Annotated in this window: 26 protein-coding genes; 22 read left to right on the forward strand and 4 right to left on the reverse strand. The window is 52.0% G+C overall.

Translation table 11 applies throughout. The features are described from left to right. The first annotated feature begins 102 nt into the window (after positions 1-102). From CDH48_RS08575 to CDH48_RS08590, 4 genes are all read left to right on the forward strand, one after another. Complete coding sequence (locus CDH48_RS08575; RefSeq protein ID WP_100688319.1) at positions 103-2,214, forward strand: AAA family ATPase; 2,112 nt, start codon at positions 103-105, stop codon at positions 2,212-2,214. 18 nt (positions 2,215-2,232) lie between these two features. After that, a complete protein-coding gene (locus CDH48_RS08580; RefSeq protein WP_198515484.1) occupies positions 2,233-3,186 on the forward strand; it encodes an opioid growth factor receptor-related protein in 954 nt (317 codons plus the stop codon). 70 nt (positions 3,187-3,256) lie between these two features. Further along, entirely contained in the window at positions 3,257-3,676 is a 420-nt protein-coding gene (locus CDH48_RS08585; protein ID WP_100688320.1) for a hypothetical protein, read from the forward strand. A 41-nt stretch (positions 3,677-3,717) separates the two neighbouring features. Further along, positions 3,718-4,158 (forward strand): hypothetical protein, encoded by a 441-nt coding sequence (locus CDH48_RS08590; protein WP_100688321.1) that lies wholly within the window; start codon positions 3,718-3,720, stop codon positions 4,156-4,158. A gap of 23 nt (positions 4,159-4,181) precedes the next feature. Here the strand turns inward: CDH48_RS08590 and CDH48_RS08595 are convergent, their stop codons facing one another. Beyond that, positions 4,182-5,108, reverse strand: coding sequence for a 5'-nucleotidase (locus CDH48_RS08595; protein ID WP_100688322.1), 927 nt, complete (start codon positions 5,106-5,108; stop codon positions 4,182-4,184). Between the two features lie 53 nt (positions 5,109-5,161). Then, positions 5,162-5,503: a hypothetical protein gene (locus tag CDH48_RS08600; RefSeq protein WP_100688323.1), complete on the reverse strand. Its 342-nt coding sequence runs from the start codon at positions 5,501-5,503 to the stop codon at positions 5,162-5,164. Between the two features lie 107 nt (positions 5,504-5,610). Between CDH48_RS08600 and CDH48_RS08605 the strand changes: the two genes are divergently transcribed. The 11 genes from CDH48_RS08605 (at position 5,611) to CDH48_RS08655 (ending at position 34,785) form a co-directional block, all read left to right on the forward strand. After that, complete coding sequence (locus tag CDH48_RS08605) at positions 5,611-5,868, forward strand: hypothetical protein (RefSeq protein ID WP_100688324.1); 258 nt, start codon at positions 5,611-5,613, stop codon at positions 5,866-5,868. Then, positions 5,865-6,512, forward strand: a complete 648-nt coding sequence (locus CDH48_RS08610; RefSeq protein WP_100688325.1) for a hypothetical protein — start codon at positions 5,865-5,867, stop codon at positions 6,510-6,512. Before CDH48_RS08605 ends, CDH48_RS08610 begins: the two co-directional genes overlap by 4 nt. Positions 6,513-6,532: 20 nt before the next feature. Continuing rightward, positions 6,533-7,495: a metallophosphoesterase gene (locus CDH48_RS08615; RefSeq protein ID WP_100688326.1), complete on the forward strand. Its 963-nt coding sequence runs from the start codon at positions 6,533-6,535 to the stop codon at positions 7,493-7,495. A gap of 96 nt (positions 7,496-7,591) precedes the next feature. Further along, on the forward strand, positions 7,592-10,843 hold the full coding sequence (gene drmD, locus CDH48_RS08620) for a DISARM system SNF2-like helicase DrmD (RefSeq protein WP_198515485.1): 3,252 nt from the start codon (positions 7,592-7,594) through the stop codon (positions 10,841-10,843). Next, a complete protein-coding gene (locus CDH48_RS08625; RefSeq protein ID WP_188437719.1) occupies positions 10,840-15,885 on the forward strand; it encodes an Eco57I restriction-modification methylase domain-containing protein in 5,046 nt (1,681 codons plus the stop codon). The genes drmD and CDH48_RS08625 overlap by 4 nt, the downstream gene beginning before the upstream one ends. Continuing rightward, positions 15,885-21,830: a DEAD/DEAH box helicase gene (locus CDH48_RS08630; RefSeq protein ID WP_100688327.1), complete on the forward strand. Its 5,946-nt coding sequence runs from the start codon at positions 15,885-15,887 to the stop codon at positions 21,828-21,830. Before CDH48_RS08625 ends, CDH48_RS08630 begins: the two co-directional genes overlap by 1 nt. 99 nt (positions 21,831-21,929) lie before the next feature. Next, complete coding sequence (locus CDH48_RS08635) at positions 21,930-26,990, forward strand: AAA domain-containing protein (RefSeq protein ID WP_100688328.1); 5,061 nt, start codon at positions 21,930-21,932, stop codon at positions 26,988-26,990. After that, on the forward strand, positions 26,991-28,388 hold the full coding sequence (locus tag CDH48_RS08640) for a hypothetical protein (protein WP_100688329.1): 1,398 nt from the start codon (positions 26,991-26,993) through the stop codon (positions 28,386-28,388). It abuts the gene before it with no gap. Continuing rightward, positions 28,385-29,614 (forward strand): DUF6361 family protein, encoded by a 1,230-nt coding sequence (locus CDH48_RS08645; RefSeq protein ID WP_100688330.1) that lies wholly within the window; start codon positions 28,385-28,387, stop codon positions 29,612-29,614. The genes CDH48_RS08640 and CDH48_RS08645 overlap by 4 nt, the downstream gene beginning before the upstream one ends. After that, positions 29,608-31,404 (forward strand): phospholipase D-like domain-containing protein, encoded by a 1,797-nt coding sequence (locus CDH48_RS08650; RefSeq protein ID WP_100688331.1) that lies wholly within the window; start codon positions 29,608-29,610, stop codon positions 31,402-31,404. The genes CDH48_RS08645 and CDH48_RS08650 overlap by 7 nt, the downstream gene beginning before the upstream one ends. Before the next feature lie 15 nt (positions 31,405-31,419). Beyond that, positions 31,420-34,785 (forward strand): DEAD/DEAH box helicase, encoded by a 3,366-nt coding sequence (locus CDH48_RS08655; protein ID WP_100688332.1) that lies wholly within the window; start codon positions 31,420-31,422, stop codon positions 34,783-34,785. 518 nt (positions 34,786-35,303) lie between these two features. Here CDH48_RS08655 and CDH48_RS08660 read toward each other — a convergent pair. Together CDH48_RS08660 and CDH48_RS08665 are read right to left on the reverse strand one after the other, a co-directional pair. After that, positions 35,304-38,228: a plasmid replication protein, CyRepA1 family gene (locus tag CDH48_RS08660; protein ID WP_100688333.1), complete on the reverse strand. Its 2,925-nt coding sequence runs from the start codon at positions 38,226-38,228 to the stop codon at positions 35,304-35,306. A 498-nt stretch (positions 38,229-38,726) separates the two neighbouring features. Then, positions 38,727-39,731, reverse strand: a complete 1,005-nt coding sequence (locus tag CDH48_RS08665; protein ID WP_157807809.1) for an integrase domain-containing protein — start codon at positions 39,729-39,731, stop codon at positions 38,727-38,729. Between the two features lie 218 nt (positions 39,732-39,949). Between CDH48_RS08665 and CDH48_RS08670 the strand changes: the two genes are divergently transcribed. The 7 genes from CDH48_RS08670 (at position 39,950) to CDH48_RS08700 (ending at position 54,223) form a co-directional block, all read left to right on the forward strand. Next, entirely contained in the window at positions 39,950-40,093 is a 144-nt protein-coding gene (locus tag CDH48_RS08670; RefSeq protein WP_157807810.1) for a hypothetical protein, read from the forward strand. 801 nt (positions 40,094-40,894) lie between these two features. Then, complete coding sequence (locus tag CDH48_RS08675; protein WP_100688336.1) at positions 40,895-44,626, forward strand: ATP-binding protein; 3,732 nt, start codon at positions 40,895-40,897, stop codon at positions 44,624-44,626. Beyond that, positions 44,616-45,254 carry a condensin complex protein MksE gene (locus tag CDH48_RS08680; RefSeq protein WP_100688337.1) on the forward strand — a complete coding sequence of 213 codons (639 nt, stop codon included), beginning with the start codon at positions 44,616-44,618 and terminating at the stop codon, positions 45,252-45,254. Before CDH48_RS08675 ends, CDH48_RS08680 begins: the two co-directional genes overlap by 11 nt. Continuing rightward, entirely contained in the window at positions 45,254-46,504 is a 1,251-nt protein-coding gene (locus tag CDH48_RS08685; RefSeq protein ID WP_100688338.1) for a hypothetical protein, read from the forward strand. Before CDH48_RS08680 ends, CDH48_RS08685 begins: the two co-directional genes overlap by 1 nt. After that, on the forward strand, positions 46,491-47,375 hold the full coding sequence (locus CDH48_RS08690; RefSeq protein WP_100688339.1) for a DUF7281 domain-containing protein: 885 nt from the start codon (positions 46,491-46,493) through the stop codon (positions 47,373-47,375). Before CDH48_RS08685 ends, CDH48_RS08690 begins: the two co-directional genes overlap by 14 nt. A gap of 284 nt (positions 47,376-47,659) precedes the next feature. Continuing rightward, positions 47,660-52,999 carry an AAA family ATPase gene (locus CDH48_RS08695; RefSeq protein ID WP_100688340.1) on the forward strand — a complete coding sequence of 1,780 codons (5,340 nt, stop codon included), beginning with the start codon at positions 47,660-47,662 and terminating at the stop codon, positions 52,997-52,999. Between the two features lie 654 nt (positions 53,000-53,653). Further along, positions 53,654-54,223 carry a LysE family translocator gene (locus tag CDH48_RS08700; RefSeq protein ID WP_100688353.1) on the forward strand — a complete coding sequence of 190 codons (570 nt, stop codon included), beginning with the start codon at positions 53,654-53,656 and terminating at the stop codon, positions 54,221-54,223. Positions 54,224-54,324: the final 101 nt, after the last annotated feature.

Genomic DNA, 54,324 nt, shown 5'->3' on the forward strand with positions numbered 1-54,324 from the left:
TGTGTCCCCGGTTCTGCTGCCAGTGCCCAGCAAATCTGATGTGCGACACAACCTGTCGCTCTATGCCGGCAAAATACTCTAAGATTACCCGGAGGCCTGCCAATGCTGTTATGGAAAGAGCTCATCAATGAAGCCCACGAGCAAGACTACCTTTCGTCGTCATCCAAAGACGATCTGAAGCTGCTGCAAATCTATCTCTGCCGGCTGTTCCTTATCACCGGATATAAAAAGGAATTCCGTCTCGTTGGCATGGACGAGCCCGACGCTTTTCTCGGGCTGAAGCTGCCATCTGAAGTTGATGGTGAGATCAGTGCTCCTGTATTCCTTGAGGCAGTGCGCAGACGCGAAAAGCAGCTCACCCGGAGCCTTAGAGGCAAGCCGGAACTCTCTTTTGAACCCCTGCTGGCCAACCTTGCGAGGTTGCTTAAAGCCGATGTGGTTGAAATTAAGCTGCTGATTTTTGCCATTTTGTTGCTGAAGCACCCGAAGGCCAAAGACGTCATGCGGGATCTGGAAATTAATGAATATGGTAATTCGATAAGTGCCCTGGCCAGGGCGATGCGAGAATCCGCACGGACGATTGCAGCAGCGCTGGATCAGGATGCCATGCTGTGTCAGATCCGCCTGTTGGAGGAGCCAAACCAGAACAGCGATATTTGGGACATCGTGGAGGCCGGGCCGCTCCTGAGTCAGCTGGTGGTGGCCACCTCCGAGCAATGCGAGGCGGGTGAGACGGGAGACATCGAACAGATGCTGTTCAAACACATCTGTCCGCCAGGGCCTGCGGCTCTGCATTCCATTGCAGACTTTCGGGGCGTCCCTGATCTTCAGTTGATGCTGGATTACCTGCAGGAGGCTCTGAACAGCAAGTCTCGTGGTAAAAACATTCTGCTCTACGGAAAGCCCGGCACCGGGAAGACCCAGTTGGCCAGGGCTATGGCAGAAAAGCTGGGTGCGCCACTTTATGAAGTGCCCACCAAAGACAGTAACTCGGGCGCTATGACCGGTCGAGTTCGCCTCGATGCTGCGAAAATGGCGCAGATGTTCCTTGAAGATCGTCTCGGTGCCGTTCTGCTGTTTGATGAAATGGAGGATGCCTTCCGAAAATCGGCCGAGCTTGCTAAAGGCTGGTTTAACCAGATGTTGGAGGATAATCGGGCGCCAGTAATCTGGATCAGCAACGACATAAGCGCCGTTGATCCTGCTTTTCTGAGGAGGTTCGGCTTCATCGTCGAGATCGAGGGCACCGGCAGTGACCGCGAAGCCCAAAAGCTTGAGCAGACACTCTCCAGCCTACCGGTTACGCCTGGCTGGGTATCTGAAGCAGCAAGTAAATCTTGGATGACGCCAGCTCTGGCAGCGAATCTGGCCGAGGTAGGTCGGTATCTACCACCACGCCAGATTGTCCGAAACCAACAGCGATTGGAGACCATGGCACGGCAGCGGCTCGGCGTTATGGGAGAGAGAAAGCCCGGGCGTGTGCTGCCAAAACCAAAGAAAAGGGACTTCCCGGAATTCCGTGCGGAGTGGATAAACACCCAACCGACACTCAGGAATGTGGAGCGCTTCGTCCGCGCGGAGGGACTCGCAAGAATCTGCCTATATGGCCCACCTGGTGCTGGTAAAACCGCTTATGCCCAAGTGCTCGCCGAGCGCCTGGGTAAGCCCTTCATGCTGCAGTCTGGCAGTGACTTGCTGGGCATGTATGTGGGACAGACAGAGAAGAACATCGCAGAGATGTTCGACAAAGCAGAGCGCGCCGGTGCAGTGCTGTTGCTGGACGAAGCGGATACATTTCTCTACAGCCGCAACATGGCTCAACGCAGCTGGGAGATCAGCGCCATTAACGAATTCATGGTGCGCTTAGAACGATTCGACGGCGTTTTTCTGGCGACAACGAATCGATTCGATAGCTTTGACAAAGCGATACTGCGCCGGCTTCAGATGAAAGTGGAATTCGGCTATCTCACTGTGGACCAAGTTAAGGCCATTCTGGCGGAATGCGTGTTCGACAAAGCATTGGCGAGTAGCCTCACCCAAAGCCAACTTGATCACCTGAACCATCTAACACCCGGCATCATAAGGGCTGCAGTCGAGAGCCTGGAGCTGAGAGGATTCAGGCCTCGAACAGAGAAATTGTTGTCAGCACTCGCAAAAGAGCAAGAAGCGCAAATCGAAGGTGTGGTCGGGCGTTCTATAGGCTTTATTCAGTAATTGAGGTGAGAGGGCTTTATGGCGAAGCGCATTATGTCCTGGAGGACCGGCTGTGTTTATCCGGTTCCTGACGGCTATGTAGATGATAGCGGACAGCTTGTTCTGAATCGTCAGTCAATCCGTGAACTTTCACCGGAGCTCATGATACTGATGTCTGGTGATGTCGTAGCAACCGCTTTGCCAGAATGTCCGGCCGCTGTTATCTATGGGCATGCTCGCTGGGATAACGTGCGGAAACAACTTGAGGCGTTGCCAAATATGGAGCCCGAAGGCCGATGGATACAGCGGGTTATGCTGGGCAATCTGCATCCTTTGGATGGATCAAATGAATTAAAGCTTTCCCAACCAGTAACCGCCCATCTCTTACCAAAAGGGGCTAGGCCTAATTTTTGTGTGGTCGTCTTCGATTCTAACAGTGCAGAGATATGGTCGTACGACCAGATTGTCGAAATTGTTGGCAAGCCCGAGCCAGAGGAGAGCGCTCTTATCAAGTTCTTCCGCGGTGATGGAACGGACCATGCGGGCAGAACGCTCGAAGATATTCTTGCGCTTGATGATTTCTGGTTGGAGCACACGCACGATTACCTCCAGTGGCTTTTCCCGATCCCCGAGCCCAGCCAGTACAACGCACGAGTACCTGTGCTTACCAGAGAAGATATAGCGTGGTTTCGAACCGATAGACATCTTCGTACCCAACAGATACGAGCGCTGGATCGAATGTTGGCATTCTATGGACTTGAGCGGGGAGATGAGGAGATTGTGGCCTTGCCCGGCCTGAACATGAAAACCCATATCTGGCTGAAACCTGGGGGCCATAACCATTTGCGAATCACTAGAATCATTCGTAGCCTCCAGCATTGCTCCCAGCCAGAGTTGGCACTCAGGCTTCAGTCGGCTGTTATTGCATTAGGCAAAAGCGTGGGTCAGGTCAGAGATCAGAGCATCGGCTACTGGCAGAGAGCGACGGACTAAGAATTCAAGCGGACGCGCGCATTATCGAAAATGACCGGCACGGCTATTGCGTGACGGGAATTTAAGCAGCATGATTGAAAAAAAATACAGTGTCGTTTCCAGTCAGGTGGAATTTCCTGAAGGCGTTGTACTGAAAAATTCAACCGGCCTCCTTTTTGACCGATCAATGCTGGGGGGGCTTTGTCCAGAAGTTGCTCGGGCCGTTTCGGGTGACCTGGTCGCGACAGTTTTTCCTGACAGGCGTTGCGTTAGCTTGTTTAGCGAAAGCCGTTGGAATGAACTTCGTCAAATTCTAAAAAAGGTGCCTCACAATACATTAGAACAAAGAACGTTGAGAAGGCTTGCCTTGGGCTTTGAGACATATATTCCGAGGTCAGAGCCGATGGTCTTGACTGTGACTTTGCAAAGCTATGCTGGCCTTACAGGCAATGATCTTTTAGTTGTCCACAGCTCCGATTGCATGGAGTTCTGGGCGAAAGATAAATTATAGATCGGCATCCTTATTAATACTGTTACGAAATAATATAAAATATGACGTTAACAAAAAAGGTCGAATGGGTTCCTGAGTTTTTTTCTGAAAACGTTGATCGCATTGAAAAAATACTACCTGCTGGGGGCTGCCGTGAGTTATGGCTTCAAGGGGAGATTTTTCTTTTCCTAGGCGGTGATGGCCTTGTTACCAATTCAACCGAGAGAAAATATGACCTATATAAAAAAAATAGCTTTGTAATGGAGGTCAAGTTGCTAGGTGGTAACTACCAAAGAAAGGTACTTAATTCGCTTAGGCAGGATTTCGAGAAAGTATCGCTGCACGAGGGCAATGAGCAAAAGTATATTTTGCTAGTATTAGATAATAGGTTCCCGGAATCCAAGCTATATGATGAACTGTTCAACTATCAGAATAGTTTAGCAAAACAAATTTATTATCGCGATTTTGGTCCTTTTTGCGTATTGCTTTGGAGAGTGATTTAGCCGTCCATATGCGGTGGGACCATTCAAGACGCGTTCGCCACTCCAAACGGAATATGCACCATCGGCACATTCCCGGCATCAGATTGCAGGTGGCTGCGCTGGTCGTCGAAAAACATGTGCGGTTTGAGGATACTTAGAATCCGATCTTTCTTCATGCCGCCCAGGAAAAACACCTCGTTTGCATCCACACCCCAGTGCTCCAGCGTGGTAACGACTCGCTCATGAGCCGGCGCACTGCGGGCGGTCACGATGGCTGTGCGCAGAATGCGCCGGTAGGAAGCATCCGCTTTCTGTGCCTCATCTTCCAACTTCTGCAATAAGGATAGCTTTCGGAACAGATCAGCCAGTGGGCCGGGACTGTGGGGAATGCCTGCTCTAGACGATTCATGTTTGTGGAAAGCCTCCAGCTCTCCGCCTTTATAAACACGCTCTGAGGCGTCATCCGCAATGACGCCGTCGAAATCGAATGCAATTCTCAGCTCCCAGTCGTCATTGTCATCCACCACCTGTGATGGCAGCACGGTACCGGCGGGATATTCGTAGTCGATGGCTTTCAGAACATCCTGCTCGTTGGAAGAGAGGAACAGTGAGGCATTGAAAGCCGGAATATAAGGGTAGGGCGACTTGCCTTCCAGAAACGCCGCCCTGGAAATATCCAATCCATGGTGCTCAATCGACCGAAATACCCGCTTGCCCGTAATGGAGGAGTTGCGTGACAGCAGGACCACTTCCACGGGCGAAGTATCGGGAAAACGCTTGTTGATATTGAGGAACCGACGCACGAACGGAAACGCCACGCCTTTTGCCAAGGGGACGTCTAGATGTTCCTCCTGGTAGTCACGGTAAGCGATCGCGCCTTGTTCCTGGAAAACCTTGTCGGACTCGGAGAGGTCAAACAGGGCGCTTGAAGCAACGGCAATCACCAGCTTGTCTTCGATGGGGTACGGCATTAACGATCCTTTTGAGACAATGACCTCAGATGCGGGCGTAAAGTTGATAGGTATTACTTCAATCGGCGAATAGCCTCGGCATGGGCTACATCCCAACTACTATTGTCGGTTGGCATTCCATTATCACCCAACGGCGACACTCCCAACTCTTTTCGGCGTGCGTTCACCTTCGCTGTGTATTCGTCGCTCATCGGATTGATCCCGCGGCGCCGGTCCTTGGCGTCAGCGATCGAGTCCATCATGAAATCATATTCCTCCGGGAACAACTCAGAGTGGATTTGCTCTGCGAGGGACTTAATTCGCCGCCTCCGTTCAAATTCCTCAAGCTCTTCCGGCGACATACTTTCATAGGCCTCTCGGAGCTTTTTCGCTTCTTCCTTCTTCGCTCTGTTCATAACAATCGCTCTTTATTCGTGTAGATTCAAAGATAATACGACATAGAAGCGACATTCCCTGTCGCGCCGGTCGATGATAATAAATACACAGGGACAGGAGGATCAGCATGAATTCCAGGCACAGCGTACAACAAATCTCCCAGGCTCTATTCGAAACCGACCCCATGAACACCTGCTGCAAAGAGAACGATTGCTTCGATGAATACGACGGTGTTGCCGGAGACATCGTTACGCGGATTGGCGAAGGCGAAAGCCTGAAGCGGGCACTGATGACAGAAATGTCTGAATGGTTTTTCGATGGGGAACACTTTGACCAGAGCCGGCTTCAACCTGTTCTTGAGAGGTTGGGTAAGGAGGAGAAATGATCGACAACTTCAAAACAGATCTGGTGTTGCGTGTCGCGGCCATGCCGAGGGAGGAAATTCTGAAGGCAATGGGCTACAAGAGACCAACTTCCGCCAACCTAGAGCGCTTGCAGTCGGTTCTGGATGATCCGGATTTCGGTCTGAACAATAGCGGTTTCGATTTCAAGTACTCCAGTGAAGGCTTTCTTCGTGCGCTGTGTGTTGTCGTCGGCATGGATATGGCCTCTTCGGAGCAGCGCATTTTCCGGCTCAATAAATGCCTGGAGGAAGAGCGAGAGGCCTTCAAACCCTATATATGGGTGGATACTGGATTCAAGCGTCAAAGCCAGCCAATCTTCGCCCTGGCTGTCTGTGAACATCAGCGGTACCTGGACTTTCCGAAAGGCTTCTGGCGGCTCTCTATCGACCGGCAACTGGGCCGCGCCCAGTGTCGTGTCCGCGAACATGTCTATGAAACCGGTGGGGAGCTTGGAATCTGGGGGCATATCAAGCAGTATTGGTTTTACTACAAAAAGGACGCAGCCTATCTATTGGCCTTGAATGGCGAGGTGATTGGCAAGCACGAAGGGCCTATGCCCAACCAGGCAATTGGAACTAGAGAGTTGAATATTTTTTCTCTGACAACCCGAGAAGCCCAGCAGTAATGCCTAAGGAAGCGGTAACGATGTACGACCTGATTGGTGATATCCACGGCCACGCCACCGAGCTCAAAGCCTTGCTTGCCAAAATGGATTACCAGGAAGTCGATGGTTTATGGCAACACCCCAAGCGCAAAGTGATCTTTCTGGGAGATTTTGTTGACCGCGGTCCTGAGCAGGTCGAAACCGTCACCATTGCGCGGAAGATGGTCGAGAACGGCCAGGCCCTGGCCGTTATGGGTAACCACGAATTCAATGCCGTAGCCTGGGCTACGGAAGACCCGCAGAATCCCGGTGATTACTTGCGTCCACACACGGACAAAAATCGAGGCCAGCACCAGGCTTTCCTGGAACAGGTGGGCGAGGGTGGTGAACAACATCGAAGTATCATCGAGTGGTTCAAAACCTTGCCGGTGTATCTGGATTTGCCGGACTTCCGTGTAGTTCATGCCTGCTGGCATAGGGAACAGCTAGACGCAATTGACAAGTACACCGACTCAGAGAACCGCCTGCTGCCCGAGGCTTGGGAACAGACGAGCCGGAAAGGCTCTGAAGCCTATGATGCTATTGAAACGCTCCTCAAAGGGTTGGAAATTCGGTTACCTCATGGACATTATTTTCACGATAAAGATGGAAATCCCAGATACGATATCCGGACTCGATGGTGGGAAAGCGAACGACTCACTTACCGCGATCTCGCTATGGTACCTGCATCAGAGATCGGCAAGATTCCCCATACTCCAATCGAAGCCGATGTTTTGCCTGGCTATGACGGGTCAAAGCCGGTTTTCGTAGGCCACTACTGGATGTCTGGGGCACCTGCGCCATTGAGTGAACATGTGGCTTGCCTTGACTATAGCGTTGCGGGAGAGAACGGAGGAAAGCTATGCGCCTATCGCCATCAAGGCGAATCTACGCTCAATCGCAATAACTTTGTTTGGGTGGAACGATGGTGTTCAGTCCCTGGCGCATTGTTCACAAGCGCCTAATTCGCTGACTTAATAGCCTATTCCAGTTAGTATTCAGCGATCTTCCTTAATCAGAGGGAAGTGTTGAATTTCAAAAGAAAAACGGAGTGAAAACGGATGGCCCCATCCATACCCAGAGTCGGAATGCTCGCAACGGTCCGCAATAGGCGTGGTGTGATCTCGCAAGTTGAGCCTTTTGAAGAGCCAAGAACGTCAAGCCTGTTGCACCTGGTAACCGTAGAGTTTGGGGATGGAGAGGGCGACTCCGAGGAAACCATCCTGTGGGAGAGAGAGCAGGGGCCCGCAGTTCTGCAGCCAAACGCACTGCCACGGGTAGATGTTGACGCCCCGATGAAGCAGGAAGAGTTCTTGGCCCTGCAACGGGCGACTCGATGGAGTTCGCTGACTCCGTTCCTGTCAGCTAAAGATCCCCAGAAACGCTCCGAGCCTGTGCCCACTGCACCGGTCTACGGTGCAGTCAGCGCTGATGATTTCCAACTGGTTCCCTTGGCCCGCGCGATGCGCATGCCCCGTGTATCGTTGCTATTGGCCGATGATGTGGGCCTTGGTAAAACCATTGAGGCTGGTCTTATTCTGGCGGAGCTGATCAGGAAGCGCCGGATCCGGCGTGTATTGATCATTACTCCAGCATCGCTGAGGACCCAGTGGCAGCAGGAGATGGAGGACAAGTTCTCACTGGATTTCGATATCGTCGATAAAGCCTCTACCCACAAGCTCCAGAAAGAGCGGGGGCTGGACACTAACCCTTGGCGAGTCCTTCCTCGCATTATCACCTCTTATCACTACCTCAAGCAGCCGGATGTGCTGGAGCAGTTTATTGCGAACTGCCGCTCATCTCAGGAGCGTGGCGGAGCCCAGCTACCCTGGGACTTGCTCATTGTGGATGAGGCCCACAACCTTATGCCGTCAAACTTTGGCGAGAACAGCGATCTGGCAAATATGCTCACGCTGATTTCGCCCTGGTTCGAACACCGTCTGTTCCTGACGGCAACGCCCCACAACGGCCACACACGATGTTTCTCAGGGCTGCTGGAGCAGTTGGATCCTGTGCGCTTTACCCAAACACCCAATTTCACGGAGAAAGAGCGACAGTTGATCAATCAGGTTCTGATCCGTCGTCTGAAGAGTGAAATTAACAAGCAGGACGAAGATACCGGCAAAGTTCCCCGGTTTGCCCAACGCCACCTCGAACCTTTACCGCTTTATATGCTCAGGGCAGAAAAGGATCTGGCGAAGGCTGTCCGTGATTTCTGTAACGCCTTGAAGGGGATGATTCGAACCGCGCCGGAAGCACGCACAGTATTGAACTTTGCCATCGAGATTCTTCGAAAACGCCTGCTCTCCAGCCCGGTAACATTTGCAGACAGCTGGCTGCGCTTCAAGGAAGGCCTGGAAGAAAAAGAAAAGATGGAAGCTGCAGAGGTTCTGGCAGCTCGCCGTGCCTCCGAGGAGGACATCGACGACGACCAGGAACGGGAGAGCCGCGGAAGACATGCAGCTCATGTTGTGGGTGGCTGGATGCACCCCTTCGTTGACAGTCTTGCCACTGAAATAGAAAAAGTCGACAGCGCTCTCACTGCGCTTGGCCTGGACGAGCAGCCCGTTGTTCATGCCGTCCCAAAATCGGACGCAAGGTTCGAGCGGCTGGCCGAGCTCATCAACAAAGAACTTCGCAACGCCAGCCAGTGGAAAGAGGATGAGCGGTTAATCATTTTCACGGAGTACAAAACCACATTGGACTACCTCGTAAACCGACTGAGGGCTGAGTACGGTGGCGAAGATGGTGCTGTAATAGAACTTTTCGGCGGCATGAACGACGAGGAGCGCGAAACGGTAAAAATTGCGTTCAATGATCCCTCGTCGCCCGTGAAGATCCTGGTCGCTACCGATGCCGCCTCTGAAGGTCTCAACCTTCAGCATACTGCACGGCTGTTGATGCATTATGAAATCCCCTGGAACCCGTCAAGACTTGAACAGCGTAACGGGCGGATTGACCGGCACGGTCAGGCCCGGGATGTCACCATCTTCCACTTTGCGAGTGACGATGACGCCGACTTGAACTTTGTTGCCCGAGTGATTGCCAAGGTGAACGACATTCGTGAAGACCTGGGCTCAGTCGGCGAACTGTTCGATGCTGCTTTCCAGCGCAGAATGATGGAGCTCAACGAAGACAACGAGGTGCTGGAAGACCTCGACCGGGAAATCGCGGGCCGTCGTGGCGCAACCGATGACGCCCGGGTTGTTACCGAAGAGCGGGGCGAGGAAGAGAAGCGTCAGCTTCAGGAACTCATGGCAGATCTGGATCTGACTCCGGAGACCCTGAAATCCACCCTGGAAATAGCCATGGGGCTGGGTAGTAGCCGTGAAGTCATGGAGGGCCCCGATACCAAGGGACGAATTCGCCTCAAACCACCCCTTCCTGTGCGCTGGCAGTCCATTGTCGACGATAATCTGCGTCTCCCCGGTCGAAAGGATGTTGCCGGGGCCATGCCCTGGATTGTGTTTGATAATGACTTCTTCATTAACTCGGTAAACGGTCGTCCGGTGTTTCGGCCCTCTCCCGACACTGTATTGCTGCATCTGGGGCATCCCCTGTTCCGCCATACCCTGAACGCGTTTGCCAGAATGCGTTTCCCGGGTAGCCAAACAGAAACCCGGCCCCCCAGCCGCTGGATTGTAACCAGGGGGCAAGTACCGGAAGGTGCCCAGGCCTTGGTGTTGTTGACCGTTGAGGAAATGGCGATCAACAACCTGCGTGAAACCTTCCATCATTGGACTAGGACTCTGGCCCTGCCAGTGGCCAATAATGAATTGGGGGCGCCTCTGGCTTACGAAGGGCCCCACCACGGGCCAACAATTGCCAGCCAGGATACCGGGCTGACCAGCGAGGCAAGAGACCTGTGGGACGAAGTGGAAGATGAAGTGAGAGCGTTTGTTAACACATACAACTCTGCCCTGACTGAAGCCCTCAAAGTAGAGCTGGGCACAGCGCTTGAAGAATCGTCCCAGCATGAGAAAGAAGCCTTTGAGCGCCGAATCAATGAAGTGGCTGCCCTACAGCGAAACCAGAGTATTGAAAAGCTGAAACGGGAGATTGAGGAAAAGCGGGCGGAGGCTCGCCAGTTTCACCTCCTGGAAGATGCCGACGAAATGGCCGAGCGGGAGCTCCGGGATCTTGAAGACGAGTTGAAGCGTCGTCAGGGCCACTTCGGCGATTTGTTGGAACGGTTGAAGTCTGAGAAACAGCGCATTATGGAGCAGGTTGTGCCCAAACGCTTCGCCTTGCATGGGGAGGCTCAGGTATTCCCGGTAACCATTGAAATCCGTTTGCCGGAGGTGGTCGCATGAAATTCTACAACGAAGGCTGGTCATCCCTGAAGCACGGTGGCCTTCTGATATCAGCCAATAAGCTCACCGAATATTTCCCGGAAAACCTGCCTGGGCTTAACCACTGGCAGGTAGAGCAATTGCGCCGCGCTGTAACTGCTTTTGATGGCACTAATGCCAGCCTGGGTGCGCTTCTGGATTACATGCTTCAGGATCTATCTGGCTTCCCAGCCGATCAGTGGCAGAAAGCCCAGGCTGTTGAAAGTCAGTGGAGTATCCGCAGCTTTACCGGTGCCCTTGTCAAACCCCGACGCATCTGGTGTGGGCCGAATGGCGAAGTTCTGCCTGTCTTTGTTCCGGAAGAGGGCGCTACCCGTCAATTTGGCGGCCGGCTCGGTGTAGGTCGGTCCAGAAAGCTCCTGAGTCGCGTAACAGAGTGGTTGCGTCGTCAACACCTTCCTTTTGCCCTGGTCACCAATGGGCGCCAATGGCGATTGGTTCATGCAGGCTCGGATTTTGAGTCGTGGTGCGAGTGGGATATTGAGTTCTGGTTCGAAGAAGGCGAGCCCTCGGCGCAGACGCTAGCCTGGCGCACGCTCATCAACCCGCAGAACTTTCTACGAGACGGTGGCCAGAGTGCTCGTCTTCATAAGGCGGTAAATGAATCTCGTAAGGGACAGGCCGAGCTGTCCGCGGTTCTTGGAGAACGGGTTCGCCAGTCGGTGGAGAACCTCATTTCCGCCTCACAAGCGACGATCGAAACGGCCAACCTTGATGAGACGGGTGTGGATTACAACCATCTCTACGTGGCTGGTTCGCGCATTATCATGCGGTGCATAGTGACGCTGTTTGCAGAGGCCCGGCAGCTTCTGCCAGTCGATAATACCATCTACCAGCAGGCATACAGCTTGGAAGGTCTGCGCCAGCAGCTGGATCGTCGGTCTGGTGGCCGCGGTAGTGACCGGCTCACACACGGCCGCAGTGCCTGGCCAAGGCTGATTGCCTTGTTCAACCTCATCTACCACGGGTCTGCGCATCAGGCGATTCCTGTACCTCACTATGGCGGAGCCCTCTTTGAGCCGGGCGATCCGGAAAGTGCTGACCCAATTTCAAAAGCCCTGGCCGTTCTGGAAAGCCAGGATAACCTGATCAGTGACCAGCAAGTGCTCACCCTCTTGCGATTGCTTACCCGGACCCGGGTGAAAATCCGTCAGGGAAATCGCAATACCTGGGTCGATGGACCGGTCAACTTCTCCGCACTATCTTCCGAGTACATCGGCATCTTGTACGAAGGGCTACTCGATTTTGAACTCAAGCGGGCCAAAACGGATGACCCGGTAATTTTCCTCGGCATCGGCAACCAGCCGGCCCTCGCACTCTCCCAGCTGGAACAGATGGACGACAAAACCATCAAAAAGTTGTTCGAAGAGCTGAAGAGGAAAAGCGCCTCGACCGGAGATGATGAAAGCGAAGAGGAGCCAGAAACAGAGGTTGAGGATGAACCTGAAACCGAGGATGAGAACGAAGATCTGGCTGACGAAGCAGAGCAGACAACCGATGTGGATGAGGAGCCAGCCCTGACCGAGGATCACCTCGAAAGAGCTCAGGAATGGCTGGAGAAAGCTGCAATCCTTGCCGGCGTGGTGAAAAAGCCCCGTGGCCGGGGTGGCAGACAAGGTGAAGGCTCCGACGAACTCAAGAAAGCCGCAAAGCAGCTCTGTGCCAAGATGATTGCTCCCGGGCAGTTCTACCTCGTGCGCTGGGGCGGCACCCGGAAAGGTGCGGGTACCTTCTACACTCGGCCGCAACTGGCAGCGCCCACCGTTCGCAGAACACTGCAACCCCTTGCCTACGAGGGTATAAGCTCGGCAATCAACTCAAGAACTGGCTTGGAGGAAGTAACGCACTGGGTGCCAAAACCACCCGAGGACATCCTTTCTCTTAAAGTTTGTGACCCAGCCATGGGTTCCGGTTCATTTCTGGTGGGTGCCCTCCGATATCTTACGGATGCGCTGGTTGAGTCTCTGTTCCATCACGAATATGTGAAACCAGCCGGGGAAGACAAAGAGGCTACGTTGGACGAAGAGCGGATATCCGCCTTGTTGAGCGATGAGCTGCTGAAGCTGAAACCTGGTCATGAAGGATTTGAAGAAGCCCTGCGCGCTCAGTTAAAGCGCCATGTGGTTGAACGGTGTCTCTACGGCGTGGATATTGACCCGCTGGCGGTGGAGCTGGGCCGGATGGCTTTATGGGTAGAGACCATGGACAGGGACCTGCCATTCGGGTTTCTGGATCACAAACTCAAGGCCGGCAATGCCCTGGTCGGTGCCTGGTTCGACACCTATCGTGAATACCCCGCGATGGCGTGGCAGCGGGAAGGCGGTGATAAGGATTACCAGAAAGGTAAGCCGGATAATCTGATCAACCACTACTATGTGAAGACCCACACTAGTGGCAAAAAGAAAGGTCAGCAGGAAACCAAAGGTGATGTCTTTACTGATGCGATTAAGGAACGCAGCAAGGCTGTGCCAGAGCAGCTAATCGCGATCATCAGTGGCCAGGTCGATATGGATGAACGACTACCGGCCGCCGATGTCCATGACGAGCTCCTGAAGGTGTTCCGAAAACTGCACCGTCTGCCGGTGCATGAAAGTGACAAGCGGGCAGAACTTTATCGCGAACAGATTCTGAAGAATCCCCACTACCATGAACTCAAAGCGCGAATGGATCTTTGGTGTGCGCTTTGGTTTTGGCCAGGTGAGTCCATTGACTCAGCCCCGCTGCCTCAGGATTTTCTTGCGCCGTCAACTGAGGCGCAATCTATTGCCCAACAGGTGGCCCAGATCAACCGCTTCTTCCATTGGGAGCTCGAATATCCGGACGTGTTCACGTCGAAAAAGTCGGGTTTTGACGCTGTACTTGGTAATCCTCCTTGGGAAACGATGCAACCTACGTCCAAAGAATTTTTTTCAAACTACGATCCACTCTACAGGGCGTATGGCAAGCAAGAGGCTTTGGCAAAACAGTTGGAGTATTTTCGAGCATCCCCAGAGCTAGAGCATACATGGATTGACTATGTTGCAGGCTTCAAGGCATTTGCCAATTGGATGAACAACGCAGGCGCTGCCTTTGGAGATAAGGTCACAGAAGATAATAAGGGTAAAAAGAAGCATGACCTGAATTTGGGTGGTGGCGGCCGGAACAGCTTTGATAACTCAGAGCAACTGCACAAACGCTGGCGCCAGCGCAGGAAAAAACACAAAGGTTTTGCTGATACATCTCACCCTTTTTCTCATCAAGGTTCTGGCAAGCCTTATCTGCAAAAAATGTTTCTGGAGCAAAGCTATGCAATTATGGGAGAGGCTGGTCGATTGGGGATGATCGTACCCAGCGGTCTTTACACCGATAAGGGAACAACAGACCTCAGAACCCTCTTCTTGGAACAGTGTGACTGGCAATGGTTGTTTGGATTTGAAAACCGGGAAAAGGTTTTTGATATCGATTCCAGATTCAAATTCTGTCCTATTGTAGTTCAAAAAGGGAAAGAAACCGCGGCAATTCGTGCTGCTTTCATGCATCGAAACGTGGATGACTGGGAGCAGGCGGAAAACTATGTGCTGGCTTATCCCCGTGATCGAGTACTGGAATTTTCCCCTTATTCAAAATCGATTTTGGAGATTCGCAGCGACAAGGATCTGGAGGTCCTCAAGAAGATTTATGCCAATGGCGTATTGCTGGGTGATCAGAGTGAAGGTGGCTGGGGAATAAAATACCAGCAGGGCGACTTTAATATGACCTCTGACTCCAAACTCTTCCCTGAGCGGCCCAAGTGGGAGGCAAAAGGATACCAGCCGGATGAGTACGGGCACTGGTTAAAAGGTTGTTGGGGAGACTACTCAGGCCCTACAAACATTTTGGATCGTGAACCCCATCTCGTTCTATCGCGTGATGGCTCCAAGGCAATTCGTGTCGGTGATATCGAAGATGTTGCATTGCCTTTATATGAAGGCAGGATGATTAATCAGTTCGACTTTAGTGAAAAAGGCTGGGTGAGTGGTAAGGGTCGTGGAGCTGTTTGGTCAAACATTGAATGGTCGAAAAAAGTTATTGACCCACAGTATTTGATAAGTCAACGACAGGCCCAAGCTGAAGGCTTCGCTTTTGCTGAAAGATTGGCGTTTATGGATATTTGTAGCGCCACCAACTCCAGAACATTCTACGGTTGTGTTATCCCACCATTTCCTACCGGGCATTCGGTGCCAATCTTGAACTCGTCCCAAAGTCCACACCTGCTCAGCGGGGCGATGAACAGTTTTGCCGTTGATCACGCTCTTCGGTTAAGGGTTGGAGGATTGCATCTAACTTGGAACTATCTTGAAGAGTCACCTTGTTTGCCTGTTCAAGATGACAAGCTCGCACGAGCAATTGTTCAATTTGTTAAGCAGCTCAATAACGCTAATGAGGTATTTGCTCGTTCTTGGGAGCCTTCTAGTGAGCGCTCATGGAGAATGTATTGGGCTTTGACGGAACATGAAAGGCTGCGATCCCGCGTTATTCTGGATGCCCTAGTATTTAAGGCCTTTGGCTTCACTGTTTCTGATGTAACTCATCTGCTAGGCGCATGTGATCACCCTGTGGGAACTATGGCGGCAATCCCTTTTCTCAATCCGAAAGGTTTTTGGCGTGTCGACAAGAGTCTACCTCCAGAGGTGCGTCACACAGTTCTATCCCAAGTTGCATTCCGGGATCTTGATGAGCTTGGATTGGATGACTTTATTTCGCAGAACGATGGCGAAGGTTGGTTAATCCCTGAATCACTCCGCCTAGCGGACTACGGCCTCGGCCACGACGACCGCGCTCAAGAACACCAACCTGTTGCATCCCGTCTCGGCCCTCGATTCCACGAATGGCAGCTGGAAGAAGATGTTGAGCGCTCCTGGGAGGAGTGCGCTGCTCATGCTGAGCTGATCCGCCAGATTGTGCCCGAGCCGGAATCGGTTGATGAGGTGGCTGAAGAGCCCGCCGAAAATAAAGTTGGAAGCACGCAAGGAGCTTTATTCTGATGTTGAACCCCATCACCTACACGGAACAGGTCGTCAGCGACTTCTTGCGCTATCAGCTCAGCACCTATGCCTTTGCCGATGACAAGCTCTACCAACAGATGCGGGAGCTGCTCAACCTGGAGCAAACCCGCAGCACCCCGCTGCTCAAAGGGCCTTACATTTCGTTGTCTCGCACCTTTCAGCAGGGCGAAACACTGGAGCAGTTGGTGAAGGAGGGCGTGCTACACCCCCATATTCGCCAGCTATCTCCCTATCCATCGGCATACCTCCACCAGGAAAAGGCGTTCCGTGCGATTCATGCCGGTAAACCCACACTCGTCTCCACGGGCACTGGTTCTGGCAAAACAGAAGCCTTTCTGATGCCCATCGTCTCTCGCTGCCTCCAACTGAGGGATGAAGGTGCCGAGGCTGGCGTAACGGCCGTTATCGTGTATCCCATGAACGCACTGGCAGAAGACCAGTTGCAAAGGATGCGCGAGTTATTAGCCGGTACCGGTGTCACCTTTGGTATGTATGTGGGCAAAACCCCTCAACAGGATTCGGATGTCAGTGGTGTTCGACTGCCGCCCGGTAGCTCTGCTGCGGATTATCAGAACAAACTGGACGAAGTCCGGGCCAAGAAGCAGGACATTGCAGTGCATCCGCCGGAGGAGCGAGTAAGCCGTGAGGCGATGCGCACTCAGGGAGAGCAGCCGCGGATTCTGCTGACCAACGTGAAACAGCTTGAGCTGCTGCTGACCCGCCAGCACGATCTTGAGTTGTTCGATAACGCCCGTTTGGAGTTCATGGTCTTCGATGAAGCGCACACTTTTACCGGTGCCAATGGTGCGGAGACGGCATGTTTGATTCGTCGCCTGCGCTCCTACTGCGGCAAGGATGAAAACAGTACCACTTGCGTTGCGACCTCAGCGACGATTGCCGACCCGATTCACGGCCAGGAAGCCGGGCGGGTATTTGCTAGCCGGTTCTTCGGCGTGGATGGAAGCTCGGTTGAATTGGTGGGTGAGACTTATGAGGCCGACATTTGGGGCGAGCCTCGTAAAGCTAGTGGACCCTTGGCGGGCGACCAGGCCGTCCAGCTTTCAAACTTGCTGGAGGTACTCGGTAGGGCCGATAGCCCGGATCCCTCAGAGGCTGACATACAGGCACTGCGGGTGTGGTTTCAGTCTGTCACTGGCAGCAGGCTTGCGGAAGGCAATTGGCGCGAAGCCTTGTATCAGTGGTTGAGCCATAACGAAGTGGTGTTCCAGATCGCAGAAGCCTTGCGTAAACCCCAGCGCCTAGTGGACTTGCTTCAAACACTCAGTGACACGCTGGGACGTCCGATCTCGGAGGAAGAGATTCTGATCTGGCTGGCACTGGGTGCCGCGTCCCGCAACGGCAGTCGTCCGTTATTGCGGCCAGTGGTTCATGGATTTGTGCGCGGCGTAGGCGGGGCCGTGGTGACATTCCCCGAACACAGCTCGGATGCGAAGCTATGGTTGTCCGCAGAGGATGCGCTGGACGACAACCCGGACATGGAGCGGTTCCCCATCTCTAGTTGCACCACCTGTGGCCAGCATTACTACGAGCATTCTCTGGAAGATTTCAATTTCACTAGCACGGCGCCAGGCGGTGGCACGGCTGAAGGCAATGCAAGGGTGTGGCGTGCAGTTGACCAGACGTTGGGTGGCGTTCGAGCGTTATCGCTGGATCATCAGGTAGGGTCGGAGGCTGACGAGGAGCCGGCGAAAACCGAAACCCTGTTCGTGTGCCGTTACTGTGGCACCACCCATGACCAGCAGCTGTCTGAATGTATTGGCTGTGGCCGGGACAAGGACTTCAAACCCTTGTTCTTCGTTCAGCAGAAAGAGGATAACCCTGGCAAGCTGACCCGTTGCGTATCCTGCGGCGCTCATGGCCGCCGATTTATCGGTACCTATCGGGAGCCGGCCCGCCCAGTTCGTGCAACGACGGTTTCGGATGTCCATGTTTTGGCCCAGAGCATGATTCACCGTGCCGAACGACGGCGCTTACTCGTGTTTGCCGATAATCGGCAGGATGCTGCCTTCCAGGCGGGCTGGATGCAGGATCGTTCACGCCGCTACCGTTTGCGGGAGCTGATCTACAAGCGCTTGAGAGACGGTGAGACTTCGGTAAGCGACCTAACCCTTTGGTTAGATCAGTTTCTGGATCAGGATGACGAGCTGTCCCGTGCATTGATTCCAGAGGTCTGGCGGGTAGAGCCTAAATCCCAGACCGGTGTCGCCCACAGCGAAGAGCGTAAATGGTTCCTGCGTGCGCAGGTACTTCGTGAGCTGGCGATGGGTGCGCGCCAGAGTACAGGCCTGGAACCCCTAGGCCGGGTGAAAGTGAAATACCATGGGCTGGATGAAGAGTTGCCCTTTGTACTCAAGTGGTCAAACCGGCTTGGCTGCAAGGCTGAGGAATTGGTGAATGGCATTGCTTCACTGATTGATAACGCCCGTTCGCGCCGGATGATTTACGACCCGATCACCAAGATTTATTCCAAGTTCTGGTTGGATGGCGAGAAAGAGGTCTTGCGGGGCTACCTCCCGTCCATGAAAGGTGTGCCTGCAGCACTGGTCTTCCAGCGTGATGGGCAGCATGAGAAGAACCGCATCAACCAGTGGTACAGCAATTATGGCAGTGTACCGCAGCAAGCTGCCCAAGCCTGGGGTGTGCCAGCGGATGAGGTTGAGGACTTTCTCGCGGGTGTTTGGGGCCTTCTGCTCGATGATCTGGAAATATTCCGAAGTGTGCAGCTCAAGGGAGCCCGCGGCAAGAACCTGCCTGGTTGCCATGGCAGTGTGCAGGTCAATGTCGACCAGTTGACCTTGTATCCTGCCAAAGGCATGTATCGTTGCCAGACCTGTCGACGCCTTCACGCTCGACCCAATCCGTCTAATACCTGTATGGGCTGGCGGTGTAACGGTCGGTTGGAGTTCGAACCAGAAAACAAAGACAACTACGATCTGCTGTTGCTGGACCAGGAATTTGCAATGTTGCGGGCCAAGGAACACTCCGCGCAGATTCCGGGGCCAGAACGGGAGCGTATTGAAAATGCTTTTAAAGGCGATAACGAGCGAATCAATACCCTGGTATGTACTCCAACACTGGAAATGGGGGTAAACATTGGTGCCCTCGATGCGGTCTTGATGCGCAATGTGCCGCCACTGCCTGCTAACTACTGGCAGCGAGCTGGCCGGGCAGGGCGCCAATTCAGAATGGCCTTGGATCTGACATACGCCCGTGCCACAAGCCATGACAGGGCTTACTTCAATGAGCCTCTGAAGTTACTTGAGGGCCAGGTAGAGCCGCCAAGCTTCAACCTGCGCAATCCGGTGATGGTTGCCAAACATGTGCATGCGACGGTTCTGACCACGTTATTCAAGCTGGTACGTGAAGGTGGCCTGTCTGCTGGCGATCATGAAGAGCTGAGTACGACACTCAGCAATTGCCTGCCGACCCAGATCAAACCATACCTGTTTAACGCCGATAACTCGGTTCGCTCACAGCCGATGTCGGTTGGGGACCTTGGCGAACAGATCAGGAAGCATCGCGAGGCCATTATGAAGGCGGTGACGGAATCTTTCCGTCAGGGGTGGCCTGATGCCGATATTGAAGTGGTGGAAGTGGATAAACTCGCCGAGATGGTTGATGGTTTGGAGGACCAGCTTCAACAGGTCGTTTTCCGCCTGTATAAGCGTTTGAAGTGGGCGCTGTCCCAGCTCGACCGTCTGAGGAAGGTGGCAGCAGAGAAAGGCTCGCTCGATGCGGACGACGAGGCGCTTAGGGGCCGCTGTGAGCGTATGGTCAAACGCCTGAAGGGCGATCTTCGCCGGTTCGGCAGCAAAGCTGAAGGCTTTGATGAAACCAACACCTACGGTGTGCTGGCGGCCGAAGGCTTCTTGCCAGGTTACGGACTGGATACGGGAGCGGTAACGCTCACCCATGTTGCACCTCGGTATGGCTCTGATATCACTGACTGGGACATCCGTCGTAATAGTGCGCTGGCGGTTCGTGAATACGTGCCTGGTAATCTGATTTATGCCAACGGTCATAAGTTCGTGCCACGCACTTTCCAACTGCTTCCTGAGGAGCCATTAACCTTCTCCGTAGATGTGGAAACAGAGTCTGTTGTAGAGACTGGTGGCTCTCGCAGGCAGGTAGAAGCCCAGCCTGAATCCATGGGCGCTACTCACATTCAGGGTATTTCGGTTTGCGATGTTGATGCCCCCCATAACTCCTACATTTCAGATGATGAGGAATACCGTTTCCAGATGCCGGTGGCCGTGTTCGCCCAGGATCAACGCCGGCATTCCGGAGGTTCAGCTTTTGAGTGGGGCAGCACGGTACTCCATCATAAGCATGGAATGTATATGCGCCTGGTCAACGTGGGTGCCTCTGGTCAGGTCAAATCCGGCGGGATGATCGGATACCCGATATGTCGGGTATGTGGCGCCAGCCGCTCTCCCATGAGCACTGAGGCAGAGCTGAAGAAATTTAATGAGATACATCTGGAACGCTGTGGGCACCCTGTCGAGCCATTGTCGTTTTACGCAGAGGTTATCGCCGATGCGTTGGTGCTGCCGGATTGCGCATCCAAAGAAGTGGCCTACAGCCTTCTGGAGTCACTGAGGCAGGGGGCTGCTGAAGTGCTGGATATGGAAATCTCAGACCTGCAGGTTCAAGTGATCGCCAAACCGGACTCGGACTTGGTAGATGGCATTTTGTATGATCCCATGCCTGGCGGTTCCGGTTTGTTGGAGCAACTCCTTGAGCATTGGCCGAGAATTGTAGCGTCTGCAAGAGCGCTCGTAGAAGAGTGCCCCAGCGCTTGTGAAACCTCTTGTGTGGACTGCTTACAGCATTTCCGGAACTCGTTCTATCACGACAGTCTCAATCGCCATACCGCGCTTGACTACTACAGGGCACAGGGCGAGGGCTTGAGGTTTACTCATGAAATACCGCCGGTTTTGCCGGATGACACCAAAGCTCAAGATCCGGGTAATGCGCCTGAGCAGCAATTGGTTGCTATGCTCAAGGCGGCGGGCCTTTCCGATTTTGAGACTGAAACACCCATCAAATTGTCCGGTGGTTTCGATACGCGCCCGGATGTTTACTTCCACGAGCCCAATGACCAGTTCGAGGGCGTGTGCGTGTACCTGGATGGCATGAGCCAGCATATCCACGGCAATGCTCAGACCGCTGCGAAAGATCATCAAATTCGGGAAGAGCTACGCAACACCGACTATGAAGTGATCGAGATTCAGTATCAGGAGCTATTCGATAAAACCGCCATGAGGGACCACATCCGGCGGATCGCCAGAGCCGTGGTTGGCAAGAAAAAGGCGAAGGAGATCATCGCCACGGATGACTGGTTTGATAATGCGGCTCCGGAGTCATCTGTTTCTTCATCTGGTAAAGAATCCCAGTCTCCCAAACTGAGGATCATCAGTGCGAACGATCCGGATTTCGCACCCTACGAAACCTCAGTCCCTCTCAGCTCACTCAAGTCCGCCGCTGGTTCGTTCAGCGACGATCAGGGAGGTTTTGCAACAGTCGGTACAGAATCTGACGAGTGGGTTTCGCTTCCCGGCAGGCACCTGGAAGAGGGAATGTTCGTTGCCCAGGTCGTTGGCGAGTCTATGGAACCTGAAATTCCGAGCGGGAGCTATTGTCTGTTCCGGCCGGTGCCAGCAGGCACGCGCCAGAACCGGAAGCTTCTGGTTTGGCACTCTGGAGTGACCGATCAGGAAACTGGTGGCCAGTACACGTTAAAGGTGTATTCAAGTGAAAAGGTACCAGCGGAAGACGGTGACTGGGTACATCAGCGTATTACTCTGAAACCGCTTAATCCGGCATATGAACCGATTGTTCTTGAGCCCAATGAGGAGGGCCAGGTCTTGGCGATTGCGGAGTTTGTGGAAGTGTTGGGTTAACGGGTTTTTCTATTTGGATGGCAAGGAAGCCTTGTTCAAGACTCCTTGCCCGATCTTTTTTTATGAAGTGCGGCAATGCCGTGGGAGCGGGAGTAGTAAATGGAAGTCAAGCTTTGGGACGGTGGTCTCCTCATTCACGAATTGAATGCCATCAGCAAGATGGAGGCGGCATTTGATGAGAAGAGTGCACCTCCGTCGATGGCGGAGCGTAAATCAAGACAAAACCAAACTGCCATTGGGCAACAGCTCAGCAGTTTGGTGGGAAACAAACTTCAATCCGGCATGTGGCCATGGAAGGGCTATGCGGGATTCAGGTTTTCCGACTCCAAAGGCAAGGACGGCGAATTTGATCTGGTTATCATCACTCACAAGAACATCCTCATTGTCGAGCTGAAACATTGGCACGGAACCATAACAAGCTCAGGCGATCGCTGGCTTCAGAATGGAAGTGATAGGGGCCGCTCTCCCGTCAGCACAACAAGAAATAAGTTCTTTCTCCTGAAAAACAAAATTGGGCGAATTCGTCATCAGCTGCCCGGGAAAAAGGTGCCCCGAATTGAATACCGGGTTGTTATGTCCGGCAACTGTGATTTCTCCGGCATTTCAGATAACGAAAAAGACTTCGTTCTATCACTGGATGATTTCCTGAAGCTCGCGGATGAGAAACGATTTAACAAAACGTTTCGCCCTCATCCTGATCAACAGGGCCTTAATGATTACTTTGAGATATTTGATCGGCTCTTTGATGAATCCAACGTTCAAGAGCGTGATCTTGTGGTGGATGGCTATCGGGCTAAGGAGAAAATCTTCTCGCATCCGATGGGAGCATACACCGAATACGAGGCAGTGAATGATCAGAACAAGTCTGATCGGGGACTGCTTCGCCTTTGGGATTTTAACAAGCTCTCCGGCAACCAACCTAAAACACCTGAAGGTCGATACAGAATCATTTCAAGAGAGCAGGAGGTTCTGACGCAGATTCGTCTAGCCGAACCCGAGCTGTATAAGAACTGTCTCCGACCGATGTCCAACCCTTCGCAAGATGATATGACCCGCCAGTTCTGCGAGCGGTTTGAGCTCCCAACCGGCCACTTGCGTTTCAATGCTTTTATCAATAGCCATGTAGTTGGCTACTCGATTCAGGAGCGGCTGAACGTTGGCAAGGTTCTCGTCTCTCAGTTTGCGAGGATGCATGGGGCGAAGGTCGCCCATAGGGACGTAGGCGATCACAGTGTCTGGTTGTCCCCGTCGAATGCAATAACACTTTCGAACTTTATCGCCGCCTATTACCAGCCGGCCGGCACAGTAGGGGAGCAGCGGAAGGAATTGAGCATTGGGGCTATCGAGTTACCTGAGGATATCGGCTCCAACATTGAACTAGCTACTCCTTTTACCCGTGATGTGTTTGCTCTCGGAATACTGCTCTGGCATTTGGTTAAAGCCCAAAACATTCCTCACAAGGCTGACAGTAGCCTATTAGAGAAGGTTGTTGGCGACCTCCAACACTGTGAAGATTGGTATGCCCCTGTAATTTTGCGAGCGATTCAGAAGATACCGAGTGAGCGCTACGCGGATGCCGGGAGCTTCCTCGGTGCTTTGAACGAAGGTCAGCCGTCGAATGCCGAAGTCTTCGAGTTTGACGACAGTACTTTGGACAGGTTTCGACAGCCTACGCTCCGTGTTGAGCGCGCGTATCCAATGGAGGAGGAATATGTTGATAGTCCCCTCAAGGAGGTTTATCGCTCAGGCTCCAATGTTGTAAAGACATGGCCAGGTTTTGATCTTGGTGGGGATGACCTCGGAGCGGGGCCACGGCTTCTTGCATTTCTCACGACTGTAGAGCGGCTTCAAAAGTTAAAGCTGGGCTTCATGCCCAAGATCGATGAGTTCGGGCTCGCGAAGCGCGATGAGCCATTCGTGGTCTCGCAATGGATTGAGGGCGTTCACTGGTCAGAACTGACAGACTTGGACCAAGACGTGCGCTTCCAAGTGATTGAGAGGCTGTGTGATCACATCTCGTTTCTGCATGAACAAGACATCGCTCATGGTGATTTGCATCCAGATAACGTGAAAGTCGTGCTGCCTGCAGTGCCTGAAGAATCACCGTTTATCTATCTCCTAGACTTCCCAGACCTGGCAATCGATTCGGATGAGACAAAAAACTCTCGGTATAGTCCGGCCTGGGAACATGCGTCTCCTTATGAGCGTGACAACTTCGCGGTCATGCGTATGTCCTCAGAATTGCTTGGCATGGAGTGGGATGTCGCCCGTGACGACGATCTCCAAAGCCTCCGGGATCTGATCAACCTGGAGCAAGAGAGCCAGGCAGGATTTATTTCTCTCGACCGATTTATCGACGCGATCCAGAGGGAAAGAGAGCCCAAGGTTCAGCGGACCACAATTTCTATCAAAACATCAAGGGTAAGCGGGCCACTAACGATACTGCCAGATAATGGGGAATTGTTGGTGACCGTAGAGCCTGACCGTAAGCGGCCACGGATGCTGACGGTAAAATTTAGCGGCATTGGAGGAAATTTTCTCTGCACCTACGATCCTTCAGAACACAAATTTGGACGTGTGTTGTTCCTGAACAAGCAGGACGAGATTTGGGGGCGGGATAGAAATAGTGCCCAGTACAGAATTGATTGTACGTTAGAACTCACTCAGAACGGTCACGATGACTGCTCGGGGCTCAACCAATTTTTTGCTGATAATGGGGATTTCCTCGCTTTAGTGGACGACGTACAGCAGTCGTCCATTGAAAAACAAACTCGTGAGGAAGATAGCGCTGCCACAGAGCCTGGCGTTAAAACAACGGAAGCTGAGAATCAGGACCTCTCCCAGGAACATGAGGAGGAGCCTCGCGAAGCCTCGCACAAGGTTCGAAAGCGTGATATCCCCGTTAATCGTTTATGGAAAACGATCATCGATACGGAGACTGAAGGACTGCCGTCCATAGAGGTTTCTGATGAGCCCGCCCCAACCAGAGATCACTCATCCATACGTATTCCTTACTCGTCAGAGGGAGCTGTTCTCGAAAGCTTTGATAAGGATGATGAGGTCCGGCTGGTTCGAAAAAAAGACGACAAGACCTCCTATCTTGGCTATGTCGATGTTCGTAAGAGCTCGGGGAAAGAAATTGTTGTTGAGAATACGGCCAGGACCCGGTCCGTAAAGCCGGACGAAACGCTTTATCTGATGAGTACCCAGAATAAAACGTCACTCGATCGGAGGAAAAGAGCTGTTACACGCGTGCTCGATCAGCTATCGGTCATTCCCGATCTCACCGCTTATTTTGAGGAAAACTCCGACAGGGTGCCCGTAAAACTCTCGGAGGAACCGTCAGACAAAGATTTCGAGCTATACCAGCGAGAGGATCGAGAAACGGGCAAAGTGATTGGTCTCAACACAGCTCAGAAAGAGGCTTTCAAGAAACTGATCACTTATGGCCCTGTGGGTCTTCTGCAAGGTCCCCCAGGGACTGGGAAGACAGAGTTCATTGCAGCGTTTTGCCACTACCTGGTCAGCCGGGAAAATGTGAGCAATATTTTGTTGGTTTCTCAATCTCACGAGGCGGTAAACACCGCGGTAGAGCGAATAAGGTCTCATTGCCGGAAGCTTGATACTGATCTGGACGTTGTCCGTTTCAGCAACAGTGATCAAGCGGTTTCCGATGGCCTGAAAGATGTTTATTCCAGCGCGTTGGTGAATCAGAGGAAAGCCCTATTTGAGGCAGAACAGACTCATCGATTGACCTCATTAGCCAGATCCCTTCAGGTAAATCCGGATTTTATTGAGAAGTTGCTGATCGTTGAGAAGCGCATCCGGCATCCTATCAATGAGATTGAAAGGCTGGATAAAGATCTGGAGTCGACGGAATTAGATTCCAAGATGCAGAGGGATATGAAGACCGAGCGCGAGGCCTACCGTTCTATCCTTTCCGGGGCCTTGGAGGAGCTGTTCTCCAAACCCCTTCCCGAGGAAGGGGGATATCAGAAACTTCTGCTGGAGCTGCACGAATCCGTCTGTAATGAATTCGGAGCGAGGCCTCATGAGCTCAGGCGATGTCTCTCATTGATACGGGTTTCGGAAGAGATGCTGGAGCGCCTTGAGAGCAAAAGCTCCAACTATGATGAGTTTCTGGTTCGTTCTCGTACCTTGGTGTGCGGTACATGCGTCGGGATGGGGCAGAGCCATCTTGCTTTGAACAAAACACCTTTTGACTGGGTCATCATTGATGAAGCAGCGCGCTCGTCTTCCAGTGAATTGGCGGTTGCTATGCAAGTTGGGAAACGCATTCTGTTAGTAGGCGACCATCGACAGCTGCCACCCACTTATCAGGATGATCACAAGCTTGGTATTGCCCGGGAATTCGGTGTCCCACCCAAGTCGGACGAGCTGGACTTCATCATGCGTAGCGACTTCGAGCGGTCCTTTGAGTCGTCCTATGGGAAACGCATTGGCGCTACCCTCACTATGCAGTATCGGATGAATAAAGCGATTGGCGGCTTGGTTTCCGCTGTCTTCTATGGAGGAAGGCTAGAAACAGGTGACCGCCGCATACCCGAATGCTTTTCACGCGCGCCTTCACCGATAAAAAGTGAGGTGACCTGGCTGGACACCGGTGTGCTCGGCGAGAAAGCGTACTCTAAGGGGGACAAGAGTAAGTTTAATGAAACGGAAGCTGACGAAATCATCAGTCTTTTAAAGACAATTGAGAGCGACGATGTTTTCTGTAAAGGGTTGCTCGATACGGTTTCAGATGACAAAGAACCGACGATTGGTGTGATCTGCATGTATTCAGAGCAGAAGCGCTTCCTGAAAAGAAAGTTTGCGGCCCAGAACTGGCGTGATGATTTCAGGGAGACAGTAAAAATAGACACGGTTGATAGTTACCAGGGGAAGGAAAACAGAATCATCATTTTGTCTCTGACAAGGTCGGATGCCGAGAGAAGTCCGGGTTTCCTGAGGTCAGATAACCGCGTCAACGTTGCTATGTCTCGGGCAATGGAAAGGCTGGTTATTGTAGGGGACATGAGAGTCTGGAGTGGCAAGAACAGTCACTATGGCCTTGGAAAGGTAGCAGCTTACATTCGCGATCGTCAGGGTGAGGGAAGTTTCAATATTCTTCCAGCGTCCAAACAGAAAGGAGGCAAATAAATGTCCACTGGTAATATTCCTCTTTTCGAGCTTGATGTCGCCGTGCCATCTCAGCTTTATATGATTGAGTATTCTCTCGTAGAGCGGGGCAGTCTGCCTTTCGTTCCCGATTTTTTACTCAAACTGCTCCACGTGGCGGATTTCCTTCCACAGGAGGTTGCGCACTTTTTTGGGTTCTCACGCAAAGAGCTTGATCATGCGCTTACGGGCTTCTTTAGTTCCGGAGAAGTGGAGTATCGGAAAGATGGAAAACTCGGCCTTACAGCTAAAGGGCATGCTCTATTCGCTGATACCGATACCTCGCCAATGCGCGAATCGATCGCGAATTATCGGAAACCTTTTTGCTTTGACCTTTTGACCTTCAGTTACCTCGGAAACAATTCCAAGTCTGGCCGAGATAGTCGAACCTTGAGGCTGAAGGTTGACCAGGAACAAGTCGCTGAATCTCAGAGTCTTGCAAAAGAGTCATTCCAGAGAAACATTCACGACATCTACAAGAAAGGTCATCTGGTTAAAGGCGCGCCTCAAGGAGGCACGCCTGAAATTTACAAATTCAGTGACTGCAGCAAAAGGAAGGACTTTGTGGAGAAGATTCCGGAAGTCCTCTCGTTAAATGCTGCAACGTATCAGTTCGAGTTTGAGGACCGAGATGGCCTTCCCGAATCAGAAACTTACATTCGAGCCAGGACCGAGGCGCTTAGCGCTGCTTGCGGCTCCAACAATATCAGTCAAATTTCCAAAGTCGCGGATCTGCTTGAAGATGAGTTTACCCTTAGGCTGATTCAGGATGAGGGGTTGAACGCGGACAGGTTGGCATCGCTGGCCATTGATGAACTGCAGGGTCATGGCACGGAATCTGAGAGACGGCGCCTGTATGGCTCTTTACAGCTGCAGCGCAATTGGCAGGATATTTTTGAGAAGCTGAAATCAACCCTCAAGTCAGATAAGACTGAGACGGCCGAACTTATCTGGTTGGCGCCATCTTGCCACGAACTCTGGGGTAAATGTGAACGGCATGGCCAGGCGCTTTCTGAGGTTTATGAACTGTTCTCAAAGCACCAATCTGGAATAAATGGTTTCAAGGTTTATGTCCCATTACCGGATGATCGGGACAAGCGTGCGAAGAACATCGCCCGGCGCGAGAATGCGGAGGCCGGAAAAAGGCTCTTTGGCTTTGTTGAGTCGGAGCTTCTCTCTTCGGTCGAGATTCTGCTTTTGAAAGACAAGTTCGTTTTAGTTCTCTATCACTTCACAGACTCAAGGAGATACCCAGCGCCAGTTCCGATTGGATTTTTCTCTCAGAGCGCCCAAGACTTGGCCCGAGTCAATTCTTTGATGGCGGGAGCACTTGGGGAATACACCGAGGCTGGGGCTCCTCGGGATTTGGGACCGCTATGAGCAGTATTGGCTGGGTAGATTTTTCATCCACTGACAGGGAAAAAGTGTCGCAGGTTCTTGCGATGTTGCAGGAGTCGGGAACTTTGGATGAGTTAGGAATAGGCCAGATACGCGATGCCTTTGCTGACCTTCTGTTTCCCGGCTTCTCGACCATTCAAACGCGGGCCAAATATTTCATCACAGTGCCCCGAATTATCCGCGACTACATGGAGCTGGATGCCAGGACTCAACGCCGGACATCACTCAGGGATTACCTGGAGTCGCAGGAAAACGAGGTCGCCAAGGTTTTGGTGGAGCGTCATGGATCGGCTGAGAGTGGCATCATCGGCGCGGAAATGGTTGAAAGTAAACAGGGCGTAGCCCGAAAGCCCTCGTCTGTTTATTGGAATGGTCTCCGCCAGTTCGGGGTTGTGAATACCGCAAAATCTCTTGCTGAGTTTTCCAGGGAGATAAATCAAGCGCAATCGGCGTCCCGTGCCTCAGGACATGAGGACGATGACTCTGATGCGATGTCGCATCGCTCCGTGGTACATCTGGATGTCTTTGAGTCAGGTTGGATGGAGGATCTTACGATCCATTTATCTGAGTCCGAGGCGCGATTTCTCATTGATAAGCTGACTCATACCCCTGCCATTCGAAACAGCGTTGTCTCCCAGTTCCTGATTCATGGTTTGGCATCGGAACTGGATGAAGATACCGCTACTTCTCTGACGTTCCCCGAGGTTGTTGCGTGGACGAAGGGTAGAGCCGAAGTCTCTCTTCAATGTAGGCACACTCTTGAGCTGGCGAATGAGTTCAGTGATGCGATATACGGAGCGCATATCCGGTTCAATGCATTGATTGCGAGGAAATCCGGTAACGATGAGTTGCTGGCTGAGCATGAGGAGCTTTTTTCCGAATGGCTTGAGGAAATCAGGGATCGAAATCTGTTTTCGGCTTCCAGTGTGGATGACTGGTTGCAGGCTGCCACCGCTGGCGGCGCCCGGATCAATTTGAATTCACGTGAGTTTCTGCGTCAGTGGCATGAGGCTATTTTTCAGAATCAGCCTGTCAGCAGCTTGGATAGACTGGTGGAAAGCCGCGCTAAGAGAAACAAAGGCCGTCGTTCGACTCTCTTCAAGAGCCCAGGTTTCGCGCCAGAGTGGCAAGGAATGAGTAGGCTGTCCTATCGTTGGGATACAGCTCGAACCATCATGGCGGACATTGTCCAGGGTGCTAAATGCTGAACCCCAAAGCCGAGAGAGTGGACTATGGCTGGGAGCTGCGGCCTCCAGAGGGGTATGAGCTCGATTCTGCCATCGCCGCAACCTACACGCTCGACCTGGATGCTCTCCTGTCCGTCCCAATCGCCTTGTGTTTTCACGATACCTTGGAGGGCGAAATCCAGGGTGAGCGCTTGGCACTTTTGGAAGCCGTTGGGCAGCTTAATGGCCGCCTGAAGGTTTTTTATCAGGCGGGAAAAATAAAGCTGCCAGGCAACTATAATCGCTTGTTTGCTTTGCTAGAGCCTTGGCTTCAGCCGGTAATGCCAGGGGACGTGGCTTATTCCTCTTTCCATCCGAAGTTTTGGCTCCTGCGATACACCGCGCCCAAACGTCCGGTGCGCTATCGCTTGATCGTGCTTTCCCGGAACCTCACATTTGATCGAAGTTGGGACCTTGCCTTGTCTTTGGATGGAGAGGTTTCTCGCGAATCAATTGACAGCGCCCATCAGAGGTGGGATGAGCTGGTGAGGGATCTGCTGCGGCAGGATCCTTCCTTTGAGCCTGGCAAGGTCATCAGGAAGGAGCTCGACCGGATTAACTGGCACCCACCTGAGAATTTTAGAGATCCCAGAATTCTTGCGGGTGGCCCCAGGTATGGCCAGCCACTGAATATGCTTAGCCCGAATGACTCAATATTAGTCGTTTCGCCATTTCTGAAGGATTCAGTAGGTGGCGTGGGAGCTTTGGATGAGTTGGCTCAGAGAGCTCCAGAGGGTAATCGCTGGTTATTCAGTCGGGGTGAAGAGCTTGATGAGATAGGGCCGGAGAAGCTTGAGGGGTGGTCCTGTTTTTCCATCAACACGGATGTCGTTGATGGTGAAGAACGTCTGGAGATGGGGACCGGTAGGCAGAATCTTCACGCAAAACTGATCGTTGTCGAGCGAGGGAAAACTTGTCACTGGCATCTGGGGTCAGCAAACGCGACGGCTGCGGCCTTGGGTAACGCAGGCGCTGACCCGCGCAATACTGAATTGCTGGTCAGGCTGACAGGGAAAAGCCGTTTAATTGGGCCGGCCGCGTTGCTGGAGCAGTGGATTGATAAAGATACGCCTGGCAACGGGCTGTTTGTGGAGCACCAGTTTGAAGAGCGACCAGCCAGTGAGGGCGAAAGCGAGAGAGATTTGTTTCGGGTTCTCTCGTTTGATCTGATCAACGCGAATTGGACATTGTCTGCCAGGGAAGGAGAGTACGATCCCACTCTTTTTGAGTTAGAGCTTTCGATAGATGGGGTACCAGAACTGCCAAAAGGGCTATCGGTGGAGGTGGGACTTTTGCCAGTGAGAGGGTCCTATCGGCTTCTCGACAGCATCATCTGCTGGAACAACTTGAATCTGAACCAGCTCAGCGCGTTTCTGGCCGTGAAAATCACTGCGCAGGGAAGCGCTGAAACCGAGCACTTGGTTATTCAGACCAATCTGCATTTGCCTAAAGGAACGGACCGCGACCGACGCATTATCGAGCAGCTGGTGGATACTGAAGATAAATTTCTGAATTACATTCGTCTTCTCCTGCAACGACATCCGGACAAAAACGATTGGCTTAGCTTTGATGGCACCAGTGGTCAAGCGGGAGCTCTGGCCACCTTATTCGGTGACTCCCCGATTTTTGAACAGCTGATGCTTGCCGCCGCTCGGGACACTGAGGTGCTTGAGCGAATTCAAAAGATGATCGATCGGCTTGAGGGGACGTCAGTGCCCGTTCCCGAAAGGTTTGCTCGGTTGTGGCGGCATTTTGCGCCCGCAAAGCGCTAAGGGAAGTGTTGGTTTATGCATGAGGTGTTTGAGCAAATCGAAAAAACGCTGGCTGGCTTGAAAGATTTCCAGCAAGCCTCGGTAGAGAGAGTGATTGAAAACTTCTTTTCAGAGGGACACAGCGAGCGAGTTCTTGTTGCTGATGAAGTCGGTTTGGGCAAAACCATTGTCGCGAAAGGGGTAATCGCACAGATGCTTCGCCTGCGGCTAAATCAAAGCCTGCAAACCGGCGATGACGAGCGCCCCCCGCAACCTTTTCGAGTGACCTATATCTGTTCCAATCTGGCCTTGGCCAACGAGAACCGTAAAAAGCTGGCGGTGTTCAGTGATGATCTTGCCGAGAAATACGTCAGAGAGCCCTCTTTCGGTCGTTTGGTGGAGTTGGCAGTCAGAGAAAGGCACGGGACCAATGGCCAGTTGCTTGAGGTCTGTTCACTGACCCCCTCCACCTCGTTCTCACTCACAAACAGTGACGGTAACGTTTGGGAGCGGCAGATCCTCTTTCAGTGTCTGATGAGCCACGCGGCATTGCAGCCATGGAGGCCGGTACTGGATCGGCTTATGCGTAGCGAGGTTAAACAGAGCACTTGGGATACGCAGGAGCGATGGTTTCAAGGATGGTATGAACTGAGTGACGATCTGGTAGATGAATTTTTAAGAGATCTTGAATCCGAGGCATCGCTTTCGGAGGATCTTGCTGACTGGCTTGGGGTGTCCGGCTGCTCATACATTGATGTGCTGGAGGCCATTAGTCGTCGGTTTTCCGGCTATTTTGCCAGTGATTCCCAGGAAACCTGGAATGAGCTTTTGGCTGGCATTGCCGGAACAGAGCTAACCGTCGGTTCTGCTTCCTTTTATCGGTTACGCTCGGAACTGCGGACCAAACTTGCGAAAACCTGTGCTCAGCATATTCACGCAGATCTATTCATTCTGGATGAATTCCAGCGTTTTGATTCCCTTCTGGACATGTCGGCGGATTCTGAAAATGCCCTGATCGCACAGGAGGTATTCAAGCGCGATAATCCTGGAAAAATCCTGCTGTTATCTGCAACGCCCTTTAAAGCGCTGAGCCGCATAGAAGATGATGAAGTTGAAGCATCCCATCAAGAAGAGCTACGCCACCTACTGACATTTTTGATGCATTCGGATCAGCAACGGCTTTCCGAGTATGAGGCTGCCAGAAAGGATCTTTTAGCGACGATACTGCGTCTCCGGGATGATTCGTTTTTAGTAGAGGATCTCTCGGATGCTGAGAAAAGGAGAGTGGAGCGGGCACTTTCAGATTTTATTGCCCGTACCGAGCGCGGACAGATCGGAGAGAACGTTGACTCGGTATTCACATCGAAGCCCCTGGATTGCGGGAAGTATTTTAGCAACAGCGATATCAAATCCTTTGCAGCAATGACTTTACTGGCGGACACGGTTGATCAGGTGTCCCAAGCGCGACACGGTCATCAACTGATGGAGTTCTATAAATCGGCTCCCTGGGCGTTGTCTTTTCTCGGTGGCTACTCGTTCAGAGACAGACTGGAGCGGAATCTGAAGAACCCCAAGGTCCGGTCTGCTCTCGGAAAATCGACAGTCAGTTGGTTACCTCGGGAGCGTATTGCTAATTTTCGACTGAACCTCTCAGAAGAGGCACCGAACGCAAAAGTTCGAGGGCTCGTAAAGCGGATCTTCGATGACAGGGTGGAGGAATTGTTGTGGATTCCCCCAAGCTCTCCCCATTACCCCTTACAGGGCGCATTTGCAGCCAATCGGAACTTCACCAAAACTCTGTTGTTCTCGTCCTGGGCAATGGTTCCACGAGCCCTGAGTGGATTGCTATCTTACGAAATGGAGAGACGTCTCCAGAAAGGAAAGGGCGGTCGCTCCAAATATTTTGTCGAGGATAAGAAACGGAGTGTTCCACTCATTCGCCTTGAAGGTAAGAACGCGCTAACAGGGTGGTCACTGATTTATCCCTCGCGGGTGTTGGCGTCGGAATCTTTAGTTCGCAGTGATACCTCATTGGACGAGCTTCTGGCCCTGCGGAGTGTGCAGTTTGGGGATAGGCTGACAAGGCTCCGTCAATATGAGAGTGACGGGCCTGAGGACCATAATTGGTATGCGTATGCTGGCATGTTGCTGGACCATGTCAGTGGTTACAGCGATGCACTGGAAGACTGGCAGAATTGGCTGCAGACCGAGCAGGCAAACTCAAAGGATGTAGGGCGGCGGAAGCATCTGGATGAAATCGAGGACAGCCTGGAGCAGCTGCTTAGCGGGCGAAAAACGCTGGGCAAGATGCCAAACGACCTCGCTGATTATCTGGCCCTGCTTTCGATTGCAGGACCTGGCGTATGCGCTTTTCGTATGTTCTCGGGGCTTCTTTACGATATTGGCGCGTCGGCGACATATAGTGCGGCAATTGGTATCGCTTTTGGGGTGCTTACGCTATTCAATAAGCCCGAGTCGATTGCCGTGCTCGAAAAGCAGTCAGGAACCCGGCTGAAGAATGCCGCACATCTGAGTAGTATCTGGAAGTCTCGTCAAATTTTGAACTACTGTGCACAAGGTGGCTTTCAGGCGATGCTCGATGAATATGGCCATCTGTTGAAGGGTGCCGGTCTGTCTGCCGAGGAGGCTGCAGAGAGATTGGCAGGCGTCATGGGCTTCCAAACCTCCTCCATCACCTTTCAGTATTTGGGCCACCAAGACGGCAAGCGTCATTTAATCCCAATGAACGCCACTTTGCGTTGTCATTTCGCGGTACCACTGGGCATTCAGAGTGCGGCCGATGACAAGCAGCAGGTTCGCGTAGAGCACATTCGGGATGGTTTTAATTCGCCGTTCAAGCCGTTCATGCTTAATTCCACATCCATCGGCCAGGAGGGCTTAGACTTTCACTGGTATTGCAACCGGGTGGTTCATTGGAATTTGCCGTCCAATCCGATCGATATTGAACAAAGGGAAGGGCGCGTAAACCGCTATAAGTCTCTAGTGGTTCGCCGCCGGGCGACTGAATACGCAAAATGTCACGGCTTAGATCTGGACCAGCAAAGTGACCGCGGCGATTATTGGGAACACCTGTTTTCAGCAATCGACCACCTCTCTGAAAATCGGACGAGCGATTTGATGCCGTATTGGCATATCCCTTCAGGGACCGCGCAAATTGAAAGACTGGTTCCAATGATGCCTATGAGTCGCGAGGAGGCTCGATTGGATGAGGCTCTCAAAATCTTGTCGCTCTACCGTCTGGCGTTTGGCCAACCTCGACAAGAGGAACTTCTGGGAAATTTGGTAAAGAGGGACTTTTCAGAGGATGAGTGGGATACGATCCGTCGTGCTTTGGTTATCAATCTGGCACCTCTGAATCAGAAAATCGCCGTTGAGCTTTAAAGGGCCCCGGCCAAGGAAAAATATTGGGTGTTGCCCAATGCGTCTGGCCTAGGTGTGGCAGATTGGGCATATTCTTCTAGTAAATCACCTCGGAAGTGCCACACCGGGGATTCTGAATGATGATGTCGAGCTTTGTGCCTACGGGCACGAACTGCGCAGCCAACCTTCTTATCCATGGCGGGGGGCTTTTCTCACTAGCGATTTGGGGGGATGGCTTTCTCTGCCCCAGAGACGGCTGGGCAGAGATGGAAGGCCCCGGCCAGGAAGAGGCGGGTTGGGGGATCGAGTTCTGACGTACTGGCGGCGGGTGCGCGAAAAAAATCTGTCTCGAAGGTGAGTTTCGGTACTCGACCATTAACGGCACCGGTGTGGCAGATAGGGCATATTACTCTTAGTAATTCATCCCGAATCTGCCACACTGTGCCCATGGATCTGGTTATTAATCACCTGCCCAGGCTTGCGATTAATATCCAGAAGCCAACTCCTTGGCCGGGGAAGGCTATGCCTGGCTCGATGGTTCAGTGTAACTGCAAAAGGTCCGGTGCCTGTTCGCTGGCCCATGCTTCACCCAAAGTCACTGTCTCGCGTCCGCGGTTACGCTGATCAGCTAAAAGCTGCAACTTTTTGTAGCTATCTGGCGTGACTGCGTAAAATCGTTTGATAGGGTTGCCCTTGCTAATCTGGCCAATTGAGATTTCATCACCACAGTTGACCCTGCACTTTTGAGTCTCTTTAACGGTAAGGCCAATATTTTTCAGTACCTTGTTCATCAGCCGAGTGGGTTGGCCGGTAGGTTTCTTTGAGGTTGATGCAATACCGAGAAACCTGAGCAGATCCGATTGTTCATGGATCCTGTCCGCTACGATATAAGCTGTTTCATCTCGGTAGGGCTGCAGGAAGTTGATGTCAGCAAAGAGCCACCGGAGCGCCTTGGCCCTCGCCACAGGGTATTCCTCATTAATGGCCGACCCTCTACGTCGCGTGTATTTCGGGACGATCCCTCTGAGGGCATCGAATAGGTCCAGTTTTTTGATGCCTCGGCCATGATCCCAAAACTCGACCAACTCACGGGTAATGGGCACGTTACCCAGGCCGAGGTTCGTTCGCAAAGTGTGAGCCTCCAACATGACATTTTGTGCCTCTGTGCGATTGCGAAGACGCTTGAGCTCTATTGCTTCGCTGTCGTTCAATACTGGGGCCGATATCATCGCCTGAATATATCGGTCCTTTGCGCGTGCTGCGGCTTTGGCTTGGGCTTGGCCATTGGTGGCTGATCCTTGAGAATGATCTGAGCTAGCAGCTAGTCGCCATCCCGCGGCATCGAGTTGCCAGAGTAGCCCGGCGGCAAAGTCTTTTTTCATCCGCGCTTCTTCCGCCTGAATATCCGCCACAAAATGATCGAACGACGTAATTTCCTGGTTTCTGCGTTCAAGTCTTGTTGCTGAACGTACCGCTTGAATTTGACTGCTGCAGTCGAATATCTCTGTCCCTCGTTTTCCGAGCTGCCTGAGGCCGAGCACGAACTCCGTGAGATATCGCACCCTTCTCAGCTGCTGAAATGCGTCAACGGGAGTGTGCGTATATCCGCCACCGACGTAGAGCCCCAGGGTGAATCGTTGGTTATCTGGCACGGATTCATGCTGGATCGATATGCCCGAGCTGATGACTGGTGAAGCGATAACTACGTCATAATAGAGGCTTTCAGCGTCTGCATTCGCCAGGAGCCGGCTTTGTCGTTTCCCTCCCTTATTGCCGGAGTGAATAGCAAGGGTTCGATACCCCCTCTCCACAAAAATCTGTTCCAACACTTCAACGGATTTTTTGGCCTCCGCTGCAATCCAAATTTTTCCTCCGGAATCCAGCTCAGCCAGCCCTTGTTGAGCTATGTGCTCCTGAGCTTTGGCTCCTAAATAATAAACGCCTTGGATACCGGCATCTTCCGGCTTGGGGACATCGATGATACGGAAACGCTCACCCGGGCGGCATGTTTCAAGGAATGTTATGGTTCTCGCATCGATGCTTGCATCGGCGACGACCACGGAGTGTGCGTTCGCGACAAGGGACTTTAGTCGCTCAAATACCTGCTCGTTTGTCGCTGACGATGTACGGCAACAGTCATCCGAAGTCAGGAATCGAAGCACTTGTGAAATTTCGTCGATGAAAAGAACTTGGTTTCGGCGAACCAATGACTCAAATTTTGGGTTAGTTATAGAGGGAAGGCAAATCGCAAGCCCCCGATCAGGATGAGTTGGTTCCTGATCGATGTAATTATTCAAAGCGAGGCGCTTTGCAAGTTCCGTTGTCAGGCTGATTCGGTGACAAATGGCGAGAAAGGAGAACCCATTGGCAGCAGCCCAATCGGCCAAGGGGCGTCCAATCATCTGGGTTTTCCCAGATCCAGTGGGTGCGCAAACTACAGTAACGCCATGGCTGTCATAGTCGATGATGGTCGGGAGTCCGGAAGGACATATCTCCAGTTGATGCGAAGTGGATACCATCTTAGGCATAGTTACTGGCATCAAAGCCGTGTCACGGCGAAGGTCGAGTTGGCGCTTGAGCTCTGTCCAGATGTTATCCAGGGTTTTGGGGTGGATCACTGGCTGGTTGATGGATCCTTCAACCAATCCTCGGAGCTCGCTGAGGCTCAGTTTGACTGGCACTTGGGGTAATAGTCGTTTACCAATGCTCAGCGCAAGGGATGCAGCAGTTTTAGCATCGCCTGTATTCGCCAGCTCTTTCAGCCAGGTTTCTTGTGATTTGGACAACTCTATGTCGTCCAGCTCATCAGGGAGAAACACTGGGGCTTTAGAAACCGGTGGGAGCGACAAGATTTTTGCTGTGCCCTCAACCCCCAGACCTAAGAAGTTCTTGGCCGGCGTAGACATGTAAAATGGGAGAGATGTCATCATTGCATTTGTTATTGAGTCTGGAAAGGATCGAATACTCCAGGTATCCGCAAAGTCGGTTTGCGTGCAAGTGTTCGAGTCCAGAGCGATACAATTATCTGGGTGAGCAGGGAACGTCCCGGTTATGGTTCTCAGCCATTCCGGTTTCCAGCACACTACTACCGTGCGTCCAGTGGCTCTCCACAAAGTGTGACCACTGGCATAATCCACGCAGAAGATCTTGCCCTCTCCCATACCTGAAATTTTGGAGTATCCAACGCCATTCTGGGCCAGTTGCGAGGGTCGTCCGTCTTGGCCAATCAGCATCAGATCAACAGGTCCGTGGACATCATTAGTGAACATAGGTACGAGAAGCTGTTTTTCCTCTTCGTCGAACCGGATGTTCAATGGTGCTGGGTCAATATCAGTGACCTGGAGATAGAAATGGTCGCGCTTGGAAAGGGGTGTTTGCGCAGTTTGCCACCGAACGCTTACGAGGGAATTGCTAGCAGCACTGAAAACTGCATTGTTCTGATTTGCTGGTTTCTCATACATCATTCGACTTCTCCGATATCCATTAAGGAGTAGTCAGCGTATGGAAAAGCAACTCCACGTAGTTTCGTGTAATTCCATTTTTAGAGCAATTAGAGCCAGATTGTGAGTTTTTTGGGTTTGTCCTGACCGAACAGATATCAAAGAGCACCCCACGGTTGGAGCTATCGGCCAAATTTGGGCGACCTAGATCTGACAACCGTCAAACTGGCTGGTCGGCCGCCCCGGGAGCGAGGATGCATATTCAGTGGTTTTGCCCAGTACTCCTCTCGGCCCAACGCTCGGATTAATAACCGTAAGGCGGTTCTGTAATCCTTTGCGGTGGTGTCAGATAGCCAGTGCTCCTGTAACCACCGGCAATGCTTCAGCTTGATTTGGTTGGGATGACGAACCTCGGGGAATCGGTCCTGAATTGCTGCAGCCATTTTCTCGATGCGTCTGATATGCCGGAGCCTGGTTCGTTCGGCAGCCGGGGTGTTAGAACACTTGAGTTTTTTCTGGATATTATTCAGATTCACGACGAGAGGCCTCCTGATTTCTACGGGCACGCTTTCCTATGTATGAGGCAGCCACACCTATCCGCCCATGCCCGGCCTCTCTGGACACCTCCCGTCGCCCCTCTAGATCCGCGTCACGGTTAAAGGCGCCAGTCTGTTTGAGTGGGGCAGGATGGCCGCAGTGTTCCTCGTAAATCTCTATCATTCTTTCCGCTCGGAGATCCTTAAAGCACCGAATGCCAGCGCCCTTCAGCGAGGTGCGCATAGGATTGATAACCTGATTGATAAAGCGCCGATAGCTGCCGTAGGCATCCACTAGGCAGTCGTGCTGGTTTGGAATGGTGGCTAGCGCGTAATCGAGTGCTTCCTGTTGCCGGGTGCCAACGACAACAAACCGCTCTCTACTCCTTCTGCCCCCCTTAGTGCCGTCGAGAATCCAAACGCGCCCGAATTCAACGGATTCCGACTGCAATCGTTTGAGATTCGCCAGTGCAGCTTCTCGGAGGCGCATTCCAAACGCCCTCGCCAAAAGGATCATTGCTGCGCCCTTGAGGTTGTTGTCCTGTTCAGCCGATCTGACGGCCAAGCGAATATTGTCTGCGGTGGTGTTTGGTACATCGGTTCGGATATAGGAACGGGCACCGACAAACTCGGAAGGTGGCAGGAATATATGCCGATCTCGTCGCGCTGCCAGCATCACAGTATTTACCGTAGAAATCAGATTCTGGGCGTAGGCAACACTCGTTGTGCCGAGTTCAACTCGCTCGGCCAGATAATGCGCATACGCGTCCAGGTGCGCTTGCGTAATCAGGCGGAGATCTTTAATCGGTTCATCGAGCTCTGACAGCCACACCAGAAAATGCTTAAACCGTTGGCCGTGCGTGTGTCGAGTGCTGTAGTGATCATGACTGCCGAACATATCTGCCAGTGCGATTTTGGCTGCGAAGCCAGGCTTGGCACCGAGTCCAAAATTTCGCTTTTTTGGGGATCGCTTAAAGCCCTTTGTGATCATGGTTTTCTCCGTATGTGTCTGGGTGTATTGAGAGGTAGCAGCGAGGTGCATGGCGAATCCTGAGCAAACGGGGTAGAGCCGTTGATTCGCCATGCGCACAGACCCAAACCCCGAAGCTCAGTCAGTATTCACCACGTCAAGATATGTGGCTCCGGGTCTATGCTCGCGCCGCTGCTGGCGCATTTGACGGCGGCCCTCAACCCGTTTCAAACAGACTGGTGGGTCAGTTCGGGGAGGGTACTCACGTTGTCAGCATGAGTTTCGAGGGCCGGAATGACATCAAAAATGACGATGTCGTTTGGGGTGAGTGCGAAATGCTACTGGCCGATGACGGTGATGACGCATCGTTGATCAAGGGTTGAACCTTTAGTCCGGCCACAGAACAGGGTTTCGTTCTGCGTTTCGTTACTCGATTGTGATCAGGTGCGGGCAAACGCACTTATATCAGGCGGTTTGCACCCGGCCACATTCAGTCATCTCAATCGGCCCAGACGAGGGAAGACAGAGATTCTTGTGGTGTGGATAGCCCCTAAGGGCGGTAGGTGAAGATGATTCCACAAGGGATATAAACGAAAATATTGCCCGGTCGGGCATTTTGGTTTGACCGTTAAGCGATCAATATTGGAGATGCTGTTTGGTTTTACGGTGCCAGCTACACGCGGAGGCTGATGCCTCAATCTACCAATATCTTGCCTTTCGGCATTCGGGTTGTCCAGCAGAGTTAGCGCGATTTTTTTGTGTTTTCAGCACGTTGTGGGCGGGTTGATATTAGGGAGCACTAGGGTTGTCTTAGCTAGTGTCCTCCAAATGGACTCCAAGTGTACTTTCAGAAAATCGGATCAAGTGCGTCTATCTGAAAGTACACTTGGAGTCCACTTCGGTGACACTTCCGTTCACGGTGGACGTAATGGACGACCCCTACCTGCCATTATTGATCTGAAGCGACAATATTTGTCGCCCTGACAGATTAAGCTTACGTCGAACCGTTACCTAGCGATGAGCAAAAATACAAACGCCAAAGGTACCGTATGGGCTCTTCGCTCCCGAATATGGCCGATCGTCCAAAATATTGACCTGATCTTGTCAAGCTGTGCAGAATCCTTGCTTCAACCCTATAAAGCGCATTATCCCGGTATGTCGGATGCCTTGCCCCGGAGGAATTGATGGACTCGCCTGAGCCAACGTATGGACTCGAAAGCATTGTGCTTCACCACTCTTTTAAGAAATTTGCTGGACGGACCATTAGAGTTGAATGTCGAGAGCGGACTCACGTAGGCGGTACCAACGGCGCAGGCAAAACCTCTGTCCTACAGTTAATCCCCGCTTTTTACGGTGAGGAGCCGGAGCGCATCACCAACCGGGCCGGTGGCCGCGATCCTTTCATTGATTTCTACCTCAATACTCTACAATCGCTGATCATTTTCGAGTATCGCCGTTCAACTGGCCTTTGCTGTGCAGTGATGTACCGTCATCCACAGAACAAGATTTGCTACCGCTTTGTTGAGGGAGGACTTGAGGAAAACTTCTTTCTGCCCCAAGTGAAGGAAGCTCTCATGGGCGGTGCCACCCACGACGTGGTTTTCGATTTGTTGAGAGGTGAGGGCATCAATGTGTCGTCCATGATCGACACAATTAAAGACTACCGGGCCGTTATTCAACGCAATCCCAAACTCATCAAACGTCAACCTAACGAAATCCGTAGGTTGAGAGCGCTTTCCAATGACTTCGGGATGGGCGGTCCCGACAGTTCCATGAGCCATATCGACAGGCTCACCCACGTTGTACTGAACAAAAACAGATTGCTCTCCAGCTTCAAGACGATGATCTGCGAGACGATGTTCAACGATATCCACGTCAACAAGCGACCGATGATTCTCCACGAGTCTGACCTGGTCAATGACATCAAAAGCTTGAAAGCGTTTGATGGTGAGGAAGAGGCTATTCGAGCTTGTCTCGTTAAGGACGGTGAGCGTAAAGCGCTGGTTGAGCAAGGAGCAAGAATAGCCACCCAACTGCGGGCCACTTTGGAAGACCTTTCTGAGCGTCGTAGTGAATTGCAGAAGCAAGCGGATGACTTACAAGGAGAGTTGAAAGAGCTGGAGGATGATTTCCGGGTCAAGGATGAGAGGTTGGGCTCAGAGGTCGCCACCCAGCGCCGAGAGCTGTCCGCACTTAATGACGCGTTGAACACGATTTTCCAGCAACAGGAAGAGTATGAGGACAAAGGGCTGCCGGAGCTCGATCAAGAGCTCAAGAATCTGCCGGAGTACCGCCGGAAATTGTCCGAAGCGGAAGAGGATTTCAAAACCCTTACCAGCCGCGTAAGCCAGCTGGAGAACGAGCATGAACGCCAAATCGCCAAGATTCGCGAAAGCTTCAATGAGGAACAGGGCGAACGGATAGCAGCGGCACAAAAGGCTGATGCGTCGCTCAAAGATGCGAAGCACTCCCATGAGCAGAATCTATCCAAACGCACCAATGAACGGACACAGGAGATAGCCGACCTCAAACAGTCTCGCCTTGAACTGAGATCGGACATGGGTGAGAGCCGGGTAAAGTTGGAGACCCAGATCGAAAACCCTCGTTTCACTGATGAAGAGCAATCGGCGATTGCAGAGGCCGAAGCGGCGTTGGATGAACGGAAATCAGAAGAAAGGAGAGCGTCCCAGGAGCTGAGCGAAGCAGAAAGAAAGCAGGAACAGGCACGTCAGGACAGAGAGAAGGCCCTGAACAGGCTGGAAGATGCCGAGAAATCTGTTGAGCGGATTGATAGCGAATTCGAACAACTGCGCCAGCGGCTTACGCCTGAAAAGGACAGTTGGCTTGCCCGACTTCGAGACGCGGACCCTGAGTGGGGCCAGACTCTGGGCAAGGTGATCAGTTCAGATTTGTTGGCCAGAGGCGACCTGAGCCCCGAGCTTGTTGAATCGACCAGCAGAACTGTAATGGGTTGGAGTCTGGATCTTGAGCAATTGCCAGTGCCTGATTTTGCAGCTTCTGAATTGGAAGTTCAGGCGCAACTTGAAGCAAAGGATGAGCAGCGCCAACAGGCTATCAATGCTCGCAAGGAAGCTGAGGCTTCCGCAAAGCGCAGCAGTGACATTCATACCGAGCGATCCAATGAAGTGGGGCAGGTCTCCAGTCGTTGGAATCTTCATAAGCAACAAGTTGAGAGCGCGGAGACTGCGCTCCGGGGTGAAAAGGAAACGGCCAAGAAAGCACTCGATGAGCGACTGGCTTCCATGCGGAAGGAACTTTCCTCAATTGTTGAGCAGCTTGAAGCTTTTGATAATGAGACCAAGCAAAGAATCAGAGCAATTGAAGATCGTTACTCCAAACTCATCATTGAGATCAAGGCTCAGTGGGCAACGAAGGAGGCCGAACTGACTGCGGCCTCGACCACCGCCCAAAATCGCGTGGATCAGGCCAAAGAGGATTACGAGCGGCGAATCAAAACTCTGAATGACGCTCATGAATCGAAACTCAAAGATGAAGGTGTTGATCCTGAAGAAGTACGCCGGGCACGGGAACTGAAAGAGGATCTCGACAAGACGATTCGAAAGATTGAGCAGGCACAAGACGAGGTTCATGAGTATCGCAATTGGCGGAAGCGGGAGTGGTCCAGGGTAGACGCTCTCCAGACTGAGAGCTCCGACCGAGAGAAGAAACTGGAATCAGCAACTCAGAAGCATGAGGATGCCCAGCAAGACTACCGAAACAAAGTGAAGGGCCTTCAGAATAAAATCGATGAGTCTAGCGGTCGAGCCAAAAAGATCGGGAAAGAGATCGACGAGGCCAACCTCATTCTCGACAAGTTCAAAGGGCATGATAGCGGCACACAGGAGTTCCCTGGTAATGCGCCCGTATTGACTGAACAGCTTCGCAACATCTACCAGCAGCTGGAACAGCTCCGAGAGCATGTTCTTAAAGCCATCCGCAAAGCGAAGGGCGTACTCAATCGCTACGAAAATACTCACGTGTATGAAGCCTGGCGCAAGCTTAGGCAGTACAGAGTCGATAATTTGGCAGACCCAACGGACCAATACACGGACGAATTTGAGCTCGGTGAGACTGAAAGCCTGCGGCTTTTGCTCGACCAAGACCTCCCGCATCTCCGATATGCTCTGATAGACCAGTTCAACGGAGCGTCAGGTGAGCTCGGCGATTACTTTGACAGTCTCAAGCTTCTCGCATCGGAAGTTAAACAGGTCTCCAACAAGCTCCAAAGGTCAATCAACACGGATCAGCAGATTGATTCCATCAGCGATATCCAAGTTGTCCTCCAACCGCGGATTTATGAGGATGAAAGCTGGGTTCCACTGAAGAACTTCGTTGAGCATTGGCGGAATTGGCATCTTTCTAATCGCCGGGACATCCCAACAGCCGAATTGATTGAGGATTTCCATGCCGTTGTGACCATTCTGCGCAATGCCAAAATGCGCCATGACATTGAGTCAATGGTCGATATGACTTTGCAGCTTCGGGAGAACGGGCGGCTGGTCATCATCCGCAATGACAATGATTTCCTGAATGCGAGCTCTACGGGGCTGACTTATCTCGCAATCATGGCTGTCTTCATTGGCATGACCAGATACCTTGCCCCGGATTTGAGCACCAGAATTACATGGCCGATTGATGAGCTGGCCACATTGAGTGCCAATAACATTGCCCGCCTGTCTTCCATGCTTGAATCACACAACATCACGATGATTTCCGCATGTCCGAAGCTGGATCACGGCCTTAGGAAGTTCTTTGAGAACAAAGTAAGTGTGAATGAGGGGCAGATCCATATCTTCGGCAAGAAGCAGGAGGAGAACCAGGCAGAGAACAGCAGTCTTTTTGCTGGGGTTGCCCGGACCAGCAAACCCGTAGGGGAAGAAGAGCATGTCAAATAACCCATTGTTCGAGAAGACAGTCACCGCCCTCCTCGGGGGAGAGATTCTTTGTGACTACCGGTACGAGGATCTTGTCACCTACCTTTCCATTCCCGATAACCAGGCGCGAGTTGAGCAGTTCCTCAATCAGATGAATCGCAAACTTCGTCAAACGAATACGAGGGATGCTTGGGTTTGCGCGTACCTGGACCTATCTAGCTCGGGCGCGAAAGAGAGCGTACGGCAGCAGTTCAAAGAAGTAGCCAACCACCTTGAAGCGCTCGTGCAATTCCTGCGTTTGATCATGCATGTTGAAACAGGGGACAGACCGGTATTCCCCGGCGACCACATCTCCGAAGGAAAATTGATTCAGGAAATCTCCAGTACGCCCACACTCGAAGAGAAGCTCCGATCGCTCACAGAAAAGCGTCTCTTCTATACAAAACACCAAGACGTAGCGAAGCGAGTTCGGGCAGTCATGGAAGCACTGGTAAAAGAAGGCTATCTGGTGCGTTTCGGTACCGCTGGGACGGTTTATCAAGCGACGGGGAAATGGTCCTGGCTCTACGACATGATGAGCTTTATCCAGACCCATGAGGGGATTTCGACCGAGGTTGTTGAAGAAGACAATCAGATGAGGCTGACCTGATGGCTCGCATCGATGATGCTCAGAAAACGCTGAGAATCCTGGCCAATCACGCGGAAGTGATCCTTGAAGCGCATCTGACTCGTGGTAACCGGCTCCCTGATACGCTGGAAAATGAGCACTTAATCAGAACCTTGAAGCAGCACCGCCTGATTTTGAGCATTGGCGATGAAGAGCCTCACCTGAAGAAAGTTCTCGCGCAATTTCTCGGGCATATTACTGAATCTGATCGCAGACGCTGGGCCAATCAGCACATTGATAAGCTATGGGAAGAGCTTGCAGAGCTGTTCGATCAATACAAGCAAGCCAAAATCAAAGTTGCTATAGCCGACCAAGAGAGGCTAGAGGATGAAATCAAAGAGGCTCTGTCCGGGCTGATTGAGGACATCAGGATCGCCACGGAAGCCTTTTCTGCCTACATAAACAGTGGGTTTTCTTACATTACGGACTTGGAGTTACGCATTCGAGAAAATGAACGAGCCATTGAAAGAGCAGGGCGTCTAATCACTCTGTTTGACTCATTCAACATCCTCGAACTGCGAGACCATGCGGGCAACGATTCATTTTTGAAGCGACTCTTGCTGAAATACCTTCCCGTTACACTTGAGGAAGGCAGGAGCAATCTATCCTATGCCCTGAACCAGCTTCGCAAGCTATTGGTGCGTTTGCGGGAGGACCAGAGACTCAACAAAATGATCTGGAGTCTTGAGGCACACTATCTTCGCAACCCAGGGTTCATACCATCCATAGACGACCTGGATCTTGAGGGTTGCCCGGTAGCCCTTAACAGCGTTGAGCCCTTCATTCTGGCTGCTGTACCTGACGTATATGATCCCGCTGATGAGGACGAGCTGATAGAGATTGTGGCGAAAGCCCGCGATCCGTTGGCAAACGGTGACCTTGAAGCCCCAAAATCACCCCCGGCTATTGATTCAGTTGAGTTTGATGTTGATGGAGAAGTTGTCGAAGAAGAGGAGGATCCAGTCGAGGCTTTGGTCGATTCCCTCCTCGCGTTCATTCTGGAAGGTGAGTTGGGTGCAAGTGAGCTCGTTGCGACCGAAGTTCTTGCTGCCAGTGGCCTGACCGTCGACGTGCCCACATGGTTGGCGACACTTGCTGCTGAGATAGATTCCCTTCCACGTGAAAATCAGGCGGCGATTGAAATCGACTATTCGGCCGAGCCAGACCCACTGTATCCGGACAATCTCTATATTCACGACCTAACGCTGAGGCAAGCCGATGTCGCCCGGTGAATTCCGAGCTATTCAACAAGTCCTTCAATCTGGCAAAACGAGTGCTCAACGCAACAAGACGTGGACGCGGCTCCACGAAGAGACCGGGGCGGGAAGCATCTCGGGTCGGCTTTTCCTGTTCGATCAAAACGACCTTCAGCGCCTGAGGGATTATGCTCGAAATCGATTCGGGCTGGACCCTTTATTTGACAGCACGAAAGTCAGTCGCGTGGAGATGGCGGAAAAAAACACTGACGAAAAGCGGGCTGCAAAATCAGTTTTCGGTGAACTTCTCCTGTTTGCGACCACAGGTACCGCCGAAGTTACGATCTCCGGCCGACCGTTGTCGACGCCTCCTGGCTCAATCCTGAGCGTTAAGCCTGAGCTCGTGGATCGAGAGGCCTTAAAGCAGACAAAACTGGTGCTAGTTGAGAATGGGTCTTTGATGGTCGAGGCCCATAGAATTCAACTTCCAGATGGCTGGGGAGACAGCGTTTTGCTCTACCGTGGGCATGGAGATAACTTTGCTGAAGCAGCGCTTATTGCGAGCGCCCAACCAGCTGAGAATTTGGCGGTCTACTTCGATTTTGATCCTGAAGGGCTAGAAATGGCCCTCCAGGTAGGCAGAGGCACCGTGTTGCTACCTGATGTTGTTGAAAGGATTTCAGTTAACTCCAAAGCTTTTGATGCAGTTAATCAGCGAAATGTGTTCCGTAAACAAAATAGCGCGCTTAACAGACTGAAGCAGCTTTCCCTAGACAATCATTGGACGGCAATTCTTAACCTCTTGGAGGTAAACGAACTAGCAATCATGCAGGAACATATTACCGCGCATCATTTTAGCCTTCGCGCGGTCCCTACTCCGGATAGCGACAGCGCTCACGAAAGCTGACAACTCAGCAACCACTTTCAGGGACAAAAAGACCATCACCGAGTTAGTTGGTTGCCTCTCGTATCGCACGGACTATCTGAGCTCTGGCACCAATCATTGATCCCAGGCGTGGCAAGTAGCTCCGCCGCCTTGGAGCTTCCTATGACAATCGGATTTCAACGTGCTGGAAAACGCGCTAGAGTCCTGACAGCTAGACAGATCGCTCGTTGTCTTGAACCTGTCGCTCGGAATCCATTGCGAACCTGTCGTTCTTCAAATTTATAGGATTTTTGCAGGCCGAATTAATGACCAAAGAGAATGCCGACAGTGCTGCCTCGACGGAGCTCACGGGGGGAGCGGGATTTACATATGAAGATAGTGTCGTCGCCTACTATCTCGCTGCGCTTTTATGCGAGAGCCATGCCGCTGGGCTGGAAGGCAAAGTCGTGTCGGTTGCGGTGCAACGCGATGGTCATGGTCATCCGATGGATGACATTGTGGTGGAGTTCCAGGATTCCGCAGGAAAAAAAGTGCTTGGCCTTCAAGCCAAGAGATCGCTCCGCATAACAAGTGCTGAGTCGAATGCCGATTTTCGGGAAATCATGGCTGCTGCCGTAGAAACTCGATCTAGTCCCGACTTTCAGAAAGATCGAGATGCCTATGGCTTCGTCACGGAGCAAGTAGCAGACGGTACCATGCGCTCTCTGGGTCGACTTATTGACTGGGCACGTTCGAGCTCAGAGGGAGCAGACTTCGCGATCCGCTTTACCGCAAAAGGATCCGCTGGAGCTAATGAAACGAAGATGCGAGAGTCTCTCAAGCCTCTGACAAAAACCCATACAGACTACGCCGAGGCGGACTTCTATCGACATTTCATCGCACTTCGACTTGACGGTCTAACAGAAGGCGGCATGCAACGAGCCGAAGTTATCACTCGACTTCAGGAGATGGTGGTTGCGAATGAAGGTGGGTTCGAAACACTACTCTTTGATCGCCTGTGCCGAATAGCCAGAGATGGTGCCGGTTCTGCCTGTAAATGGACGCGTGAGCAACTGCTCAACCAGTTGCGAGGTACGGTAAGGCTGCGAGTTGCTCCTAGCTATCGAAATGACATCGCTGCCCTGTCGGATTTCTCCTCTGAAGGCCTGACCGATATCGCTGAAACGATTGCTGACTTCCATGTAGAGCGCTTAGAGCTGCAAAATGAAATTGCCGAATGTTTGGAACGATACCGCCTAGTGAATATCACTGGGTTACCAGGCTGCGGAAAATCTGCAGCATTGAAGCACTTTGCAACGAAAGTTGCCAGAAAAGGGCCAATCTTGTTTTTAAAATCCGACCGATTAGTTGGCACCGGTTGGTCGACGTTTGCAGCAGCTTTGGGCTTGACTCACTCGGCATCTGAGCTTTTAGCTGAGATTGGAACTAACGGTACTCCGATTCTTTTTATTGATGGAATCGATCGGATTCCGCCGAATAAGAAAGGGATTATTACTGATCTTCTCACCACTATTGAGACTCATGAAGAGCTTCGGCACTGGAGGATCCTCGCAACGTCGCGTGACCATGGACTTGAGCCATACCGCGCGTGGTTTCCATCTAGTTTCTATAATGAGGCTGGGATAGGTGACGTATTGGTAAAAGCCTTTTCGGATGAAGAGGCTGAATCTCTCGCAAACCAAAGGCCTGAACTTAGAGATTTGCTGTTCGGGTCTTCGGCGATTAGCGAGATTTCAAGACGTCCGTTCTTCGCTAGCATCCTCACACAGGACCTTTTCATTAAGTCGAGCTCGCCAAAAACTGAAATCGATCTGATCAATGCTTGGTGGGACAGAGCAGGTCATGATACCCACGCCTCTGATCGTACACTGCGTCAGCGAGCGCTTTTGGATCTGGCAGAGACGGGTGTCAGCCGTCTGGGAAAGGAAATTCCCCAGCGAAAGCTTAAAGAAAATACCTTCATGCAGATTGGGGCTCTGGAAAACGACAAAGTAATTCGAAAAGACAAGTTTGGCAGGGCCTATTCATTCACACATGATATTTTCTTCGAGTGGGCTTTTTTCCGACTGTTAATCGACTTGGCAGATGAATGGCCTACGGCTCTGTCCGCAGCTGGCGAGCCGCCACTGCTAGGGCGGGTCGTTAGTCTGTTATCGCAAAGTACCCTGAGTGAACCGGGATTATGGACGACTTGGTACCAAAGTCTAGAAGCCAAAAACCTAAGGCCTCAATGGCGTCGGGAATGGCTGACGGCGCCACCGTTTAGTAGCTCTTTTCCGAATGCCACCGTGGAATTCAGTGCGTTGCTCTCAACTGATGATGAGTTATTCGAGAAGGTTTTGGTGTGGTTCCAAGCCCAACACACGATGCCAAATCCCATCGTTCTCCAGCAAGCCAGCGTTGCTCAGAGTGGAATTGAAAAGATCCGTATGGCTGACTTACTTGGATGGCCATCCGATTTATCAGGTTGGGGGCGTTTGATTGATTGGCTTATCCCACAAGCGTCTAGTTTCTCTATGCGATTGATCCCCAGGGCCGTAGAAATTTTTATGGTCTGGCAGAATGTTTTCGCAGACTACGAAAATCCCCGATCCGCTGCGATTATCGAGCAATGCAATAATTGGTTGATAGAGCTGGAGGATCGACAATACTCAAAGAGCCAGGCCACTAAAAGGGATAAATGGAGCGAGTTAGGCTATGTGGCACACTCCAATCTCATTACCAGCCTTCGCACAGTTATCCTTCGCGCAGCACGAAGCTACCCCGAACCGGCCCGTGCGCTGTACGCAAGGGCAGTTGAAAATAAACAGATGCGGCGCTCGGCATTCGGTGAACTTGTGATGTTTACTCAGATAATGGCGGATGTGGATGCTAAAGCCATTGTTGCTGTTACAAAAGCCGAAATAATGGAAGAGCTTCCACAGAGCTGCCTTGATCGAGAAGAACGCGAACAGCAGGAGCACATAGAATTGCTGGCTAAGCTACGAGCCAAGCCGACTCGTGAATTGAAGGAACAAGAGCGGCGGTTTTTGCGCGCTCCGCATATGTTCATGTCGATGGGCTCCAGAGCGCCAGACCTTGATGATATCGGGATCAATCGGGAGTTTAATTACTACTACCCGCCGTCAGCATTGCATGAGCCTTTTGCAAGCTTATTCAGACTCAAACCGGATGTGGCGCTGAGTCTCGTTAATGAGCTTGCTAACCATGCCGTCGAGGGTTGGCGCCAGGTTCATTCCATCAATCCGCGAATGGGCGAGCCTCTACCCGTGACTGTAGAATTTCCTTGGGGGCGCCAAGACTTCTGGGGGGATTGGCACGTCTATAGCTGGTCATTGGGCCAATTAGCACCGCAACCTCTTGAATGTGCCATTCTTGCACTGAGCTATTGGGCTTTTCAGGAGATCGAGAAAGGCCGATCAGCGAGTGAGGTTATTCAGGAGATACTCGCAGGAAGTAACTGTTACGCGATGCTGGGTATTGCTCTTATGCTGGCGCTTGAGGCGTTTGAAGTATCTGAGACGACGCTCCCGATTGCCTCCTGCCAGCGTCTGTGGCATCACGATCTGGCCCGTTTCATAAATGAATCCAGTCGGAATATGGATTTCCTTGGTTGGGGGCCGCTAGCCCGGCTTAGTGATGCCCAGACAAAGGCGAAAGAATTCCTGGACGCACGCAAATACCGCTCACGTGAGATCCGCCATCTCGCGATGGCCTTTGCACTGAGCGACAAGGATTCGTTGAGAGAGCGTTTCCAATCCGCGTTAGCTAAGTTTCCAGATTCCTTGCCTTTCGAATTTGAAGAACAAAAGTCCAGCCAGGGGGAGGTCTCACACTTATATGAAAGGGCCACGGCGTGGGCAGGATTGGGTGACCGCAGGAACTACAAGCAGTCCTCCGGTGAAGGTGAAAATATTCAAATTTCATATGAACCCCCGGTCGAAATGACGGAAGAGCAAGAGCAAAGGTTTCATGAGGCCAATGCTTACCTTACTTCCCAGCACGTTCTAGCTTGGGCTACGGATTCTCTATCGAATAACCGCTTGGGGGACCGGTGGTCGCTTCCTGATGCCGTGCGGTTCGCCCAGCAAAAAGACACTGAGGAGATGTTTAAGGTTAGGTTCGAGGTCGGGGCCCACGTTGACCAAAGTATGGTGTCGGCAATCGCGGCATGCAGCATCGCTTTCGATCCATCTGCATCAAAAAACTCTGAGTGGGCTTGGGAGGTGATGGCGCGTGTCATGCAAATGGATGAAACCGAGAACTTAAATTGGGCTAAAGTTCCTTGGCACCCTGCATTACATCTTATCGCCGCTTTATATCGAGATCGTCGATCTTCATCACCAAGATCGGACTCTGCTGAGCGGCTTCTTCGGCTTACAGCGCACCCTATCCAAGATGTAAAAAAAGAGGCTTTTCGAGCCCTTTTCCTCGACAAAGATGAACACATTTCCTGGATCGCAGGACAACGGGCCATGGATTTGGCGCTTGATTACCAAATTGTCGTTCAAGAGGGAGGGCAGCTTGATCGGTCCCTTGCTCGGAGAGCTGACGAAGAGAGCCTTGATAAAGCTCTGACCAAACTTACAGAAAACACCCCTCAGCCGTTTGTAGATGTGCCACCAGCTTGGGTATGGGCTGAGAACACCCGGCGATACCGTAAAAAGCGAGTCAGTGAAGAAAATTGGGAGGATCCAGATCCAGCTTTTAACCCACGTTTTGCGGCTGGCATATTTGGGCTTTTCCCAATCGAATCGTGGTCTCAGTCCAAGCATCTTTCTGAGTTGATAAGAGTTACATTGCAGCAGCTTGTAGATTGGACGGGCGAACGCTTAATGCCTTCCTGGCAAGAATCCGATGAGCGGTTGGACCGAGAGTCGAATTTATATGAATGGAATTCGGTTTTAGGCAGTTTGTTGGCAAGAGCGATGCCATACCTGGATGAAGCATGCTTTGAAAACAATCTTTTACAGCCTTTTTGTGCCGATCGGGATGAAGCCTTAACTGTGCTTTCATCGTTTGTGGATGGGCTCGTGACGAGGCACGTCATGGATGCTGCGGATATACACCCGGGAGCACTCAAACTCCTTGACAGCTGTATCGACCGCATAATTAGGGACCGGCAGTTTGATCCTAGAAGCTATCGTGGAGGAGATGTCTCCGGACACGAGTTACCGACACTGATTAGGGCACTATTGTTTGTCTCAGTTGATCAGAACTGCCCTGGGTCAGCCCGCTTTGCAAATGATGACTGGAGAGATTTACATCAAGTGATGCCACACGTGACTCGCCTAATGTCCGCGGTAGGTTGGTCCCCCTACGTCATGGGTAAATTCCTCGTGTTGTGCGAACGTGCCGGCAGTGATTATCCACTTGATGCTTTTTGCACCCAAGTTAATGCTGCCCTTACAGACCTGTGGAAGGCGAAAGGGAGCTGGGTAGGAACATCGTTACCGGCACGTATAGCTGGTGTTATTCAGTGCCTTTCGGATACCAATTACCCGTTGCGAAGCAATCAAGCGAAGTCTCTTCTTCAGATCTTGGACACTCTTATAGATTTGGGTGATCGTCGGAGTGCCGCACTTGAACAAGCTGAAGCATTTCGGGGTGTGCAATTAGAGTCTAGCGATCTGCTGCATAGTTAGCCTGGTGAGATCGAGAGCTGATTTCTGCTGCCCCCCCTAATTTGGTGAAAAAACGCATCGGTAACTATCTGATTTTAAACGACACGAAACGAGCGCAATGAGCGATAAATCTGTTTAAGTTAAATCCATAACACATTGGTTATAAAGGTAAATTTGTTTCAGTTGGCGCGGGACTGCAACTCCGCGTACGCCGGTTCGATTCCGACCCGCGCCTCCATTATTTCCCTTTGTTGTTTTTTTCTGCGACAGAAATTCTTCTGTCAGTCCCTTTTTGCGCAGATCAGCTTAGCTGATATTGGCCCTTGCACCTGCTCTCCTCACAAATTCCAATGGCGGGCTCTTTGGTAGTGAGTACTTTCAATGGAGCAGAACAAAAAACGTCCGTGACTGACTGCCAAAGGTGCCTTTGAAATAACCGTAACTGTAGGCGATACTCGCAATTTGCGCCGGTGGCCGGCTGCGCAGGCGATTCATTGCGAAATCCTGGAGCCACAGTGATTGAACGGTGGGATGCAGGTGACCTTGTCCGACGGGCTGGAGCGCATTGACAGCTTCAGCCCCCCAGGCGCGCAAGAAAAACCTCTGGGAGAGAGAATTAAACGGTTGGGTGGAGCGCCCGGCAATTTGTCACTGATGAGAGTGGGCGTAGGATTAATGCAATTTGATTTATGGTTTGTGTACTTTTTCGCTTGCGTTGGCTTATCTCTGTCGCCTGGTCCTAATGGGCTCCTTGCGCTGACCCACGGGGCATTGCACGGAAGCCGTAAAACCCTGTTTACAATCTGGGGTGGGGCGGTTGGCTTTATCGTTGTTGTTGCTCTTTGCATGTTCGGAATCGGAGCGCTGATAAAGTCATCTTTGATTTGGCTTTCAATCCTCAAGTGGGTCGGCGGCATCTACCTCGTTTGGCTTGGGATTCAGGTTTGGCGCTCTCCCCCTATTACCACCACAGCCAATTATGAGGTAAACGCCGTCAACAACTGGCGGCTCTTGCGTCAGGGCATGCTGGCATCGTTAACAAACCCGAAAGGCATTTTGTTTTTCAGCGCGTTCCTGCCACAGTTTATCGACCCAAATCGTAGCCTGGCACTACAGTTTGTCGTGATGGCATCAACGTTTGTGGTGACCGAGTGCGTTGTCGAATTCGTTCTGGCCAGTTCTGCCAGCCGAATCCGGAGATGGCTGAAAAAGGTTGGGCGAGCCTTCCCCCCTCTGGCAGGATAGTTGGCACTACTTAATTTTTAACCAGTTGGGCGGTTCAGGTGTTGATAGTGCCTCGTTATTCCGATGAACGTAAAGTCGCAGTGCTGGCAAAGTTATCGCCG

The organism is Marinobacter aromaticivorans (assembly GCF_002806975.1).
Taxonomy (GTDB): Bacteria; Pseudomonadota; Gammaproteobacteria; order Pseudomonadales; family Oleiphilaceae; genus Marinobacter; species Marinobacter aromaticivorans.

Coding starts and splice junctions, on each gene's coding strand:
- CDH48_RS08575 (WP_100688319.1), top strand. CDS start 103: ATGCTGTTATGGAAAGAGCTCATCAATGAAGCCCACGAGCAAGACTAC.
- CDH48_RS08580 (WP_198515484.1), top strand. CDS start 2,233: ATGGCGAAGCGCATTATGTCCTGGAGGACCGGCTGTGTTTATCCGGTT.
- CDH48_RS08585 (WP_100688320.1), top strand. CDS start 3,257: ATGATTGAAAAAAAATACAGTGTCGTTTCCAGTCAGGTGGAATTTCCT.
- CDH48_RS08590 (WP_100688321.1), top strand. CDS start 3,718: ATGACGTTAACAAAAAAGGTCGAATGGGTTCCTGAGTTTTTTTCTGAA.
- CDH48_RS08595 (WP_100688322.1), bottom strand. CDS start 5,108: ATGCCGTACCCCATCGAAGACAAGCTGGTGATTGCCGTTGCTTCAAGC.
- CDH48_RS08600 (WP_100688323.1), bottom strand. CDS start 5,503: ATGAACAGAGCGAAGAAGGAAGAAGCGAAAAAGCTCCGAGAGGCCTAT.
- CDH48_RS08605 (WP_100688324.1), top strand. CDS start 5,611: ATGAATTCCAGGCACAGCGTACAACAAATCTCCCAGGCTCTATTCGAA.
- CDH48_RS08610 (WP_100688325.1), top strand. CDS start 5,865: ATGATCGACAACTTCAAAACAGATCTGGTGTTGCGTGTCGCGGCCATG.
- CDH48_RS08615 (WP_100688326.1), top strand. CDS start 6,533: ATGTACGACCTGATTGGTGATATCCACGGCCACGCCACCGAGCTCAAA.
- drmD (WP_198515485.1), top strand. CDS start 7,592: ATGGCCCCATCCATACCCAGAGTCGGAATGCTCGCAACGGTCCGCAAT.
- CDH48_RS08625 (WP_188437719.1), top strand. CDS start 10,840: ATGAAATTCTACAACGAAGGCTGGTCATCCCTGAAGCACGGTGGCCTT.
- CDH48_RS08630 (WP_100688327.1), top strand. CDS start 15,885: ATGTTGAACCCCATCACCTACACGGAACAGGTCGTCAGCGACTTCTTG.
- CDH48_RS08635 (WP_100688328.1), top strand. CDS start 21,930: ATGGAAGTCAAGCTTTGGGACGGTGGTCTCCTCATTCACGAATTGAAT.
- CDH48_RS08640 (WP_100688329.1), top strand. CDS start 26,991: ATGTCCACTGGTAATATTCCTCTTTTCGAGCTTGATGTCGCCGTGCCA.
- CDH48_RS08645 (WP_100688330.1), top strand. CDS start 28,385: ATGAGCAGTATTGGCTGGGTAGATTTTTCATCCACTGACAGGGAAAAA.
- CDH48_RS08650 (WP_100688331.1), top strand. CDS start 29,608: ATGCTGAACCCCAAAGCCGAGAGAGTGGACTATGGCTGGGAGCTGCGG.
- CDH48_RS08655 (WP_100688332.1), top strand. CDS start 31,420: ATGCATGAGGTGTTTGAGCAAATCGAAAAAACGCTGGCTGGCTTGAAA.
- CDH48_RS08660 (WP_100688333.1), bottom strand. CDS start 38,228: ATGATGTATGAGAAACCAGCAAATCAGAACAATGCAGTTTTCAGTGCT.
- CDH48_RS08665 (WP_157807809.1), bottom strand. CDS start 39,731: ATGATCACAAAGGGCTTTAAGCGATCCCCAAAAAAGCGAAATTTTGGA.
- CDH48_RS08675 (WP_100688336.1), top strand. CDS start 40,895: ATGGACTCGCCTGAGCCAACGTATGGACTCGAAAGCATTGTGCTTCAC.
- CDH48_RS08680 (WP_100688337.1), top strand. CDS start 44,616: ATGTCAAATAACCCATTGTTCGAGAAGACAGTCACCGCCCTCCTCGGG.
- CDH48_RS08685 (WP_100688338.1), top strand. CDS start 45,254: ATGGCTCGCATCGATGATGCTCAGAAAACGCTGAGAATCCTGGCCAAT.
- CDH48_RS08690 (WP_100688339.1), top strand. CDS start 46,491: ATGTCGCCCGGTGAATTCCGAGCTATTCAACAAGTCCTTCAATCTGGC.
- CDH48_RS08695 (WP_100688340.1), top strand. CDS start 47,660: ATGACCAAAGAGAATGCCGACAGTGCTGCCTCGACGGAGCTCACGGGG.
- CDH48_RS08700 (WP_100688353.1), top strand. CDS start 53,654: ATGCAATTTGATTTATGGTTTGTGTACTTTTTCGCTTGCGTTGGCTTA.